Source organism: Haloarchaeobius pelagicus (assembly GCF_051207375.1).
GTDB lineage: Archaea > Halobacteriota > Halobacteria > Halobacteriales > Natrialbaceae > Haloarchaeobius.
In genome coordinates, this window is record NZ_JBPJZD010000002.1 from 224,193 (window position 1) to 277,609 (window position 53,417).

Consider the following 53,417-nt stretch of genomic DNA (forward strand, 5'->3'; position numbering starts at 1 on the left):
ACGCCACGGAGATAGAGGCGTAGAGGTCGCCGTCGCGTTCCTCGGCCGTCGTGATGGCGTTCGACCCCTCGACGACCTGGGCGGCGTCCTGCCCGGTCGCGAGGAAGGCCGCGGCGATGGTGTTCGCGGCGTGGGCGTTGAATCCCAGGCTCCCCGCTTTCGCGCTCCCGATGAGGTTCTTGCGGGTGTTCGCCTCGGCGATGGCCCCCGGCGTGGTGTGCAGGCGCTCCTCGACCACGTCGCCCGGGATGACCACGTCCGCGGTCACCGAGCGCCCGCGGCCCTCGACCGCGTTCACCGCGGCCGGTTTCTTGTCCGAGCAGAGGTTGCCCGAGAGCGCGACCAGCGACGCCGGCGTCTCCGCCTCGACCACGTCACAGGCCTCGCCCGTCGCGATGGTGGCCATGTTCATCCCCATCGCGTCCTTGGTATCGTAGCGGAAGCGCAGGTACACCGAGTCCCCGACGACGTACGGCGTCACGTCGAGCAGTTCGCCGTGGCTCGTCGTCGCCTCGGCCGCCTCGCGCAGCTGGTCGGTGTTCTCTCGCACCCACTCGACGGTCTCGGCGGCCTCGACGACGCCGGAGACCCGGAACACGGGTGCGCGAGTCATCCCGCTCTTGGTGACCCGGGCGTCCGCGCCGCCGGCGGACTGGATGACGGAGAGACCGCGGTTCACGCTCGCCAGCAGCGCCCCCTCGGTCGTCGCCAGCGGGAGGTAGTACTCGCCATCGGCCGCGCCGCCGTTGACGGTGACGGGTCCGACGACGCCCATCGGAATCTGGGCCGCGCCGATCATGTTCTCGATGGCGGACTCGGCGACCTCGGCGTCGAAGGCGTACTGGCCCACCGTATCCAGGTCGGCGTCGGTCGCGTTTTCGAGCAGGAGCCGACGGGCTTCCGTCGCCGTGTCGTGGTCCACGTGCTCTTCGAGTTCGTGCAGTCGGAGTTCCCCCTCGCGGACCCGTTCCGCGAGTGTCGCCGGGTCGGTCATACCAGAAGGTGTTCGGTGGCGGTTGATACCGGTTACCCTTTCAGGCAGGGTGGGGCGCACTCGCGGACACGGGCCATCCAAACGTTTACCCACCGGCGCGTCGCCCCTTGAACTATGACCGACGCAGCGGACCTCGTGCTCACGAACGCGGAGGTCCACACCCTGACGGAGCCGGACGAGACCGCCGAGGCCGTCGCGGTTCGCGATGGAGAAATCGTCCGGGTCGGCGACGCCTACGAAGTCGACTTCCTCGTCGGCCTCGACACCGAGGTCGTCGACTGCGGTGGGCGAACCGTCCTGCCGGGCTTCATCGACGCCCACACCCACATGCAACAGCTCGGCCAGTACCAGCTCCACGCCGACCTGAGCGAAGCCGACTCGCCCGGGCACGCGGTCGACCTCCTCGCCAGCGAGGCGCACGACGACCGGGAGTGGATTCTCGGGTTCGGCTGGGACGAGTCCGGCTGGGCCGAAGAGCGCTACCTCACCCGGGAAGACCTCGATTCGGTGAGCGAGGAGCGCCCCGTCGCCGCCGTCAGAGTCGACATGCACACCGCGGCGCTGAACTCCGTCGCCCTGGAGCGCCTGCGCGACGAGATGCCCGCGGCAGACGTCCGAACCGACGACGGCGAGCCGACCGGCGTCGTGGTCGAAGACGCCATCGAACCGGTGTGGGACACCATCGACCCCGACCCCGCGGAGACGCGAGAACTGCTCCGCGCTGCGCAAGAATACGCCGTCGAGCGCGGCGTGACGCAAATCCACGACATGGTCCGCCAGAGCCACGCGCCGCGGGCCTACCGCGAACTGGAGCAGACGGGCGAACTCGACATCAGGGTCCGCATCAACTACTGGAGCGACCACCTCGACGCCGTCGAAGAGGTCGGCCTCCGGACCAACCACGGCAGCGAGAAGGTCGAGACGGGCGCGATAAAATCGTTCACCGACGGGAGCTTCGGCGGCCGCACCGCGAAGCTCTCCGAGCCCTACGCCGACGACCCGGACGAGACCGGGACGTGGGTCGTCGACCCCGACGAACTCCACGACATCGCCCAGCAGGCCGACGATGCCGGCCTGCAGTTGACCGTCCACGCCATCGGCGACGAGGCCATCACGGTGACGCTGGACGCTTTTGAGAGCACCGAGAATCCGGGCGATGCGCGCCACCGCGTCGAACACGTCGAACTGGTCACCGACGAGCACATCGAGCGCTTCGCCGACTCGGGAATCATCGCCTCCTGTCAGCCCAACTTCCTCCAGTGGGCCGGTGCGGAGGGGCTGTACCAGTCCCGGTTGGGAACCGAGCGCCGCGAGCAGTCGAACCGCTTCCGGGACCTGCTGGATGCGGGCGTGCACCTCGCCTTTTCGAGCGACGTGATGCCGATGGACCCGCTGTTGGGGGTCGACTACGCGGTGAACGCCCCTGCGGAAAGTCAGCGCCTCACTGTTACGGAAGCACTCCGCGCGTACACCCTCGGGGGCGCGTACGCGGGCTTCGCCGAGGACCGGCTGGGGACTATCGAGGTCGGCAAGCAGGCCGATTTCACGATTCTGGACGACTCGCCGTGGCAGCACGAGGAGTCGATTCGCGATATCGACGTGGCGATGACGGTCGTGGGCGGCGAGGTCGTGTACGACGGTCAGTAGTCGTCGGCCACCGTTTTCATCGACGCTGTTTTGTATCGGTTAGAAGAAACTTTTTCGTATGCTCTCCGCCCTCCTCGACGCCCTCCGCGAGCGACGACTGCTCGTGCTGTGGCTCTCGCTCCTCGTGGGTATCGGCGCTGGTGCAGGCGCGTACGTCACGCTCGGCGACTCGAATCTGGTGCTCCCGCTGGTCCTCGGCGTCGGTGGCACCGCCTACTATTCCGTGTACCACGGCCACCGGCTCTCGATGCGGCAGCAGGACTTCGGCAGGGGGTTCGTCAGGATGTTCGCTCTCATCACGCTGGTCGATCTGGTCACGACCGGGGACGGACCCTTCGGCCAGACGCTGTGGACCGCTGGCGCAGTCGCCGGTCTCGCGCTGGTGTTCGGTCTCACGATGCAGCTCGACCAGGCCAAGTCCTGATTCACGAAGTCGATTCGTCATAGAAACCGGGCGAGCAGTACGGCGACCCATCGTTAACTCACTCTGTAGTTTATTGTTCACCGAACCACCCGTACCCGACAGTATGCACTCTGATAGCACTATCAGGAGGTGGTAATCCCCCATACCAGACTATCGAAGAGAAAATTTCTTCAATGCGGCCCGCTGACGGCTAGGTAACAACAGGTGTCCACACCGTGCCAAAGATGGAAACCGCGACCTTCGAGACGGAGTTGAGCCTGTTCAAGTACGACAACCTTGAACAGCTCCCGGCGGAGTACCGCGAACTGACCGAGGCGGAACGAACCGAACGCATCGAGGCGGCGAAGGCCGAACTCGGCGAGGACGTGGTCATCCTCGGACACAACTACCAGCGCCGCGAGATCGTCGACCACTCGGACTTCATCGGCGACTCCTACCAGCTGAGCGTGGAGGCGGCGAACGCAGACGCGAAGTACGTCATCTTCGGCGGCGTGACGTTCATGGCGGAGTCGGCCGACATCATCACCGACGACGACCAGACCGTCATCCTGCCGAGCATGGAGGCGTCCTGCCCGATGGCCGGGATGGCCGAGGCGCTGCAGGTCGACGCCGCGTGGGAGGAGATCACGAGTGCGGCCCCAGATTCCAATATCATCCCCATCACGTACATGAACAGCTACGCCGACCTGAAGGCGTTCTGTGCCGAGCAGGGCGGGCTGGTCTGTACGTCCTCGAACGCCCACCGCGCGTTCGAGTGGGCCTTCGAGCGCGGCGACAAGGTGCTGTTCCTGCCGGACAAGCACCTCGGCGAGAACACGGCCCACCGGCTGGGCATGCAGGACAACATGGCCGAGTGGGACCCGTGGGACCCCGAGGGCAAGGACGCAGAACAGGTCGCGAAGTCGGACATCATCCTGTGGGACGGCTACTGCCAGGTCCACGAGCGATTCCGCGTCGACCACATCGAGCAAGTGCGCGAGCAGCATCCCGATGCGAAGGTCATCGTCCACCCCGAGTGCCGCCGCGAGGTCGTCGAAGCCGCCGACAAGGCCGGCTCCACAGCCGCCATCACGGAGACGGTCGAGAACGCCGAGCCCGGCGAGACGTGGGCTATCGGCACCGAAATCCACCTCACGAACCACCTCCAGCGCTGGCACCCCGAGGTGAACGTCCTCCCCCTGTGTGGCGACGCCTGCATGGACTGCAACGCGATGCGCCAGATCGACCCGAACTACCTGACGTGGGTGCTCGAGGAACTGGTCGAAGGCCGCGAGCGCAACGTCATCGAGGTCGCGCCGGAGGAGAAGGAACTGGCCAAGGTTGCGCTGGACCGGATGCTGGAGGTGTAGCGATATGCGAGAAACTGAGATACTCGTCGTCGGCACCGGTATCGCGGGCTGTGCGGCCGCACTCGCCGCAGCTCGCGAGGGCGCGAACGTCCTCGTCGTCACCAAGGCGGAGCGCCCCGAGGACGCCTCCTCGGACTGGGCACAGGGCGGCATCTCCACGACGGGCACCGACCCCGAGGGGTTCAAACAGGACATCCTCGCGGCCAGCGCGGACACCGCCGACGAGGCCGCGGTCGACGTCCTGGTCGAGAACGCGGATTCGGCGGTCGAAGACGTGCTGGTCGACACGCTGGGCGTCGAGTTCGACCTCGATTCGGAGACCGAGGAGTTCGATTACACCCGCGAGGCGGCCCACTCGGAGAAGCGCATCCTCCACGTCGACGCCTCGACGGGCAAGCACATCCTCCGGCCGTTCCTGCACTACCTCGACGACCACGAGAACGTCGAGATTCTGGAGGATACCGCCGCGCTCCAGCTCATCACCCACGAGGGCCGGGTCCACGGCGCGATGCTGGACACCGAGAAGACCGGCGAGCCCGTCTTCGCGGGCACGACCGTCCTCGCAACCGGCGGTATCGGCGACCTGTACGAGCGCAGCACCAATCCGACGGGTTCGACCGGCGACGGCATCGCCATGGCCGCCCTCGCGGGGGCTGACGTGGCCGACATGGAGTTCGTGCAGTTCCACCCGACCGCGTTCGCAGGCGAGGAACCCTTCCTGCTCTCCGAGGCAGTCCGCGGGGAAGGCGGCCTGCTCCGCAACGGTGAGGGAGAGCGCTTCATGCCCGACTACCACCCGGACGCCGAACTCGCCCCGCGGGACGTGGTCGCCCGGGCGGTCCAGGACGAGATAGACGCGACGGGCGAGGTCACCCTCGACGTGTCCACCCTCGAGGAACCCTTCGAGGCGGCGTTCCCAGACCTCGCCGCAAAATGCGAGGAACACGACGTCGACTGGGACTCGGGCATTCCAGTCGCCCCCTGCGAGCACTTCCTCTGCGGGGGCGTCAACGTGGACGACCGCGGGAAGACCACCCTCGACCGGCTGTACGCCGTCGGGGAGTGCGCCCGCACCGGCGTCCACGGCGCGAACCGCCTCGCCAGCACGAGCCTGCTCGAAGGGCTCGTCTGGGGCCTGCGCGCCGGCGAGGACGCGGTCGGCGTCGAGCCGGAACCCGTCGAGGCACCGGACCTGCTCGACCGCGACCCGGACCTCCCACCCCGGTTCGCCGCCGAGAAGTTCCACCGTCTGCGTCGCGTGATGGACGAGTACCTCGGATTGCGGCGCGACCCGACCGAGATGGCCCGGGCACAGGGCGTCCTCCGCCGGCTCAAGGGCGAGGTCGACGCCTACATCCGGACCCGCACCGCGCGGGACCTGTACGAACTCCGGAACGCGAGCGTCACGGCCCTGCTCATCTCGCGAGCCGCCGCCGGGAACGAGGAGAGCGTCGGCTGTCACTACCTCGTGACCGAGGACGAGAAAGCCGCCGCGACCGCCGACGACTGATGCGAGGCGACACCAGATGATTCACGACTCCCAGATAGAGCAGTGGTTCCGCGAGGACCTCGGCCACCACGACGTGACGAACGAGGTGCCCGGCGAGACGACGGGGAGACTCGTCGCCAAAGAGCCCGGCGTCGTCGCCGGGATGGACGCCGCCGAGCGCGTGTTCGACTACGTCGGCGTCGACGTGACTGAAACCGCCGAGGACGGCACCCGAATCGAGGCGGGTGACGTGGTGCTCCGCGTGGCAGGGCCAGCGAAAGCCGTCCTCCGGGCCGAGCGCATCGCGGTCAACGTCGTCGGGCACGCCTCCGGCGTCGCGACCCGCACCCGCAAAGCGGTCGACGCGGCCCGCGAGGTCGACGACGACGTGCGAATCGCGGCGACCCGGAAGACCACGCCCGGCCTGCGCGGTATCGAGAAGCGCGCCGTGGTGGCCGGCGGTGGCGACACCCACCGCCTCGACCTCTCGCACATGGTCATGGTGAAGGACAACCACGTCGCCGAGATGGGCCTCGAAGGAGCCATCGAACACTTCCGCGAGCGCGTCTCGTTCGCGACGAAGATCGAGGTCGAGGTCGAGGAACCGGAGGACGCACCGAAGGCCGCCGACGCTGGAGCAGACATCGTCCTGCTGGACAACATGCGTCCGGAGACGACGGCCGAAGCCGTGGGGCTGCTCCCCGACGGTGTGCTCGCCGAGGCCTCCGGCGGCATCACGCTGGAGACGGTCGCGGATTACGCGACGACCGGCGTCGACGTCATCTCGATGGGTTCCCTTACTCACTCGGCGGCGAGTCTGGACTACTCGTTCCGGACGGGCGACGATAGCTGACTGTTTGCCGACAAAAACACGCTTCAGAAAACGGTTTAGGGGCTACCGGGACGATTTTCGCCCGTGTTCCGGTCTCGCCCTCCCCTCCCCGTACTCAAGTACTACGCCTACAAGGCGACCGCCTCCGTGGGCCTCGCGACGCCCATCTGGGTGCTGTTCCTCCGCACCAACGGCCTGAGCTTCACCGAGATCATGGTGCTGGACGCCATCTGGTGGGCCGGCATCACTCTGGGGGAGGTCCCCACGGGCTACGTCGGCGACCGGGTGGGCTGGAAGCGAAGCCTCGTCGTCGGGAACGTCCTCCGGACGGTCGCGGTCGTCGCGATGGGTGCCTCGGGCACGTTCTGGCCCCTGGCCGGCATCTACCTGCTGTGGGCGCTCGGGTCGACGCTCCAGTCCGGCAACACGGACGCCTGGCTGTACGAGGTGCTCGACCGCGACGGCGACAGTGATTCCGACGCGTTCACCAGGGTCCGCGGCCGCGGCCAGTCCCTGACGCTCGCGTTCGGGGCGGCCGGCGCGGTGGTCGGCGGCTACCTCGGCGACGTGAGCCTGCGCTGGCCGTTCTACGCGACCGGTGCGCTCTGGGCACTCGGCGTACTCGTCCTGCTGACGTTCCCGAATGTCACGGTCGACGACGACGACCGGATCACCGCCGCCGACGCCCTTCCGGTGCTGCGCGAGCGCCTGCTCTCGGCCGAGTTGCGCGGGTTCGTGCTCTGGGTCGCGGTCGTCCTCGCCATCGCGAGCGCGACGGCCCGGCTCACCCAGCCAGTGACGGTTGGCCTGGGGCTGCCACAGGCGTGGCTCGGGTGGCTGTACGGTGGTTTCTCGCTTCTCGCGGCCGGTGCCAGCTACCGGACCGAGTGGCTCCGCGACCGGTTCGGGCTGGTCGGGTGGGTGACCCTCGCACCTGCCCTGCTCGGCGTCGCGCTGGCGCTCGCGCTCGTCGTGCCGCTCGCCGCCCTCCCGGCGTTCGTACTCATCCGGGCGGTGGACACCCCGACGAGTACGCTCGCCACGCAGTACGTCAACGACCGGATCGAGACGGCCGGCCGGGCGACCGTCCTCTCCGGCGTCTCGATGGTGAACGCCGTGGTCGCCATCCCCTTCGGCGTGGCCGTGGGCCGGGTCGCCGACAGCTCACAGTACCTCGCGCTGGGGCTGGCCGGCGTCACGCTGGTGGTGCTGTCGGCGGTCGCGGCGCTGCGGCTCTCCGGCGGGCCGATGAGCGTTCCAAATGCGTGGGAAGTGGACTGAGGAGAGCGTTACTCGTCGTCGTGCAGCTCGGCGTGCTGTTCTGCGGAGAGGTCGGTCTGCTCGGGCACCAGCAGGTTCTCACCGGTCATCGCGGCCGGCTTCGGCACGCCGACGAGCGAGAGCAGCGTCGGCGCGATGTCACAGAGCGACCCGCCCTCGCGGACGCGCTTCCCGCCGTCGTCGCCGCCCGGCGTGGCGTAGACGAACGGCACGTCGTTGTAGGTGTGGGCCGTGTGCGGGTCTTCCTCGGTACCCATGTCGTCGGCGTTCCCGTGGTCGGCCGTGACGAGGACGTGCCCACCGGCGGCGCGGACCGCGGCTTCGAGCCGCCCGAGCTGGACGTCGACTGCCTCGACCGCCTCCACGGCGGCGCGGTAGTCGCCCGTGTGCCCGACCATGTCCGGGTTCGCGTAATTGAGGACGAGCACGTCCGGGTCGTCCGTGGCGATGTGCCGGACCGCCATCTCGGTGAGTTTGGCCGAACTCATCGCCGGCGTCTCGTCGTAGGTCGGCACGTCGGGCGACTCGATTATCTCGCGGTGTTCGCCCTCGAACTCGACCTCGCGGCCGCCGTTGAGGAAGTAGGTGACGTGGGCGTACTTCTCCGACTCGGCCATCCGGAGCTGGGTCTTGCCCGCCTTCGAGAGGACCTCGCCCAGGACGTCCTCGGGCTCGTGGGGGTCGAACGCCACCGGGAAGTCGAACGTCTGGTCGTACTCGGTCATCGTCACGAGCTTCGTTTCTGGTGGGGTGGGCCAGTCCTCCTCGGGCTCGACCGCCTGGAGCATCCGGACGAGCTGGCGAGCGCGGTCCGACCGGAAGTTGAAGAAGATGATTGCATCGCCATCTTCGAGGCCCTCGTGCTCGCCCACCGTGGTCGCCTCGACGAACTCGTCGGTGTCGCCGCGGTCGTAGCTCTCCGTGACGGCTTCGACCGCGCTGTCGGCGTGATGTGGGGCCTCGCGCTCGACGATGGCGTCGTACGCCTGCCGGGTGCGCTCCCAGTTCTGGTCGCGGTCCATCGCGTAGTAGCGCCCGCAGACCGTTGCGACCTGCCCGGTGCCGTACTGCTGGGCGTGCGCCTCCAGGTCGGCCAGGTAGGACTCGCCGCCGTGGGGGGCGGTGTCGCGCCCGTCGGTGAACGCGTGGGTGACCGCCGGGACCTCAAGCTCGGCGGCCATCTCGATGAGCGCGTGGAGGTGGCGCTGGGAGGAGTGGACGCCGCCGTCGCTGACGAGGCCCATGAAGTGGACTCGTCCCCCGTTCTCGTCGGCGTACGCGAACGCCGACCCCAGCGCCTCGTTGTCGAAGAAGGAACCGTCGTCGATGGCGTCCTCGATGCGGGTGTACTCCTGCATGACGACCCGGCCCGCCCCGATGTTGAGGTGGCCGACCTCGGAGTTGCCCATCTGGCCTTCGGGCAGGCCGACGCGCCGGCCCGCGACGTGCAGGCGACCGTACGCCCCGGTTCGTCTGAGCCGGTCGAAGACGGGTGTGTGCGCTGCTGCGACCGCGTCGCGATGGTCGCCGGGGTCGTCGTTGAGCCCCCAGCCGTCGAGGATGATGAGTGCCGCGTTCATACGGAAACCGTCGCGGGTCGGTACAAAGAAAGGTTCGTTCGCGACAGTGAGAAGATGAGGAATCAGGCGTTCTTCGCGAGCTGGGTGTCGTGGCTGGTACGACAGTTTGGGATGACGACAAGCACACCACTCGCGCTGGTGGCTATGACCGCACCACAGCCTCCCCAGCCGACTCCGATGCTCGGCTCCGCCTGCGCTTCTCATCCCTCGCGCGCTTTCGTCGGTGGCCTCACTTCGTTCGGACAACCGACCGCGCGCGCCGATTGTCTTTGCATGGGTTCGATGTTTGCCGAACGACTGCTCTGGCGCGCGCTGACGAGTGTGCTGAGCGCCAGCGAAGCCACGAGTCAGTGCCGCGCGAGGGACGAGCGGAGCAGCGCGGAGCGAGTCGGTTGGGGAGGATGTGGATGCGGTGCAGTGGCGGTTCCACAGTCACCAGCGCGAGTGACCTGCTAGTACACCCAACCCACCGAACTAACACAGCAGACCCCACCAGACACCCTGCTTCGCAAAACAGAGCCAGCCCTCACGAGACCGCCAGAAACAACGAATACGACGCTACTCGGTCGCGAACTCGGTCTGGCACTCGCCACAGACCGAGCGGTTGCCGGGGCGGGTCGGCTGGGCCGCGACGGCACCGCACTCGTCACAGACCATGAACAGGCGCTTCTCCGGCGGGACGCCCGCTTCGAACTCCATCTCGACCCACGCGTCCGGGTTCTCGGGGTCGTAGATGCGCACGCCGGTGTCGGTTCGCGTCCAGTCGTAGGCCGGCTCGTCCTCGGTGACCGCTTTCGCGGTTCGCTCCGTCATCGGGTAGTCATCGCGGACACGTTCATATAAATCTCTTGATAAATTTGAACACGGAACCGAGTTAACTGTCGCGGCTACCGTCGGCTTTAGTACGGCAGGGCGGGTTCGGTGGGACATGACGCTGGACCCGGTGCACTTCGAGGGCATCGCGCAGCTTGCCCAACGCATCAGGTACGACGTGGGCGAGGACGACCACCGCGACTTCGCCCGGACGGTGTGGGACGAGTTCCTCGACCCGCTGGTCGACGACGGACGAACCGTGCTCGACCCACTGGGCGAGCAGGGCCGCCACGTCGCCCCCGTCGAGGACGTGGCGCTGGCAGCGGTGCCCTACGAGGAGGTCCACGGGCTCGATTCCGGGACCATCAACCCGACCACGTTCACCAATGGATTAGTTCTCGACATCGCCCAGGCCGCGATGTCCGCCACGCCCTCGGACCTCGACCTGCACCGGGCTCGCACCCTCGTGATGACGGTCCACACGAACGACGCCACGGTCGACGTGGACGAGGGCGAGTGGACCGTGTACGACGAGGGCTACATCCGGTCGCAGATCCGCCACGCGCCGCACGTCAACCGGTACGAGGAGGGCGTCGTCCACGCGCTGGCGCTCTACCTCGCGGAGTCCGAACACGCGCTGTTGCAGGCCGACCTGGTCGACGACCTGCTGGTGCTCGACGGGCCGCTGTATCCCAAGGGGCTGTTCAAGTGGGCCGACCAGCACCCCGAGCTGGCCGCGCTGCTGGAGGACGAGGAACAGCCACAGGAGGTCGTCCAGAACTACGTCGAGCTCGTCGAGACGTTCGTCACGCGAGATGTGCCCCTCGTCGGGTTCGTCAAGAACCCCGCGACGAAGGTCATCACCCGCACCGTGCGCGAGAAGGGCGGCCACGCCCCCTGGGTCGACGACTCCGCGTTCTTCACGCGCATCCTCGAACGCGGTCAGTTCGACCACGACGCCGAGCGCTGGGAGCGCGACACGCACAACCTCACCTGCACGAACTGGTTCCGCTCCCGCGGCGGCGCGGACCACCCGCTTTCGAAGGGTGGCGACGCGCTCGGTGCCGACCGTCGACTCGACCCCGAACAGTACGAGGTGACGTTCTGCGTCGTCTACGACCCGCGTGACGACCTGGTGTACCGGCTCGAAGCGCCCTACGCCTTCACGAAGGACGCCGAAACGCGGGAGAACCTGCGGCTGTTCGCGCTCCAGGAGATCGCCGCCCAGGGCGGCCCGCCGCTGGCCGTCGCGAAGGCCGACGAACTCGCGCGCATCAGCCGCGACGAGAAGCGGGCGCTCACCGAGACGCTCGAAGAGACGTTCCAGGCGCGTCGCACGCGAGACTACGACGACACGCGCTGGGGGTAAAAGAAAGCCGCTCAGGCGGTTTCGGCCTTCTGTACCGAGATGTCGACCATGTCCGGGTCGACGCCGACGCGGGCGAACTGGGTCCGGACGTGCTCTTTGGCGGCGGCCAGTGCCTGGTCCTTGGTGTCGAACCCGCGCGGCATCGGCGACTCGAAGGCGATGTGTATCTCCTCGCCGTCGACCTCCTGGACCGTCCCACCACTTTCGACCTCGTAGAACTCGTCGCACACCCAGACGTACGGGGCGTCCTCGTCGGGCGCACCGCGGAACTCCGGCGCGTCCTCACCCCGCTCGTAGATGGTGCCGGTCAGGTCAGTACCGGCCGCGCTGCCGCGAACTAACAACATACCTCTCGACTAGGCGACCGACGCGGATAAGACCACGGGCTGGAGTCACGCCGGGCGCACACCCGACCGAGGGAAACCGGTTTCACGCCGCGATTCCTTGCCTTGGGGTATGACCGACCTCGGTGACTTCGGGGACTTCGACGTAGACGACGAGCCGGCCGACGCCGACGGACCAGCCGGGGACGCCAGGCAGGACGACGGCGCGACGACTGACCCGTCCGGCGAGACGCCGACCGCGACCGACGGCAACGACCAGACCGACGACTTCCAGCGCATGGACGTGACCCCGAGTGGGCGCGACCGCGGCCTCGGGACCATCGCGGTCTCGGAGGGGCTGCGCATCGCCGAGCGCGAGGAGGACACCCAGTTGCGGGCGTACGTCACCACGGGGAACCGGCCGAACGTCCGCATCGGCTCGTACCTGCTCGCGCCGTACCCCGACGGCGAGAAGCTGTTCGCCCGGATCACCGGGCTGGAGTACGCCCAGGCGTTCCACGCCGACGACGCGACCGAGATTCACGCCCGGCGAGCGATGCGCCGCGACGGCATCGACGAGGCCGACTACAAGTTCATGGCGACGCTGGAGCCGATGGCCGTCCTCTTCGAGGATAGCGCGGCGGGAACCGCCGCGGACAAGTCGAGCGGCGAGCAGCCGCGAGACGGCGGGGAACTCAAGCGCCGGATGGTCGACCGCGTCCCCAAACCGGAGACGATAATCAGGGAAGCGACCGACACCACCGAGATAAAGACCGGCCTGAAGATGCCCGAGGAGGGCGTCTTTTTAGGACATCTCTCCGTCGGTGGCGAGAAGGTCCGCACGAACGCGGAGCCGCCGACCATCGACTACCGGCTCAAAGACGACTACGAGGCGGGCGACCCGCTCGTGTTCCGCCACACCCTCGTCGCGGGTGGCACCGGCTCCGGGAAGACCCACGGCGCGAAGAACATCCTCCGGCAGTACCTCGACTCGGACCGCACCTATCCCATGGAGGGCGGGCGCGACGTGCGCCCCGCGATGGTCGTCTTCGACCCGCAGGACGAGTACGCCCAGATGCACGACGATAACCCCGAGATGACCGACGACTTCGCGCGGAAGCTGGAGCGCGAGGACATCGCCCACGGCGGCATCGAGGATACGACGGCGTTCGTCCCGAAGGTCGGGCAAGCGAGCTACGCCGCCGACCACCACCGCGCCGAGCAGGTCGAGTTCACCATCCCGTTCTCGATGGTGCGCTCGCGCCCGTGGCTCGTCGCCAGCGGCGGCCTGAACGACAACCAGTACCCCGCGCTCAAACAGCTCCTGCGGCGGTTCTTCCGCCAGCACGGCGACAGCGGGACCTACTCGCAGTTCCGGTCGTTCCTCGACGACCCCGCGCTGAAGGAGGAACTCCACGAGTCCGGGCGCATCCACGAGGCGACGTTCGACGCGGTCAAGCGCCGGACCTACGGCTTCGCCGACGTGTTCGACCAGTCTGCCAAGCCCATCACCGACCTCGTCCACGAGTTCGTCCGCCCGGGCGGACTCTCGGTGGTCCCGACCTACCACGTCAACGACTCGCGGACGACGACGACCGTGGTGCTCGCCCTCGCCAGCCTGCTCGTCGACCAGAAGCTCTCGAACGACCCGGACTTCGACCGCATCAAGGAGACCCCCATCGTCCTCGGGATGGACGAGGCCCACAACTTCCTCACCGACGCCGACACTGTGCAGGCCCGCAAGGTCATCACGAAGTTCACCGAGGCCGCAAAGCAGGGGCGCAAGGAGCGACTGGGGCTGTTCCTCATCACGCAGGACCCCCAGGACATCGCCGACCCGGTGTTCAAGCAGGTGAACACCACCGTCGTCCTCAACCTGGGTGACGAGGACGCCATCAAGAGCGTCAACATCCCCGCGAACCTCGAAAGTAAGGTGCCCTACATGGAGAAGGGCCAGATGGTCGTCTACTCGCCGGACAACTCCGAACCCGTCGAGTGCATCGGCCTCTCGACGTGTGTGACGAGTCACGGGCGCTGAGCAGGCGCGTTTCTCCGGTCGGTTTCGAGCGCGTGACCGAGACACCGCGACGGCGGAGATGCATTTATCGGCCAGAGTGTGCTATTCTATACCAATGGCAGAGCACGTCCTCGTCGCCTACGACGACTCGGTGCAGGCCGACCACGCCCTGCGGTTGGCGCTGTGCGAGTTCGACGACGCGGCACGGATGACCCTCCTCACCATCATCGACCCCGCGTCCGCCGGCTACAGCCGCAAGCTCACCATCCCGAGCCTGCCCGAGGAGTGGTACGAGGAGGCGAAGACTGCGGCGGCCGAGCGCCTCGCGACCGCCGAGCGAGCCGCCGCCCAGGTCGGCGTCGACCTCGAGACCGAGATCGTCGTCGGGCGGCCCTCACGTCGAATCATCGCCTACGCCGCCGAACACGACGTAGACCACATCATCACCGGGAGCCACGGCCGCTCCGGCGTCTCACGCATGCTGCTGGGCAGCGTCGCCGAGGCGGTCATCAGGCACGCGAACTGCCCGGTGACGGTGGTTCGGTGAGCAGGCCAGACAGTCACCACCGGCCAAGACGACCCGCGCCGCACAGGCGCGTGGTCGTCTCCGGGGAAAGGCAGGCTGTGGTGCCGTGCTGTTCGGGGGGTTCCCGTGAGCGAAGCGAACGGGAACTCGTCGGACCGCAGGTCCGACAGTGGACTGAAAGGGGCCACCGCCTGCGCGAACCCCGACCCGGCAAGCACCGCAGGCGAAGCCGAGGAGCGCAGCCGGGGTCGCGGGAGCGCACGCGGTGGGGGCTTTCTGGGAGTATTCGTCAGTTAGCGGTCTCCGATTCGTAACTCACCCGGGTGCTTGATGCAGGGGGCTGGGTCTGTCGCTTCATCTAGTGTTCTGAATCAAACTTGTCAGGAATCGCCTGCTGAATACAGAGGGTGAGTTAAGTAACGGAGTCAACATGTTTCCGAAGATATATTGGTGCCTTCTTTGTAGCACAAGACTGATACGATGCCCTCCATCGAAACTACTCGAAAGGTTGCCCTTGGCCTCACCTGTGCGTACGTACTTGTGGTCTTACTCCTCGGAGTCGTTGTATTCCGACAGACTCTACTCTCGATCTTAATTGCCCTTCTTGGGGTCATTGTGTACCTTGTATGGCGGCTGATATGGGGAGCCGGCCCTGGAAATGGCGATGGTTCTGTAGACGCTACGTAGATTAGGAGTTGGCCGACTCGCGCTCTGTATTCAGCACTGTACTGAGAAAATCACCCGAGATTGGCAGGAGCAGTGCCGATTCACTCGCACCCTCGGTCCGTCACCACCGTCCTCGAAAACACCCCCCGGAGAAACTCGAATCGACCGCTGAATCAGGACCTGCCCTACACCCCCGGAATCCCCAGCACGTTCGGTGCGACGACCCCGATGGCCGAGAGCACCCAGACGACCACGATCGCGACGAGCCACGCGACCACACCGATACCGGCTGCCGTCTTCCAGCCACCCGGGTAGCGGTAGTTGATGACGCCGACCCAGGCGACCAGCACGAGGAGGATTCCGAGGAGCGGAATCCACCCGAAGAGGAAGCTCACCACGCCCCAGACGACCGCTCCCAGCAGGGCCGTGACGGCGGCGTACCCGACGTCGGTCTTCCGTTCCAGGACGGCCCGGACGCCCGCGACGATGCCGACCGTCCCGATGATCCAGCTCACGACGAACACGACGAGCGAATCGACGAGTCCCATCTCAGGCCCTCCGGACCGCGGTCTGACCACTGGCGAGCAGCGTCTCACTGGCTACCGATGACATGTGGGACGTAGGCTCTGGAGCGGGAAAGGTAGTGGCTGGATATTCGCGATTCCTCAGAAGATGTTCGCCTGCCGGTGGACCGAGATACCCTCGTCGGTGATCTCGTAGGGTTTGGTCTCGCGGGAGTGGTTCGCGTCGCGTATCTTCTGTATCTCGACGGCGAGGCGAGTCTCACGGAAGTCCGAAGGGCGGACGTACTGGAGGATGAACACGGCGTCGGTGAGGTACTCGACGATGCCGTGGCGGGAGGCGTAGGGCGAGTCCTCGCTGGCCTCCGAGGTCATCATCGTCGTGATGCCGGCCTCCTTGAGGCTCTTCGTGAAATCGAATATCTCGTTGCGGCGTTTGGCCCGGTCGTCGTACATCATCTCCAGCAGCGACACCGAGTCGAGCACCAGCCGGCTCGCGCCGAACTCGCGGATAAGCCGGGGGAGTTCGGACCGGATGGACCCGAGGCTGTTGGCCATCTCGATGGGGTCGATGTCGACGACGGCGAGCAGGTCGTCCGCGACGTACTCGTCGAAGGGCATCCCCTTCTCGGTGGCCGAGTTGATGACGCGCCGGCGGTTCTCCTCCAGCGTGATGAAGATGCCGCGCTCGCCCTGGCGCAGGCCGTGGTCGAGGAACTGGAGCCCGAAGGTGGTCTTCCCGGTCCCGGCGGAGCCGACCGCGACCATCAGCGAGCGCTCGGGCACGCCGCCCATGATCATCTCGTCGAGGCCCGTGATACCGAGGTTGATACGGGGGAGGTCGGAGTCGAACTCTTCCCCACCGAGGTCTCCGCCGCCGAAACCACCGCCGCCGCTGTCGAATCCCGCGCTCATCCCGAAGTCGTCGGTGGCCATGTCGAACTCGCCGTTGCCCACGTCGAACGGGCTCCCGTCGACGTCGAAGGAGTCGCCCGCACCGCCGGACCCACCGTCGTCGTCGACGTCCGGCATCTGGACGTTCTCCATGGCGGCCCCGAAGTTGTCGTTGAACAGCGAGCCCGAGCCTGATGCACCGTCGGGGTCTTCGGCCGGGCTGCTGTCGGGCGTGCTGGCAGGGCTGCTGTCGGGCGTGCTGGCAGGGCTGCTGTCGGGCGTGCTGGCAGGGCTGTTGTCGTTGGCGGGCCCATCGGCATCCGGGTTCGCTGGTGGGTCAGACACCGAGTCCGCTTCTGTGCCAGCTTCGGCCACCGCGTCCGCGGCGGCCTCCTCGGCACTCATGTCGTCGGGCCACTCGTCGTCCCAGGCAGAATCGTCGGGGTCGGTGGCGTCGTCCCCCTCGTCTTCGCCGCCGCCGCCAGCTGTGTCCGACCGCTGGTTGCGCTCCCGGATGGCCCGTTCGAACCAGTCTTCGTCGCTCACCGTGACCACCGCTCCTGGCGAGCGAACAGGTGTGTCACTACTGTGCCAGAAACGGACACCGCGTCGTGGCCGGCACGAGTCTGGTCGGAAGGGAGCATTGCTATCGTGGTGACGCGTCGGAGGAATCCTCCTCGACCGCGCCGTTCGTACACCGGAGGCCACGCCCTGCGCAGGTATTAACCTTGTTGCTGTCGATGGGGTTTTTAATCTCGTGGGCGGTAGCCTCGGGTATGAAGGTGGGGCTGGTCGCCCAGAAGGACAACGCTCGTGCGGCCCATCTGGCGGAGAAACTCCGCGAGATGCTCCGCGAGCGCGACGTGACGATAGTAGTCGACACGGCCACAGCCACGGCCCTCGGCATCGACGGCGTCTCGCCCGAGGCCATGCAGGACTGTGCCCTGGTCGTGAGCATCGGGGGCGACGGAACGTTCCTCTACACCGCCCGCGGCGCGGGGACCGCCCCCATCATGGGCGTGAACCTCGGCGAGGTCGGCTTCCTGAACGCCGTCTCGCCCGACGATGCGCTCGACGCGGTCGAGGCGGAGGTCGAACACATCCGCGAGACAGGCGTCCCGCACATCCGCAAGATGATGCGCCTGCAGGCCAGCGGCGAGGACTGGACGCTCGACCCCGGGATGAACGAAATCGTCGTCCAGGGGCCCCAGCGCGGCCACGGGGCGGGTGCCTCCTTCGAGGTCCGCGTCGACGGCGAGCTCTACACCGGCAGCCAGGGCGACGGCATCCTCATCGCGACCCCGGCGGGCAGCACTGCGTACAACCTCAGCGAAGGTGGGCCGTTCATCCGCCCCGAGGTCGACGCCGTCGTCGTCACCGAGATGTGTGCCTCCGAACCGATGCCCTCGCTGGTGAGCGCCGCCGATAGCACCGTCACGGTCCGTGTGGACGACGCGGACTCCGGCTTCGTCATCAGCGACGGCCGCAACCAGCAGGTCATCGACCCACCCGAGACCGTCACCATCGAGCGGGCCGACCAGCCGGTCCGGATGGCCGGCCCCCCGAGCGAGTTCTTCAAAGCCCTCAACAAGCTGGATTGAATCCGGGTACGGGCAAGCCCCCCGACTTTCGAAAGCCCTTAGCAACTCCTGACCCTTCCTGCACCTAATGAGTGAGCAACTGCCGGACGTCCAGGCGTCCAGCCCGGACGTCACCGTCGGGCTGAGCCAGGTGGGGGTCACAGGCGTCGAGAAGCTCGTGAAACTCCACCGTGAGGGCAAGCGCCCCATCGTCCTGATGGCCGAGTTCGAAGTGTTCGTCGACCTCCCGTCGTGGCGCAAGGGTGCCGACATGTCCCGCAACATGCAGGTCATCGACGAGACGCTCGAAGCCGCGACCCGCGACGAAGCCCTCCGCGTGGAGGACGTCTGTGGCGACGCCGCCGAGCGCCTGCTGGCCAAGCACGACTACACCAGCAAGGCCCAGGTGAAGATGGAGGCCGAACTCGTCACCCGCGAGAACACGCCCGCCTCCGGCCTCGAGACCCAGAGCGTCGTCGATATCATCGCGAGCGCCACCGCGACCGACGAGGGTACCCGCGAGGAGATCGGTGCCCACGTCGTCGGCATGACGGTCTGTCCCTGCTCGCAGGGTATGTCGGTCGCCCGCGCCCGGAACGTGCTCGCCGACCTCGGCGTCGACGACGAGACCACCGAGGAGTTCCTCGACCGCGTGCCCCAGCCCGGCCACAGTCAGCGCGGCCACGCCACCATCACCGTCGAGAGCGAGGGCACCCCCGACGTGGACCTCATGGACATCGTCGAGGTCGCCCGCGACTCCATGTCGGCCCGCATCTACAACCTCGCGAAGCGCCCCGACGAAGACCACATGACCTACGAGGCTCACGCCGACGCGAAGTTCGTCGAGGACTGCGTGCGTGCCATGGCCGAGGGCGTGGTCGCGGAGTTCGACCACCTGCCGGACGATGCCGTGATTCATATGGAACAGTCCAACGACGAGTCCATCCACCAGCACAACGCCCACGCCGAGCGTCTGGTCGAGATGGGGCAGTTGCGGACGGAACTGAACGGCGAAAACTAACCCGACAGCGACTCGTCTCGTCGTCTTTCTCGCTTCGCTTGCAAGTACGATACTCGTCGAGAGGGGACCGGCTGTCGGTGTTCAGAAACTCAGCGGCTCGGCGTCCTCCCACGTCGGCTGGAACTCGTCGTACACCTCGGTCGCGAACTCGGGGTCTTTCAGGTCGATCATCGCGAACGTCTCGCCCGAGGAGCCCAGCGGGTTGGGCACCTGGATGACGACTTCGACGTCGTCGAGCAGGTTGAACGTGCCAGTGACGTCCTCGCTGGTGCGGACCTCGAAGTCGGGGTCAGAGGAGAGGCGCTCGCGGTACTTGCGACCGACCTCTTCCGAGAGGGTGTCGACGACCTGGCGGGTGAGGAGGACGTCTATCTTGACGCCGCGTTCGAGCGCGTCTTCGAGTTGCTCGACTATCTGGTCGCCGACCTCCGTCACGTCGAACTGGGGCGTCTGGGCCGAGGCGACCATGATGATGTGACGGTCGGCCGCGGTGAGCCGTTCGAGCAGGAGGTCGGTGGTCTCCTCTTGCCCCACCGCGGCGGTCCAGAACTGTTCTTCGACGGGTTCGGCGGCGTCGAGCTCGTCCGAGAGTTCGTCGACGATGTTCTCGTACTGCTCGGCCTTCTCGTCGAGTTCGCGTTTCTTGTCCTCCAGCAGTCGGTCGAGGGCGGTCGCGGGCTCGACGGCGACGTATTTCTTGGGGCGGCTCGCGGTCTGGCTCCGGACCAGGTTGTACTGCTCGATGCTGTTGAGCACGTCGTAGATACGGCCCATGGGCACGTCGCTGGCCCGCGACAACTCTTTGGCGGTTGTCGGGCCTGTGTTCAACAGCGCACGGTATGCTCTCGCTTCGTACTCCGACAACCCGAGGTCCCTGAGGCTCGCCATAATAAACCCAATGAGAGTGGAGAACCATAAACACAACGGTAGTTTCCGACAGCAGTCGGGGCGTCACTCCATCGCGTCGGAAACTCGCCGGCTGAGTGTTTCGGGGTCGTAGGCAGGGTCGGCGACGGAATCGCCCCGGACGACGTAGGCCGCACTCGGTTCCTCGTAGCCGGTCGCGTTCGGGACGACCACCTTCTCGTGGTCGGCCATCCGAAGGGCGGCGCGGTGGAGGTCGCTCCCGGGCTCGTCGGTGACCGCGATGACGAGCGGGGCATAGAGCAGACGCGAGACTGCCGCGCCGTAGGCCGCGATGCGGACGCCGAAGCGGTCCGCTGCGCCCGCGAAGGCGGCCAGCGCGTCGGCCGCCACGTCGCGATAGCGGTCCTCTCCGGTGAGCAACGCGAGGTCGAGCAGGGCGTCCGCGAACTCGACGTTCCCGTCGAGCGGGCGGAGCGGGCGGTCGAGGAGTCCGAGTCCCTCGCGCGGGCCGTCGACGAAGGAGTCGTCGACGAGCAGGGTGTCGATGGCGTGGTCGGCGACGTTCTGGGCGGTGTCCAGCGTGTCCGCGCCGAGGACCTGCCGGGCCCGGGTGAGCGCGCTCAGGACGCGGGCGTGGTCGACCAGCAGACCGGCCTCGCCTTCCGTCCCGTCGTCGGCCCGGAAGTGCGTGACGACGCCATCGTCGACGAGTTCCGCAGTGAGGTAGTCCAGGGTGCGCTCGGCGTACCGGCGGGCCGTCTCGTCGTCGGTGTAGGCGTGGTAGGTAAGCAAGGCGTCGACCGCGAGGGCGTTCCAGTCCGCGAAGGCCGTCTCGTCCACGGTCGGGGTCTCTGCGGATTCGCGGTCGCTGGGCTCCGCGGTGTAGTAGCTCGCGCCCGCGCCGGCAGCCTGCCCGCCGCCGAAGGCGTCGCCGTTCCAGAGCGTACCCGTCAGGTAGTCGACGGTCGCCTGTGCCGGCTGGCGGTACTCGTCCTTGCCGGTGTAGAGGTAGGCGTTGGCGAACGCCCGGAGCAGGGAGGCGTTCGTGTCCAGCAGCTTCTCGTGGTGGGTGCCGCTCCAGTCGGGGTTCGCGGCGAACCGGAAGAAGCCACCGGCGTAGTCGTCCAGCAGGTTCGCGCTGACCGCGTTCAGGCTCCGGAGTGCTTGCTCTTGCTCGCGCTTCAGGGCGAACTCGATGGTCCGGGGCATCGGGAACTTTTCAGCATTGCCCCAGCCACCGTTTCGCTCGTCGTAGCTCTCGCGGAGCTGGCCCAGCAGCTGGATCTCGATGTCCTCGGTGAGTTCCCCTGCCGGGGTGTCGTTGCCCTGCACCGACCGCGGGACCCGGCCAGCAGCCGCGCCCTTCTGGTCCCACATCTGTCGCACCGAGTCGATGACCTGGCGCATGCCGTCCTCGCCGAGGTAGCCCGACCCGGTCAGCACCTCGCCGTCGGGCGTGAGGAACACGTTCGACGGGAAGCCGCCCATGTTGTACCGGTCCCGGACCCGAGGATTGCGGTCCACGTCGACCCGAACCGGCACGAAGCCGTCGTTGATGTTCGCGGCGATTCGGGGTTCGTCGTACGTCTCGCGGTCCATCTCGTGACAGTGCGAGCACCAGGTCGCCGAGAGCGAGAGCAGAATCGGTTTTCCTTCCTCCGCGGCGAGTTCGAAGGCGTCCGGTCCCCACTCGTGCCACTCGACCCGTGTCTGGGCTGCGGACTCGTCCATGTGGGGGGCTTCGGGTGCGCGTGCCTAAGAGTGCCGCGACACGCCGGTGCTGGAAACGGTTTCGGGTGGCGTCACGATTACTGTCCCGTCCTCGCTCTCGACCGTGGTGTTCCCGACGAAGTCCGGCTCACCCCAGACGACGGTGACCGTCTTGGGGTCGGGTCGCTCGACTCGGAACGTGTGGTCCTCGAAGGTCCACGTGCCATTCCCGGTCGGCTCTGCTCGCGCGCCGAGGAACGATTCGAATGCGCTCTGGAACTCGGTCGCGTTCTGTGTGTCGTCCCAGCGCAGCACCCAGGCGTGGCTGGCGTCTGCATTGCGGTAGTACACCAGGTCGCGGTCCATGCCCCAGCCAGTGCTGGCCTTCGCGGCGGCTTCGTCGCCGAGTTCCGGCGACAGCAGAACGCGGAGGTACAGTTCCCCGCGCACGTCCCGGTTCGAGAGGTCCCACGGGGAGTTCGACGTGTTCGAGTCGACCGAGAGGGTCGCGGGGTCGGGGGCCCGCTCAGGGTGAAGCAGTTGCGCCGTGGTCTGTGGCGGGTTCTCGTACACCTCGTGGAGTTGCCGAGGTGACTCGAACCGCGCATGCATGTACTGGGCACCGAAATAGTGGCCCGACCACATGGCCCGCCGCGAGATGCCGAACGAGTCCCACCGGGCGTCGATCTCCTCACTCTGTGTCCTCGTGTCGGGGAGATACTCGCGGACGTACTCGTCGGCGATGAACGTCGGCGCACCTTCGAGGACGGCACGACTCAGATATCGGCCCTCAGTCGTCTGTTCGAACCGCAGGTCTCGATTTTCCGAGAACGTCCGGAGCCGCTCGTCCGTCTGGTACAGGTGGGACAGTTCGTGGACGAGTACATGCTCGACGAAGGGAGCCTCGGTTCCCGCCTCGTACGTGAACCGAACCGGGCCGTTATCGTTGACTACTCCCGTCGCCGGGAATCGTTCTGCTTCTGTCTCCCCGAATAGTGACACCAGACCATCGCCACCTGGTGGCCGAAGTGGTCTCGACGTGCTCTGTACTTCCTGGACCTGAATCGAGACGGTAGACAGGTTCTGCTGGTGGTATCGTTGGACGCGCTCGACCACGTCCCTGGTGTCGAGAGAGTCCGGAAGTGGGTCACCACGGACGGTCACTGCTGGCTGAGCTGAACTGGTGGTTGGGTCGGCTCCCGTGGTCGTGGAAGTCGACGTGGCCTGGGGCTCGGTCTGGGTGACGGTCGACCCCGGAGCCGATATCGCTGGTGACTGCGAATCGGAATCGCCGGGAACCAGTCCGGAACAGCCCGCGACGAGCACGACGAGGAGGACACAGAGGGCGGCGCGGCGCATGGTTCTGGTGGCGATGACGACGAGTCGACACGAAATAAAGGTCCGTCCGGCCAGGGACCGGCGACAGTTCGGGCCAGCGCACACCCTCGCGTAGAAAAAGGGCTTTGACCCCTGGCCCGCTATCCCCGCCCATGCGAACACTCCGGCTCATCGGGCTGTTGCTCGTCATCCCGACGCTCGATGCCGCCTTGCTGTTGCTCATCACGCTCTTCGCGCCCGAGGTGACCATCGTCATCGCGGCCGCGCTGGTCGTCCTGACCGCGCTGGTCGGCATGCTGCTCGTGCGCGCGGAGGGCCGGCGCACCATCCGGAAGATACAGCGCCAGCTCGCCGAGGGGAAACCGCCCACGAACGAGCTGATGGACGGCGGGCTGCTCATCGCGGCCGGCGCGTTCTTCCTCACGCCCGGGCTCGTCACGGACTTCGTCGCCCTGCTGCTGACGATTCCCGTGACCCGCATCCCCATCCGCGCCGTGCTCAAGAAGTACATCGTCACGCCGTACCTCGACAAGCAGACCGGCGGCATGGCCTCCGGGAACGTCTGGACGTTCGGGTTCCCCCAGGGCGACTTCGAGGGCGGGAACGGCCAGATGGGTGGCTTCGGCGGGATGGGTGGTGGTCCCGGCGGCTCCAGCGGTTCCGGCGGTTCCAGTAGCGGGAATTCCGGCGGGAGCAACGCTGACGACACCTACAACCTCGGGGACGACTCGTACTCCATCGAGTTCGAGGACGACGAGTGAGAACCCCTGTCTAAGCTCTGCGAGAAAGAAACCCTTATACTTCCCACCGCACAACTCGGAAATGCGAACGACGGCGGGCCGATAGCTCAATCAGGTTGAGCGCCACTCTGATAAGGTGGAGGCTCTCGGTTCAAATCCGAGTCGGCCCATAATTTCTGCGCGAACTCTCGAACGTAGTGAGAGCAGTGAGCGCGAAATTTGAATCCGCGAGGATTTGAACCCTGGTAGTCACAGCCCGGAAGCGCAGCGTCAGCGAGCATCCCGGACTGTCTACCTCTGGTTCACAATCCGAGTCGGTCTACTACTTTTCCGCGAAACTGCGAACGGCGAGACCGCTCACTCCCGCCACGACAGGTACGCGAACACGACCACGCCACCGACCGCGAGCGCGGTGTGCACGAACACGGTCCAGTCGGTGGATCCGGCGAGCAGGAAGGCGACGCCGGCGACGAGGTAGGCCGTCCAAACCACCGCGAGGGCGACGGCAGCGGGGGTCCAGCGCTCGTGAACCGGCGTCCGCTCGCCCCAGATACCCCCGACAGCGACGACCACGAGCAGCACCGAGACGATGGTCCCAAACACGAATTCGGACGTGAACGACACCGAACCCGCGGCGATGGCCGCGCCTTCCGTGACGGCGAACTCGAAGACGGTGGCGACCAGGAGGAACGCGTAGGCCGCGGCTCGGGTCGGGTTCTCGACGAAGCGGGTCATGGCTGTGGGAGGGAGCGAGGGCGGTGGTGGGAGACATTCATCATGACTAGGGTGTCGGCAATCAAGACTATAAACGCGTTCCCGCAGGGACGGTCGGTCACTAGACCAGCGACCAGTCACTTCCAGTACAGGAAGAGCGCGACGGCGAACAGCAGCATGAGCGGGAGGACCGGCGCCACGGCCTCCAGAGGGAAGAACAGGAGGACTGCACCGGCCATCACGACGAACTCCAGCGCGACGAGCACGCTCACCATCTCGGCAGGACTGGCCAGACCAGGGCGTTCAATCCACCAGCATGTAAATATTCAGGGACTTTCGGCGACCGTGCGCGTCGAATACATCAAGCATCGAGAAAACGTCTAGAACCGCGACAGTCACCCCCGACAGAACTATACTACTGCCAACACGAACAGAGCGTAGTATGGACGAGCGCGCCCAGATCTCGGTTGGGCTCATCTTCATGTTCTTCGCGATGGTCGCGGTGGCGGCCATCGCCGGGGGCACCCTGCTCAGTGGGGCGGGCCAGCTGAGTACGCAGGCCGAGAACGAGACCTCGGCGGCGTTCGAAGACATCTCCGGGGGCGTGCTGGTCGTGAACGAGGTCGGGAAGGTCGACGCCGAGGATGGAAGCGTCGGCACGGCCCGGCTGACCGTCAAGCTCGGGGCGGGGATGAACCAGACCAACCTGTCGAACGCGACCATCCAGTACACCGACGGGCAGGTGAACCGGACGCTGAACTTCACCGCGGGGGCGGCGAACGGGACGAACTTCACCGTCGTGAGCCCCATCGACCACGACGGGTCGGCACCCGAGTTGAACAGCGAGACGGACGTGTTCCACATCGTCGTCGCGGTGGAGGACGTCCGCGCGGGCACCGAAGAGGGTGCGGCAGGTCTCGGGGCGGGCGACAGGGCGGTGCTGACCATCACGACGGAGCGGGGCATCGTGACGCGGTCGGTGCTGACGGTGCCGCAGTCGATAGAGGAGAAGGTGTGGGTGCCGCTGTAGGGTGGGCGATTCTCGACTGGTGAGTGACGACCGACGAGCCAGGGCTATGCGTCGTCCCCGAAGCCGGTGAACGCCTCCGCGAGCCGCTCGTCTTCGATGGTCTCCACCCCGACGTGGAGCGGGGAGACGCTGGTGACGTGGTCGGCGCAGGCTCCGAGGTCGGTGTCGGGGTCGGGTGCAGGGGCGTCGCGTTCGGGGACGACGGGGTCGTAGAAGCGGTTGTCGAAGGTGAGTTCCCGGTCGCCGTCGCCCTCGACGACCCGGCGGTCGAAGCCGCGAGCGGGCCGGGTGAGCCGGAGCTCGTCGTCGCGGGAGCGGTCGGTCGGGACGGTCACGTTGAAGTACCAGTCGGGGCCGAGCCAGTCCGCGTCGTGGAGTCGTTCGACCAAAAAGCGGGTGACGCGAACAGCTTCGTCGAAATCACTGCGCTCGAACTCGCGGAGGCCGCCGACCTCGGGGTCGTAGGCGGAGACGGCGATGCCCGGAATCCCGGGGAACGCGGCCTCCATGGCGGCGCTGACGGTGCCGGACTGGCTGAGCTTGTGCGCCCCGATGTTGGGGCCCGGGTTACAGCCGGCGACGACGAGGTCCGGGGCGGGCTGGCTCTGGTAGCGACCGACAGCCACGCAGTCGACGGGGGTCCCGTCGAGGGCGGTGCCGCGCTCGTGCTCGTGTGCTTCGACGGTGTAGGACTTCCGGCGGCCCGCACCGCTCTGGTCCTCGGTGGGGGCGACGACCGTGACGTCCGCCACGTCCCGGAGGCCGTCGTGGAGCGCGTGGAGCCCCACCGCGTCGATCCCGTCGTCGTTCGTGAGCAGCACCCGTGGCCGTGCCATCGTCGTGGAGTGTGGTCCGGAACGGGACAACTGTATCGGTCGGACAGAGAGCGCTGGGGCTACCAGTCGAGGCGTTCGACGCTGTAGCTGCCACACTCCGGGCAGACGTGGTGCTGGATGGGGAAGTCCGTCTCGCAGGCGCGACAGACGTAGGATTCGGCGTCCTCTCCTGTCAGGCCGAGTCGGGTGCGGAGGCCTCGCCTGACGCGATCGAACGGGGACATATATCGTTCGCGTCGAATGGGGAGGATATAATTTTTCGGGCCAGAACGCGTGTAACAACTACTTTCACTTTCACTCTGCTTGGCTCGCTGTTTTGTACCCATGTCACGAACTGGCATCCATGGACGAGGAAGTACAGGAGGCCATGGACGCCGCACGGCTCGCGGTCGCCAGCGACGACTACGACGCCCTGGAACGGGCTGGCCTCGAACTGCTCGGTCTGGCTCGCCGCCGGAGACGGGAGACGCGCCGAGCCGACTGAGACGGCTCCCGGCGCACGCTCAGGTGAGCCCGCCCCGCGTCCCGAGCGTCACCGTTCGCTCGATGAGTTCCCCGTCCCGGAGGACGGTCGCGGTCACGACCTCGCCGGGGCGCGTCTGGAGCGCGAGGTAGACCGCGTACGCCTGCTGGGTCGGAATCGGCGTCCCGTCGAGGGCGAGCAACACGTCCCCGCCGACCGGTACCCTGACGCCACCGACGCTGTTCGTCCCCGTCGCGGGCTGGAGCAGTCCCGACGACGGCCCGCCGTCGGCCACCGTGACGACCATCACGCCCGAGACCCCATCCAGGTCGTTCACTCTCGCGACCGTCGGCGTCACGTTCGTCATACTGATACCCATCGCCGCGTGGTCGTACTCACCGCGGTCGATGAGTTCGGGGACGACCCGTCGTATCATCGCCGCCGAGATGGCGAACGCGAGGTTCTCGCCGCCGCCAGCGTTCACACAGCCAACGACGGTCCCGTCGAGCCGAAGCAAGGGCCCGCCGGAGTTCCCGGGGTTCACCGCCACGTCGGTCTGGATGGTGTCCGCGATCTGGACACCGTTGATGTTCGGGAGCAGGCGGTTGACCCCGGAGACGATGCCCTCCGACATCGAGCCTTCGAGGCCGTAGGGGTTCCCGATGGCGACGACCCGTGTCCCCACGGGCGGGTCCCCCGACATCACCGGGAGCGGGGCGGCCGAGTCGGGTTTCTCCGCGACCGCGAGCACCGCGAGGTCGCTGAACCGGTCGGTTCCGAGGACCGTCGCCTCCGCCCAGGTGCCGTCGGAGAACTGGACCTCGACCACTTCGGCGTCGTCGACGACGTGGTGGTTCGTGACGACGTGGCTCCCGTCGTACACCCACCCCGAGCCCTGGCTCTGCCCGGTGGACAGGAAGGCCTGGACGAGCACGACGGACTCGATTGCCGCCTCGTACACGTCGACGTAGCTGGCTGTCTGGCCCTGCTGGCCCAAGCCCTCACCGGTGACCACCACGCTGGCGTCGTCCGTCTGGTCGACCCCCTGCTCGCCGACGCGGGTCCCGGAGCACCCAGCGAGACCGACGCTGGCGGCGACACCGGCGGCCCGGAGGAACCGACGACGGCTGCCCTGTTTCATGTCTTTCAATTCGCGACGAACCCGGTTAAGTCACATCCCGGGGAGCACCCGGCGGCCGAGCGAATGTAGCCACCTTCGCCCCCTTTTTTGTCGTGATAGTCGGTAGCTCTCGATATGGCACGGAGTGAAGGGTCTGGCACGGACCCTGCGGCGGACAGGCGGAGTTCTTTCGACTACCGGAGCGACGAGGTAGCCGAGACACCGCTCCAGGCAACGCTCGACGACCGCATCGATGGGGAGGTGCGGTTCGACACGTACTCGCGACAGCTGTACGCGACCGACGCGAGTATCTACGAGAAGACACCCATCGGCGTGGTGTTCCCGCAGTCGACCGACGACGTGGCTGCCGTCGTGTCGCACTGCGCGGACGAGGGCATCCCGGTCCTCCCGCGAGGGGGCGGGACCTCGCTCGCCGGACAGACGGTGAACGAGGCGGTCGTCCTCGACTTCTCGCGCTACATGGACGGCGTGGTGTCGGTCGACCCCGACGGGCAGACCGCCCGCGCCCAGCCCGGCGTCAAGCTCGGCCGGCTGAACACCGAACTCGCTGAGCACGACCTGAAGTTCGCCCCGGACCCGGCGTGGGGTGACAAGTCGGTGCTCGGGGGGGCCATCGGCAACAACTCGACCGGCGCGCACTCGCTGAAGTACGGCAAGACCGACGCCTACGTCGAGTCCTGCGAGGTCGTCCTCGCCGACGGGACCGTGACGACGTTCGAGGACGTCCCGGTGGACGACCTCGGCGAGTACGCCGACCCGGACGGCGACCTGGAGGAACGCATCTACGCGGAAGTCCAGCGCGTGCTCGACGAGGAGGCCGACGAGATACGCGAGAAGTTCCCCAGACTGAAACGGAACGTCTCGGGGTACAACCTGAACTACCTGCTCGACCAGGCCGAGGAGGAGGGCGTCGTCAACCTCTCGAAGCTGCTGTCCGGGAGCGAGGGCACCCTCGCGGTCGTCACCGAGGCCGAGGTCGCCCTCGAACCCGTCCCGGAGACGACGGCGCTGACCATGCTGTGCTACGACGACCTCGTCGCCGCCATGGACGACCTGCCGGCCATCCTCGAACACGACGCGGCCGCGGTCGAACTCGTCGACGACGTGTTGCTCGACCTCGCACGGGAGCGCCCCGAGTTCGAGCAGGTCGCCGACCAGCTGCCAGCGGGGACCGAGGCGACCCTGCTCGTCGAGTTCTACGCCGACGACGAGGACCACGGCCGCGAGCAGGTCGCCGCCCTGCTCGCCGACCGCCTGGCCGACTACGAGCCCGAAGGCGAGGCGACCGACGGCGGCGAAGCCGTCAGCGTCGACCAGCCCGCCCGGGCGTTCGACGCGCTGGAGGCCTACGACCCCGAGCAGATGGCGAAGATATGGAAGCTGCGCAAGTCCGGCCTCCCGATTCTGCTCTCTCGCACCGGCGACGAGAAGCACATCGCGTTCATCGAGGACACCGCCATCCCGCCGGAGAACCTCGGTGCCTACGTCGCCGACTTCCAGGACATCCTCGACGAGCACGACACCTTCGCCAGCTTCTACGCCCACGCCGGCCCGGGCGTCCTCCACATCCGCCCGCTGGTGAACACGAAGTCGGTCGAGGGTGTCCAGACGATGTACGACATCGCCGACGAGGTGACCGACCTCGTCGTCAAGTACGACGGCTCGGTCTCCGGCGAACACGGCGACGGCCGCGCCCGCACCGAGTGGAACAAGAAACTGTACGGCGAGCACCTCTGGGGCGTGTTCCGCGACCTCAAGAGCGCGTTCGACCCGGACTGGCTGTTGAATCCGGGCCAGGTGTGTGGCGACGTGGACATGACCGAGAACCTGCGTTCCGGCCCCGACTACGAGTTCGACCTCGGCTTCGACCCCGAACTCACCTGGGACAACGAGAACGGGATGCAGGGCATGGTCGAACTGTGTCACGGCTGTGGCGGCTGCCGGGGCGACCAGGACACGACCGGTGGCGTGATGTGTCCGACCTACCGCGCCTCGGGCGAGGAGATAACCGCCACCCGCGGCCGGGCGAACATGCTCCGGCAGGCGATGAGCGGTGACCTGAGTCAGGAGGAGCAGTTCTCCGACGAGTTCAAACACGAGGTGCTCGACCTCTGTATCGGCTGCAAGGGCTGCAAGAACGACTGCCCCAGCGGGGTGGACCTCGCCAAGCTCAAGGTCGAGGTCGAACACGAACGCCAGCAACGCGAGGGCGTCCCCCTGCGGAACCGCCTCTTCGCGAACATCCACGAGCTCTCGAAGCTCGGGAGCATGACCGCCCCCATCGCGAACTGGATGGCCGACTTCGGCCCGGCCCGGAAACTCGGCGAGAAGCTGGTCGGCATCTCCGCGGACCGCACCCTGCCGACGTTCCACCGCGAGACGTTCCGTGACTGGTTCGAGTCCCGTGGCGGGTCGACGGTGCCGAAGTCGGCGGCGACCCGCACGGTTCTGCTGTTCCCGGACACCCACACCAACTTCAACGACCCCGAGTCCGGCAAGGCCGCCGTCAGGGTACTCGAAGCCGCGGGTGTCCACGTCGCGGTCCCCGACCTCGGCGACACCGGTCGCCCGGCGCACTCGAAGGGCGTCCTCGACAAGGCACAGGAGGCGGCCCGCGAGAACGTCGCTTCGCTCGCCCCGAAGGTCCGCAAGGGCTGGGACGTGGTGCTGGTCGAGCCCTCGAACGCGGTGATGTTCCAGTCGGACTACCTCGACCTGCTCTCGGGCGATTCGGTCGAACAGGTCGCCGGCAACACCTACGGAGTCTGTGAGTACCTCGATTCGTTCGGCCTCGACGAGAACATCGACTTCGTGGCCCCGGACGAGTCCCTGGCCTACCACGGCCACTGCCACCAGAAGGCGACCCAGAAGGACCACCACGCGGTGGGCGTCCTTCGCCGGGCCGGCTATTCGGTCGACCCGCTGGATTCCACCTGCTGTGGGATGGCCGGGAGCTTCGGCTACGAGGCCGAACACCGCGGCATGACCGAGGCCATCGCGAACATCCTCTACGACCAGATCGACGCCAGCGAGGCCGAGCAGATCGTCGCCCCCGGTGCCTCCTGCCGGACCCAGCTGGAGGACCGTGACACGCTGGGCGACGCGGCCGAGAGCGAGGAACCGCCGACGCCCATCCAGCTCGTCGAGCAGGCACTGGCCTGAGATAGCGGTCCGAGAGGACCGACCTACCGGTCGACGAGGAACCGGCGCAGGCTCTCGCGCGGGCTGAACCCGACGCCCTCGACTGGTTCCACGACGAATCCCTTCTCCTCGCCGAGCTCGACCAGCACGTCCCGGAGCGACGCCACCTCGACCGGGGCGTGGATACGGTAGCCGTAGGGTGGTCCGTCACCGGTGTCGATGGCGAGCTTCGGCCGGCCGAAGCGTCCACCGTCGTACAGCCGGACCGCCTCGATATCCTCGTAGGAGAGCGAGACGTGTCGCTCGGCGTGGTCGAGGACGGCCGTGGGTCCGTCTTCGGCACACCGCTGGGCCATCTCCCGGGCACGTTTCCGGTGCCCCCCGGTGACCAGCCCGAACATGGGCGTCACGGTCGCGTACTCGCCGATCTCAACCGAGTCGTCGGTGAACAGCACGTCCGCGATTCGCAACGGGGTCGTGCCGGCCATGCAGTGGTGGACGTGGACGTGGACAGTGGTCATCGGTCCTCACCCGCCACCGCCCGGCGGAGGACGAGTGCACCGCCGGCGACGAACAGCGCCCCGGCGACCTGGTTCCCGGTGAGGACGGCGTAGCCACCCGCCCCCATTCCGAGGAGCCCGACGAGGAAGAGCACGCGCGAGCCGGTCGTCTGCAGGCCGGTCGCCCCCTCGCCGACGTAGGACTCGGCGGCGTAGGTACAGACCATCACCGTGAGGGCGACGGCGACGATGGGAGTCCGGATGGGTTCGCCGAGCCCCCGGGCGAGGACGATAGCGACGAGACCGGCGAGGTAGAGGACGAGTCTGGCCCGGGTGAGCTGGCGAGCAACCCGGTCGAATCGCCCGCCCCTCGTTGCCGACATCGTCACGAGAACAGCCCGTCCGCCTCCTCGGCGGCCTCGACGGTCTCCTCGGCGCGCCACTTCGCCTTGGCCGACGCCGACATCACGTACACCTGGGTGATGGCGAGCACGACGAACAGCGCCAGCCCACCGGGCGCGCTGCCGGCCGCGCCGATGGTCACCCGGAAGACCGAGAGGCCGAGCAACTGCTCGAAGGTGTTGCCCACGAGCAACACCGAGAAGTACCCGAAGAAGGCGGTCGCCCACCACATCGCGATGATGCGCGGCCAGCCCGGCTGGGTGTGTTCGGGGAGTCGCCGGGTGTTGATGAGCAGCGTGAGTGCGGTGTATGGCCACATCATCGCCCCGGACATCGCGGCCGCCGTCAACAGCAGGCCGAACGGCTGTTCGATGGGAATCGGGAGCGTGAGGATGAGGATGCCCCAGCCCGCGAAGGCGGTGAGCAGGTACCAGAAGATGCGCGGGAGGCTCCAGCCGCGTTCACGACCGACCGACTCGTAGATGACGTCGGCGCTGTTGCGGACGACGGACTCCACGATGGCGTACTCGGTCGTGAACAGGGCGAGGAAGAGAACGCCGTACAGGAGCGCCCCCGCCAGCGGCGAGAGGTCCGGCGCGACGCCGGTCAGCCACATCTCGACCCCGCCGGCGTCCGTCGCCGTCACGTAGGTCGCCGCGATGGCCATCATCGCCGTCGCGGTCACGAGGACGCCGAGGACGAACGTCACGAGGTGTTCCAGCTGGGCGAGTCGCCACCAGCCGCGCCAGCGGCGCATGTTCTCGACGGTGGCCTCGAACGAGAAGCCGTCGCGGTGGATTATCTCCGGCTCGTCGCCGACGATTGGGTTGAGCACGCGACCCTGGTAGCGGCCCATCCCGTACCCCTTCTCGCGGACCCAGAGCGACTGGGAGAGGTTGAGATACCCGCCTGCACCCGCGTACGCGAGACCGCCGAGGAACACCGCGACGTCCTCGTCGGCCGGGAGCGTCCCGATGCTCACCGCGCCGAGCGGGATGTTCGTGAGTTCGCCCGGGTCGCCGACCAGGACGAACAGGCCCATCGCGCACAGGACCGACGAGGCAACGAGGACCGCGGTGACGCGTTCGACCACGTTGTACATCAGCGGTGTGAGCTGGTACGAGCCCCAGATGAGCAGCATCAACAGGATGCCGTAGGCCTTCCAGCCGAGGAACTCGTAGCTGAACAGCGTGAACGTGGATTCGATACCGAGGCCGGTCGCCCCGACCTTCGCGGCTGTCCCCGCCCATCCCGGCCAGCCGAAGCTGACGAAGCCGAGGATGAGAAAGAGGACGGGCCAGGCCCGGTGGACGCGCTCGAACGCCCGGAAGATGCTCTCGCCGGTCGCGAGCGTCCAGCGCTGTATCTCGGTGTTGATGACGAAGTGCGTGAGGACGCCGACCCAGAACGCCCAGTAGATGCTCCAGCCGTTCTGGGCGACGAGCAGGGGCCAGAAGATGGTCTCCCCGCTCCCGAGCGAGGCCCCGAGCATGATGGCGCTCGGGCCGAGGACGTGGGTCAGCTTCGGGACGCGAGGCAGGTCCACCAGCCGATACGAGTCGCCCGTCCCCGGGTCCGGGTGTTCCTCGTCTTCGGGGGCGACCTCGAGATTGTCGTACGCGGTCGGGGCGTACGCCGAGGCCCGGTACTCGCGGCCCTCCGACGGCGATGCGTACACCTCGGGCTCCTCGTCGACGGTCTCATCTACAGACTCTTGCTCACGTTCCATCGCCATCTGTCTGTCACCCGGTCCCCGCCGTGCCTACCCCCACGGGGACCCTGCTACCACGTGTCGTGTCTATCCAGTAGACTGGATGCCGACGGTTTATATCTATCCGTCGGGAGCAGCGAACCCCGACCCGTGGCCGGAATCGCGGGGTTACCCCCCGAGGAAGTGCCAGATGTGCCCGCGCTCTTCGGGCGGGTCGACGCCCGGAAGTTGCTTGAGCGCGGGCTGGATGGCGTTCCACCAGCCGTCCGCGGTCTGGAACTCGGCCGGATGCTCGGGGAAGACGTCCTGGAGGAAATCGCCCTTCTTCGCGCTCGGGTTCTCCGTGAGATAGTCGTAGGCGGCCAGCACCGCGTCCTGCCGTGCCTTCGCGGTGCTCCCCGTTCCGGGAATGTCGACGTCCTCGACCGCACGCTGGACCGCTGCGGGGTACTCCGCCAGCGGGTCGTCGGGGGCGGGCTGTTCCGGAATAGTGTGTTCGCGTGCACGCGTGTCCGCGTCGAGGCTCTCGTCGACGGCGTCGACCCGGAGCGGCCGCCACCAGACCCGCCCCCGTGCACCGACCTTTCGCGTTTCGAGGTCGCCGCGCTCGACGAGGTCGTTGAGCTTGTTGTGGACGGTCCGGCGCGAGCAGTCCAGCTCTTCGAGTACGTCGCTTGCGGTGAGCGGGCGCGCCCGATCGGCCTGTCCCTCGAACACGGCGAGTGCGGCTTCGAGCGGGATACGGTCGGAGAACTGCCCGTCGTCGTTCCGGTCGCGCTCCCGCGCGCCACCCTCGGATGCCATGTCACACCGTGGTACATCTCCCCGTATAAGCCTTTACACACGAGTGAACCACCGTTGCAGTCGTGTGAAGCCGCCGCTACACACGTGTGAGTCCGGCTCATGTCACCAGTTCACACGACTATACGATGTGCGTTTCGTCCGGTCAGCAACAGTAATAACCGGCAAAATCGCAGTACCTGACCGTTTCAGTTGTATGAATTCTTGGTTCAGTCGACTGAACTCCCCGGAGCGAACCCCTGGGTCGCGTGCGAAGGACTAGAGTAATGGTCACAGAACAGATCAACCGAGCGACCGAGGAACCCCAAACCACAATTTCAGGCCCTGAGACCCGAGAAAATCGCAATCTACCCCACACCTTAAATAGTAATAACAATTACTACTTGGGAAACCTATTTATACCCTTGTTCGTATGCTTGTTCCATGCCAGAAAACGGCAACAACAGTGGTAGCACGGTGCACAGACGGCGGTACCTGCAGGCACTCGGGACGGGGGCAGTCGCAGCGTTCGCCGGCTGCGCAGACACCAGCGATCCCGACACCAGCGGTGGTGGCGGTGGCGGTAACAACGGCGGCACGCAGGGTGGCACGCAGTCCAGTGGGGAGGACATGTCGTTCAAGGTGGGTGTGATCACCTCGCAGTCCGGCTCGTACTCCTTCCTCGGGCAGGGCGAAGTGCAGGGCGCGAAGCTCGCGAAGGCCGACCTCGAAGACGAGTTCGGCGTCGACATCGAGCTCGTCACCGCGGACACCGAGACCGACCCAGGGACCGGTCTCGAACGCATGAAGCGCCTCGTCAACGAGGACCAGGTCGACTTCACGCTCGGTGGGGTCTCCTCCTCGGTCGCCATCAAGATGGGCAACTGGGCGTCGGACAACGGCGTCGCGTACATGGCAGCCGGGTCGCACTCCGACGCGACGACCGGCGGCAAGTGCGCCTCGAACATGTTCCGCCCGACGTGTTCGAACTCCATGCTGGCGAACGCACTCGGCACGCAGATGGCGGACTACGCGGACTCGTGGTTCGTCATGTACGCCGACTACACCTGGGGGCAGACCGGCGCGAAGGCCATCAAGGGTGCCCTGAAGGCCAACGGGGCGACCATCGAGGGCGAGGTCGGCACGCCGTTCCCCTCGCAGGACTACACGCAGTACCTCAACGAGGCGGCGAACTCCGGCGCGGACGGCCTCGCGGTCGTCATCGCCGGGACCGACCAGCGCATCGTCACCAAGCAGTTCCTCAACAAGGGCATGGACGAGGACATGAAGATGGCCGGGCCGCTGTTCGAGGAGTCCGTCTTCTGGGGCATCGGGAAGGAGGCCGCCTCGGCCGCCGGCCTGTGGGCGACGCCGTGGGCCGCATCCTCACCGGCGACCGACCTCGGTGAGAGCGTGAAGCAACGCGTCGCCAGCGAGTTCGGTGCATCGCCGTTCTCCCGGCACTTCATGGGCTACACCTCGATGGACCAGCTCACCCGCGCGGCCATCCGCGCCGGCTCGAAGGACGCCGCCGACATCCGTGGCGCACTCGAGGGCCACGAACTCGAGCACAAGCTCAAGGAAGGCAAGATGTACTTCCGGGCCGACGACCACCAGCTCATCCAGCCGGTGTCGACGGTCCAGGCCAGGGAGCAGTCCGAGATGCAGGACGACCCCTACAAGAGCTGGTTCAAGCACACGAGCAAGACGCCCGGTGACGAGGTCGCCCGCGAGCCCAGCGAGACGGGCTGCAGCCTGTAGCGTCGCCGACCCATCACCAACCACACTATCTAGAGAGAGTACGCAGGAATGACCGAAACACCACAATCAGGTGTCGTCGAACGTCTCAGGGAGGAGGCACTCGCCTCGCCCCGGCTCGCCGCGACAGCGGCCGTGCTGGCGGTCCTCCTCGGAATCGCGTTCGTGACCAACCCCGGCCTGTTCGTCGACCAGGCCATCAGCGGCCTCGTCTACGGGATGATACTGGTCCTCATCGCGCTGGGCCTGTCGCTCATCCTCGGACTGATGAACGTCGTGAACTTCGCCCACGGGGCGCTGTTCATGCTGGGGGCGTACCTCGCCTACCAGCTCGTCGCCGTGATGAACTTCCCGTTCTTCGCGGCGCTGATCGTCGCCCCGCTGCTCGTCGGCGTCGTCGGCGCGGCCATCGAACTGCTCGCGCTGCGCCGGCTGTACGGCCAGGAACCGATCGTCGGCCTGCTGGCGACGTTCGGCCTGACGCTGATGCTCCAGGAGTGGATCCGCTACCAGTGGGGGTCGACCCCGCTGTCGATGGAGATTCCGGCGTCGCTCTCGACGACGACGAACCTCGGCGTCACGAGCGTCAGCACGTTCCGGCTGTTCACCGTGGCGGTGTCGACGGTCGCCATCGTGTTCGTCTACTACCTCGTGACGAACACCGACTTCGGGCTGACCGTCCGGGCGGGCGTCCAGGACGCCGAGATGACCGAGATACTCGGCGCGAACCTGCCCATCCGGTTCACCGCGACGTTCATCCTCGGGGCCAGCATCGCCGGCCTCGGCGGTGTCCTCCGCGGGGCGGAGGTCGGCCTCCAGCCGGACATGGGCATCTCCTTCATCATCATGACGTTCATCGTCGTGGTGGTCGGTGGCGTCGGCTCCATCTTCGGGAGCGTCGTCGCCGGGTTGCTCATCGGGTGGGCCATCCTGCTCACCAAGCCCGTCCTCAAGGGCCTGAGTGAGGTGACCCAGCCCGTCGTCCAGCCGGTCGTCGATGCGGCCGGCCTCGGCATGACCATCGGGCCCGAGTGGCTCGTCATCCCGAGCGTCGGCGGGCTCGTCCCGTTCGTCGTGATGATCGTCGTGTTGCTCGCCAGACCACGCGGCCTGTTCGGCACGGAGGGGTTCCTCGAATGAGCGACGACGCACCCGACCTCGCCAGCGACGGCGAGGGCTACGGGACCGGCATGGGCGAGGCCACCGACAGGAGCCTCCTCTGGGAGTTCCGTATCCCGCTCGCGCTCATCGCGCTGGTGCTCGTCCTCCGGCCGGTCGTGGCCCACGAATGGGTGCTGGGCTACGGCAACATCGCGACGACCATCCTCATCTGGATGATATTCGTCGCCGGGTTCAACCTGCTGCTGGGGTTCACCGGTGTGCTCTCGTTCGGGCACGCGATGTTCCTCGGTATCGGGATGTACTCGACGGCCATCGGGCTCTCGAAGTTCGGCATCCCGTGGTTCCTCGGAACCGTCATCGGCCTCGCCGCAACCGCCGCGGTCGCGTTCGGCATCGGGAAGATAATCGCCGAGAAGGGCGAGATATACTTCGCGATGCTCACCATCGCGTTCGGGGAGGCGTTCTACTACGTCGTCAACCAGAACCCCGGCGGGCTCACGGAGGGGTCGGACGGCATCTCCAGTAACACCCTGCCGGCGTGGATTCTCGCGGACCGGGGCGACAAGTTCGTCTCGTTCGTGGGCATCCCCGACTTCGACTGGTACTGGCTCGTCGCGATATTCTTCGTCGTGGCGACGGTCGGCCTCTGGCAGCTGCTCCGGTCGCCGTTCGGCCGGACGCTCCGGGCCATCCGCGAGAACGAGGAACTCGCCCGCGCCATGGGTATCGACACGACGCGCTACAAGGTGTACGCGTTCACCATCTCGGCGCTGTTCGCCTCGCTGGCGGGCTCGCTGCTCGAGATCAACGACCAGGGCGCGGTCCTGGAGACGTTCCACTGGACGACCTCCGGCGACGCCGTCCTGATGTCGGTGCTCGGCGGGATGAACTACTTCGCCGGGCCGTTCGCCGGCGTGTTCGTCTGGCTGGGGAGCGAGGACTACCTGACCGACTTCGAGCTGCTCCAGCTCCCGCTGTCGGAGTTCGCGCTCGTCACCCTGAACGTCGAACCGTACATGGAGCACTGGAAGTTCCTGCTCGGCCTGCTGTTCGTGCTCATCATCCTCTCCTCGCCCCGCGAGGGGCTGTGGGGTGGCCTGAAGGGCGCGAGCCAGCGGGCCGCGGCCCGCCTCACCGGAGGTGACACCGAATGAGTACCAAAGAAGCATCCACGACCACCACCGAACCGACAGACACCGTCGCCTTGCGGACCGACGAACTGACCAAGGCGTTCGGGGAGCTGTACGCCAACGAGGACGTCTCGCTGGCCATCCCCGAGGGCGAACTGCGCGCCATCATCGGTCCCAACGGGGCCGGGAAGACGACCTTCTTCAACCAGGTCATGGGCGTGCTCGAACCGACGAGCGGGTCGGTGGAGCTGTACGGCGAGGACATCACGGGCCTCCCCGAGCACCGCCGTGCCCACGTCGGCATCGCCCGGTCGTTCCAGTCGAACCAGCTGTTCACCGACGCGACCGTGCTGGAGAACGTCCGCATCGTCGTGCAGACGGCGGAGGCGGGCGAGTTCAGCCTCGACCTGCTCGGACAGGGCCAGTCGGTCGGCCTGAAACGGGCCCGGTCGCTCCTGCGCCGCCTCGGCCTGGACCACGTCGCGGACACCACGGCGAAGAACCTGAGCCACGGCGACCAGCGCCTGCTCGGTATCGCCATGGCGCTCGCGACCGACCCCGACGTGTTGTTGCTGGACGAACCCACCTCGGGCATGAGTCCCAGCGCGACCACCGAGACCGCCGAGCTCATCCAGGACATCCACGAGGAGTTCGACCTGACGATGCTGCTCATCGAGCACGACATGGACGTCGTCCTCTCCATCAGCGACAGGGTCACGGTGTTGAACCGCGGCGAGGAACTCGCGACCGGCACGCCCGCAGAGATCCAGGAGAACCAGGCCGTCCAGGACGCCTACCTCGGCGGCGTCAGGGAGGAACTATGAGCGCGGACAGCCCTGCAGACCCCATCGACGCCACCGACCGTCGCCCCGGCGAGGACCCGCTGCTCAGCATCGACTCGCTGGAAGCCGGCTACGAGACCGGGCAGGTCCTGTTCGGTGTCGACATGGAGGTGTACGAGGGCGAGCGCGTCTCGCTGCTCGGCCGGAACGGGGCCGGGAAGACCACGACGATGCGCTCGGTCATCGGGACCGAGGTGCCCGAGGTTCGGTCGGGTTCCATCCGGTTCCGCGGTGACGAACTCGTCGGGAAAGCCCCCTACGAGGTGGCCGCGACCGGCGTGAGCCTCGTCCCGGAGGACCGCCGGTGCTTCCCGGCGCTCACCGTCGAGGAGAACATCCAGATGGCCATCAACCACGCGCCGAACCCGCGTGGCCGCGAGGAGATCCTGGAGTCGTTCCCCGAGTTGCAGGAGATGCGGACGAAACACGCCCGGAACATGAGCGGGGGCGAACAGCAGATGCTCGCCATCGCCCGGGCACTCGCGTCGAACCCCGAGATGATGCTGCTCGACGAGCCGTCCGAAGGGCTCGCGCCCTACATCGTCCGGCGCATCGAGGACATCATCACGGACATCAACGAGGAGGAGGGTATCACCGTCCTGTTCGTCGAACAGAACGTCGGGATGGCGATGGCGGTCGCGGACCGCCACTACATCCTGGACGAGGGCCACATCGTCGAGGAGGTGACGACCGACGCACTGCGCGAAGACGAAGCGCTCCGCCAGCGCTACCTCGGCGTCTGAGCGGAGCCACCACTGCAGGCATCCCACTGCAGACATCCCACTGCAGACATCCCACTGCAGGCATCCCACTGCAGACATCCCACTGCAGGCATCCCACTGCAGACATCCCACTGCAGGCATCCCACGATTCCCACACCGTTCTTTCGAGGGTCCACGTTCCAGCCAGCGGCGGCGCACTCGCCGTGCACAGCCCCAGTGACGCTTTTGGTACGTCACGTAGTAGTCACACGTGGACGCACGTCACACGCTCCATGGTTGACAGCACGCGTGCGTCCATCCCCGTACTTCGTTCGACACCTGTAGCCGAAACCGTGAGTTTCACGCTGGCCCAGCCGTAGGGCCATGTATGGGAGAACATTCGACGACCGCCCTCGACCGTGATGAGACGGTGTTGGCCGGGCTGACGGTCGCGTTCGGCGTCATCGTCCCCGGAATCCTCAAGTACATGCTGACCGCGGCCGGCTACCCGTTCATCGGGACGGTCGCGTGGGCATGCGGATTCGGCGGCGTCGCGCTCGCCTTCTGGTTCCGCTGGATTCGCCCCCTCGACCTCACCGGGCCAGAGTAGCCACGTTTCGTTAGCATTAAGGCCGCTTCGTCGGGAGTATCGACCAAGGATGACCGCGCTCCCACTACAGATAATCGACAACTTCCTGCTCCAGTACAACGTCGGGCAGGCGCTCCTGGCAGCGTTCATTCTCTCCGTCGTCGGGGCGCTCCCGCTGAAATCTGCCAAGATAATCGGCATCAACGTCGTCGCGTTCGGCGCGATCTTCGTGCTGACCCCGGCGAGCCTGGCACCCGTCGAGTACACGTTCCTCGGAATCGGACTGCTCGTGCTCGGCCCGATGATCCTGTTCAGTTCCAAGTAGAACCGCTTCAGACCAGTTCGTCGTACTGCGCGCCCGTCTGTTTCAACGTCTCCGTCGAGTAGAGCCGCTCGTGCTCGAACGGCAGGTACTCGCTCGCGAGTTCGTCCACCTTCTCGTCGACAGCCTCGGCCTCGCGCCCGTGTATCATCGTGAACAGGTTGTACGGCCAGTCCTGTTCGGGCCGGCGCGGCCGGTGGTAACACAGCGTCACGTAGGGGAGTTCGCCGACCGCCAGCCCGCGCTCGTCGAGTTCGTCGTCGGGGACGTCCCAGACGACCATGCAGTTGTTCGAGAAGCCGGTGACGACGTGGTTCACGATGCAGCCGATGCGCTTGATGCAGCCGTTCGCCTGGAGGCGCTCGATGGCGTCGAGCACGTCCGAAACGTCGACGTCGAGGTCGGCCGCGAGGTCGCGGTAGGGCGTCTGTGAGAGCGGGAAGCCGTCCTGGATGGCGAGCAGCAGGTCGCCCTCGAAGGCGGTGAGGTCGCCCGTCGCGTTCTCGGAGATGCGGGTGGCGGAGACGTCCGTGGATTCCAGACTCTCTCGGGCGAACCGGTCCGAGTTCACGACCGGGAACTCCAGGTCGATGTAGTAGTCGGTGAGCATCGGGAGGTTCAACACCTCGCAGCCGGTTCGCTCCTCGATCTCGCCGAGGATGCGGTCGCGGGTCTCGCGGGAGCCGGCGGTCACGACGAACCACATGTTCCACTCGTGCTGGCGGCGGTAGTTGTGGTTCACCTGCCGGTAGCCGTTGATGACCCCGGCCACCTCCTCGAAGCGGTCCTCGGGGGCCTTGACGGCGGCCAGCGTCGAGGAGCCGATGACGGGCGGATTCAGCACCGGGCCGAATCGCCGGAAGACCCCCGACTCCCGGAGGCGGGTCACGCGCTCGAACGCTTCGGCCGCGGTGACGCCGAGGTCGTCCCCCACGACCTCGAAGGGGTCGGCCGTCACCGGGAAGCCAGACTGGTACTCGTCGATGAGGCGAGCGTCCACGTCGTCGAGGCTCGCTCGCCAGTCACCCGACTGCGTGTTCATCGCCGGTGCTAGGGAGTTCGGGAGGGTAGGTGTTTCGAACGGCGACGTCCACGCCGAACCGGACACCCGGATGCATGAACTGCCATGCATGGAGGGGAATACGAGCGCCTGCGACGACCGATTCGATGGCCGACGGTGACCACACCCGCCGACGGGTCGTGAAACTGCCGTTCGCGACCGCCCTCTCGCTCGGTGTCGGTGGCTGTCTCTCCGAGTCGACGCCCGGGGCGACGACGACAGCGCCCGGGGCGGCGACCGAGCGCGAGACGGGAACGACCACGTTCAACCAGACCTATCCCACCGACGTCGGCACTGGCGACGACCACGTCGACGTTCGCGTCTCGAACGGGACCGACGAAACCCGCCGCTTCAGGGTTCGAATAACAGACGAGTCGTCTGGAGCGGCCGTGTTCGACGACACGTTCAGTCTTCGGCCGGAGCGCCAACGCTACCTCGACCTGTTCGAGCATCGGGCGTCCGGCGTGTATCTCGTGGCGGCGAGAACCGACTCGGCGGACAGGGCCACGTACGAGTGGAACCTGGACGACCGTCCTGCCTCCGGTCGGTTGTCGGTGTGGGTGGACGACGATGGCATCCAGTTCGGCTACAGGATCGCGTAGCACGGCGACCGGACCCCCGTCACGACCACCTCCGCACGTCGTTCGGCTTGAGCACTCGTGGGTACCGGCTTTCCGGGTGTGCCCCGCATTCTCTAGCATGGTCGAAACCCAGACATTCGCCGAGTTCGTGCCCGCCGTCGAGTACGACGCCCTCCCGGACGACGTGGTCGACGAACTGAAAAAGCGCGTGCTCGATTCGCTCGGCATCGCAGTGGCCGCCCTCGACGCCGAGACGACAGACACCGTCTTCAGCACCGTCACCGAATACGGCCGGGACGGACCCTGTCGGCTGTGGGGCCACCGGGCGCGAGCCAGCCCCGACGAGGCCACGATGCACAACACGAGTCTGGTGCGGTACCTCGACTTCATGGACTCATTCCTCGCGCCCGGGGAGACGCCCCACCCGAGCGACAACATCGCGGCCGCCATCGCCTGCACCGAGGACGCCGGCGGCACCGGGAAGGACCTGCTCGAGGCCATCGGGGTCGCCTACGAGGTACAGGGCGAACTGGCCTGGAACGCGCCGGTCCGCGACCGCGGCTGGGACCACGTCACCCACACCGTCATCTCGTCGGCCTGTGCCGCGGGCAAGGCCTACGGCCTGGACCCGGACGCGCTGGCGAACGCCATCGGCATCGCCGGCACGGCCCACAACGCCCTGCGGGTGACCCGGACCGGCGGCATCAACGAGTGGAAGGGCGTCGCCAGCGCGAACGCGGCCCGCAACGGGGTGTACTCGGTCCGACTCGCCCGCCACGGGATGGACGGGCCGACGAACCTGTTCGAGGGACAGAAGGGCTGGCAGCAGGTCATCTCGGGTGACTTCGAGGTCGACCTCGACCCGACCTGCGAGCGCGTGTTCGACACCATGACCAAGCGCTACGTCGCCGAGACCTATGCACAATCCGCGGTCGAGGGCATCATCCAGCTCGCCGAGTCCGAAGACATCGACCCGGCACAGGTCGAGCGCATCCATCTGGACACCTTCGCGGGCGCGAAGCTCATCATCGGCGGCGGCGAGGGCAGCCGCTACGAGGTGGAGACGAAGGCGCAGGCCGACCACTCTTTACCCTATATGCTGGCGGCGGCGCTGGCCGACCGCGAACTCGGCATCGACGCCTACGACCGCGACCGCATCCGGCGCGAGGACGTCCAGACGCTGCTCCGGACCGTCGAGGTCAGCGAGGACGAGGCGTTGACGACGCGGTTCGAGAAGGGGGAGATGCCCGCACTGCTCCACGTCACGCTCAAGGACGGCACCACCTACGAGATCGAGAAATCGGGGTTCCAGGGCCACCCGACCGACCCGATGGCCTGGGAGCAGGTGGAGGCGAAGTTCCACGACCTTACCCAGGGGCGGTACGACGAGGACCACCGGAATGACATCGTCGAGGCGGTGTTGCAACTGGAGCAACACGACGTGGAGGACCTGGTCGCGCTGTTGAAGTAACGGCCGGTGACCGGTCCGGCCAGCCTACGGCGTCTCGATGTAGGCGAACCCGTCGCGTGCCTGGAGCTTGGTGAGCTCGCCGACGCCCGCGGGGACGGTCTCGACGACGTCCAGGAGGTCGGACTCGCCCACGTCCAGTGCCGCCATCGAGTTCTGGCAGGCCCGGAACGAGACACCCTGCTCGGCGAGCGTGCGGACCTTCTCGGGGTAGTTCGATTCGGACTCGGTGAGCAGGTAGATGCCCTGCCCGTTGGCGACGAGGACGGTCTGGTCGACGGGCGTCGAGTCGTCTGCCAGCAGGTTCGCGACGTTCGCGACGGCGTGGCGCTGTTCTTCCGGCGGCTTCGAGAAGTGAAAGACGGTGCTCATGGCTGGGTCATCGGGTTCGGTGGTGGTTTCGTCGGTCGTGTCGGTCTCGGTCGGCGTGTCTGTCGTCGTATCGGCACGGCGCTCCGTCCGGGTGTCGGTCGGTGGTTCGGTCCCAATCAACCCGGCATCGGTGCAGCCCGCGAGGCCGAGCGTGGCACCCGTGCCGGCGAGCCGGAGGACCTGACGGCGCGTTCGTTCTGAACCCATTCACGACACACTTGCAGCCCGGGACCCCTTGCTACGAGCCTGCTAAGTCCGCCAGAATCGGAGAGACAGCGGCTAGGCGGTGGATAAACCGCACCGCACGCCAGCGACGGAGGGCCGCCTGCCGGGTTGGCCGGTCAGCGACCGCGGTCGTCGTTCCCCTCGTTCACGTCGATGTGGACTGGCTCCTGGTCGTGGCTATCGCGCCCGCCCTCCCCGCCGAGGAGCTTCGAGCGCAGGTCGTCGGCGACCGACTGGACCTGGTCGCGCAGCGTGCTGACCTCGCGCTCGAACTGTTCGACAGAGCGCTCGACGTAGTGGACGCGCTGGATGGGGATGCGGCGGACGAGGTCGCGGCCGTCCTCCTCGCCGGTCTTCAGTATCCAGTGGTCCTGGAAGTACGCGATGTGCTCGTTCTCGACCGTCTTCTCGACGGTCTCGCCGTCCGGGTCGTCGTACACGATGACCGCCTGTCCGAGTTCTCTGTCGACCATACTCGAGACGAGGGACTCCAGACGGGTAACGGGTGGGCACAGACGGTTAGGCCGTCGGGGACAGGACGCCCACCGCACAGGGAGCGTCTTGTGTTACCAAGCCGCACTCCTAATCGACTTGCGACCCAACTTCCCTCATGGCTCGCGCCTTCGACTTCCTGCACGTCAACGACCGGCCGGAGAAACCCCGCGACCGCGGCATCACCGAGATTCGCGGCCCGTACTACGACCCGATGGGGCCCCGCGAGTTGCGGGACATCCTGGAGACGATGGGGGAGTACGTGGACATCTACAAGTTCTCGGGCGGCTCGTTCGCCCTGATGCCCGAGGAAGCAGTGAAAGAACTCATCGACACCTGCCACGAGTTCGACGTCATGGTCTCGACGGGCGGGTTCGTCGAGAACGTCCTCGTCCGCGATAACGACCTCGTGGACCGCTACATCGAGGAGGCGAAGAACCTGGGATTCGACATCGTGGAGATCTCGTCGGGCTTCCTCGCCATCGACACCGACGACCTCGTCGCCCTGACCGAGACGGTCGCGAACTACGGGCTGAAACCGAAGCCCGAGATCAACGTCCAGTTCGGGGCCGGTGGTGCCTCCAGCGTCGAGGAACTGGAGAGCGAGGCGGCCATCGACCCGACGAGCGCCATCCGCGAGGCCGAGCGCCACCTGGAGGCCGGCGCGTACAAGATAATGGTCGAATCCGAGGGCATCACCGAGCGGGTGCGCGAGTGGCGGACCGACGTGGCCTTCCAGATCGCCAACGAGGTCGGCATCGAGAACTGCGTGTTCGAGGCTGCCGACCCGCCGGTGTTCGAGTGGTACATCAAGAACTTCGGCCCGAACGTGAACCTGTTCGTGGACAACTCCCAGATCGTCGAGCTGGAGTGCATGCGCTCGGGGCTGTGGGGCAAGAAGACCTCGTGGGGGCGGACCGCGAGCTACAGAAAGGAGTAGCGAGAGTCCCGACGTTCCCGTGGCCCGAGAACGGACCGGGCGACTTTTGGCCGGACCGTCCTAACGCCCGTCCATGACGAAAACGTCCCAGGAGTACGGCGAGTGGCCGCTGAAACGGCTGATGACGGAAGTGTGTGGCTCGGGTCCGAAGTCCGCGGAGGACCTGACACGCGAACAGGCCCGGGAGGCGTTCCAGCGCATCCTCGGCGGCGAACCGGACGATCTTACCCTCGGGGGATTCTGGCTGGCGAACCGCTGGAAGCACAACAACGCGGCGGAACTCGGCGCGTACACCGACGTGATGCGCGAGGAGAGCGTCGTCACGGCGGAGCCGGACTGTGACCCGGTCGACTGCGGCGCGAACTACGACGGCAAGGGCCGCTCGGCCATCTTCGGCGTCGGCGCGGGCGTCGTCGCCGCGGCGGCCGGCACCCCCGTGGTCGCGCACTCAGGTGACCGCGTCCCCACCCAGAAGCAGGACGCCTACAAGCACGTGCTGGACGAACTCGGGATTCGGACCGAGCTCTCGGTCCAGGAGTCTGCCGACATGGTCGACGAGACCGGCTTCGGCTTCTACTACCAGCCCGAGTTCAACCCGAAGGTCCACGCGCTCTGGGAGCAGCGCGACCAGCTCGGCGTTCGCTCGTTCGTCAACACCATCGAGACGCTCGCGAACCCCGCGAACGCCTCGGTCCACCTCGGCTCGTTCTACCACCTCGCGTTCGCGAAGAAGGTGTGTGACACCTTCGTCGAGAGCCGCGAGAGCGACGTGGACAAGGTCGTCATGTTCCAGGGCATGGAGGGGTACGACGACATCCGTCCCGGGTACACCAAAGTGGCAGAATGGGACGGTGAGGAACTCTCTGACTACGAGATCGAGACCGCGAACTTCGGCATGGACTTCGAGAGCGAGGACCTCGAAGTCGAGAACGTCGCCGAAGAGTCCGCGACCATCACCGAGGCGGTCCTGGCGGGCGAGCGCGACGACCAGTTCGCCGACGCCATCGCCCTCAACGCGGCCTTCCGGATGTACGCCCGCGATGACGTGTCTGCCCTCGACGAGGGACTGGCGGCGGCCCGCGAAGCCATCGAATCGGGCGACGCGGCCGCAGTGCTAGACGACCTCCGAGACTTCTGAACTGTAACCGCACCCTTTTGGTGCCGACACTCGAATCGAGGGCATGGACTCTCGGTCACTTTACGCTGCAGATTACGACCTCATCCGTGAGGCGGAAGCCTGCCTCGAAGAACACTTCCACCCGGAGCGACACGACGTCGCCTCCGCCCTCAGAACGGAATCCGGCGAGGTGTACACCGCGATCAACGTGAACTCCCGCATCGGGAACGCCAGCGTCCACGGCGAACCGGTCACCCTCGCGAACGCGCTGAAGGACGGCCACACCCGGTTCGACTGCTCTGCGGCGGTGTACTACCCCGGCAACGACCCGGAGAACGACCCGGCGGTGACGTCGGCCTGTGGGGGCTGCCGCGAACTGCTGTACGATTACGACATCGAACTCGACATCATCGTCATGGACGACGGCGACGTTCGCAAGGCGAGCATCACGGAACTCCTGCCCGGCAGGTAATCACTCTTCCAGCGGAACCGCGACGCTCGCGAGCCGGTCCCCGCCTTTGACTGTCGCTTCCCGCGTTATCGCGTAGAGGATTCCATCGCGGGTCACCTCGGCGCGCTGGAGCACCTCGTACGTCGTCGGGTCGTACACCACACCGAGGTCGTCGCCCGCCGACACCGTCTGGCCGAGTTCGAGTCCCCCTGCCGGGCGGAACAGGCCCGACTCCCCGGCGTCGACCCGCCCGAGGTGGTTACGCGCGAGCCGTGGCTCCCCGGTCGGAATCACCTGCCCGTCGAGCACGTCGAGCGAGCGGAGCACGTTCAACACGCCACGGACCCCGATCTTGACCGCGTCCTCGACGATCTGCTTGTTGTGGGCGAGCTCTGGCGTGATGGCCGGGATGCCCTCGCGGGCCGCGACGACCCGGAGTTTCCCGTCGAATCCGCGGCGATGCCACGAGTCGGGGGCTTCCTCACCGGCCTGTTCGGCGAGCAGGAGGTCCGTCCCGAACACGTTCGCGAGGTCGCGAGAACCGGGGTCGCCCTCCATGAACACCGTGTGGGTTTGCATGTCGGGACTCCCCGTGTGCAGGTCGACGATGGCGTCGGCATCGCCGGCGTACTCCCACAGGCTGGCCACCATCCGCTGGTGGACCGTCCCCTTCGGGTTCCCTGGCCAGACGCGGTTCATGTTCGGGTTCACCGAGTCCAGGACCTCCGGCGTGGTGTACGACACCCGGTCGAACGTGAGCGGGTTCGCGACCGGGACGACGACCACGCGACCGCGTAGCTCCGTCGTCGGCAACTCGTCGTGCAGGCGGCGGCACACCTCCGTTCCGTTGATCTCTCGGCCGTGCTGGGCAGCCTGCACGTACACCGTCGGGCCCGCATCGGGACCCTCGTAGCTGTGGACCGTCGTCGTGATCTCCACGCCCGACGGGAGCCGGGCGAGTGTCACGCGCTCTCTGCGATGGCGAGCCGAGCAGGTCATTCGATAGAATCGTTCGGGTGGCTGGCTCTTGAATCTGCGCACTACCGAGAAGACCGCAAGACTGCGTAGAGGTGGCTATCGACGTGCTCGCCGTCGATATACTCGTGTTCCCGCAACACCCCTTCGCGCTCGAACCCGCACTTCTCCAGCACCCGCCCGGACGCGTCGTTGCTCGCGAGGGTGTCCGCGGTCACCTTGTGCAGGCGGAGTTCGTCGAAGGCGTAGTCGACGACGAGGTCGACCATCTCGGTGGCGTAGCCCTGCCCCTGATACTCGGGGACGACCCAGTAGCCGAGGCGCGCCCGTCCGGGGACGTGCTCCACGTCGAACAGCGCGACGAACCCGACGCGGTCGCCGCCCTCGGTCGCGATGAACGCGAGGTTGTCCCGAACTGTCACCGAATTCAGGAACGATTCGGCGTCGGAGATGGTCTGTGGGAACGCGCGGGTCAGTCGACCCCTGAGGTCGGGGTCGTTCTGGTACTGCCTGAGGAAGTCGAGGTCTGTCGGTTCGACCGCCCGCAACGAAAGCCGGTCCCCCCTGAGGAACGTCGTGTCAGCCATGCCGCGAATAGACGGGTGCAAAGAGGGTAAGCGTGCCGACAATCCACAACGTTTTCCCCCGGCAGGCCGTCGGTCCGAACATGAGTGACCTGACTGCCACCATCCACACGAACCGCGGCGATATCGAGGTAGAGCTGTACGACGAGCGCGTCCCCAACACGGTCGACAACTTCGTCGGCCTCGCCACAGGCGAGAAGGCCTGGTCCGACCCCGAGACGGGCGAGACCATCGAGGGCGAGCCGCTGTACGAGGACGTCATCTTCCACCGCATCATCGAGGGCTTCATGATCCAGGGCGGTGACCCGACCGGGACCGGCCGCGGCGGCCCCGGCTACCAGTTCGACGACGAGTTCCACGAGGACCTCGGCCACGACGGCCCCGGCGTCCTCTCGATGGCGAACGCCGGCCCGAACACGAACGGCTCGCAGTTCTTCATCACGCTCGACGCCACGCCGCACCTCGACGGCAAGCACTCCGTCTTCGGCAAGGTCATCGACGGCATGGACGTCGTCGAGGAGATCGGCTCGCTGCCGACCGACGCCCAGGACAAGCCGACGCAGGACGTCGTCATCGAGTCCATCGACGTTCACGACGAGTAAGTCGCCACAGACACCCGTTTTCTTTCGACGCCACATCGACCAGCCGTGGCGCTCGCGGTCACTGGTTCGGAGATAGGGTTTACTTCCGGGCCCGCGACAGGACGGGTATGCTCCGTCGGCTCCGAGAGACCGGCCCCGCACTGCTGGTCCCGCTCGCGTGGACCTTCGCGACCCTGGCGCACCTGGCGGTCGCCAGCACGCACACGGTCCGCGTCGGGATGCTCGTGATGGACGTCCTGCTCGTCGCGTTCACCGTGCTGTCCTGGCAGGACATGCAAGAAGGTGTGTTGCTCGCGTGGAAGGCCGTCCTCGTCGTCGGGACCGCCCTGAACCTGCTCGGCACCGTCGCGCTGTTCACCGACCCCGTGAGCACGACGCTCGCCGCCGTGACGGTCGTCGGCTGGATGCTCGTCCCGGCCGCGGGCTACGTCTACACCGGCCTGCACGTCGACCGGCAACCACAGGTGTACCTCGCCGGGGCGGGTCTCAGCCTGCTCGGGGCGATTCTGTACGTGGTGCCGGCGCTCATGGGTGGCCTCGACACCGCCCTCTCCGGGTTCGCGCTCGTGGGTATCGGCCAGACGGGTGGGATTCTGGCCGCGGTCGTCAGCTACTGAGACTCACGAGAGCGCCAGCAGGTGGTACGTTTCTTCGCCGGTCTCTGCGACGGTGTAGATGACGCCGTCGTCGATGACCGGGCCCGGCCCGACCTCGCCGTGGAACGACTTCGTCCATCGGGTCGCTGGCCCGTCGTCGAGCACGCCGCCACTGGGCGTCGGGTCCAGCGCGTACAGTTTGTCACCGCCGACGAACAGGGTGTCGCGGGCGAGCACCGGCGCGGTGTGTCGCCAGTTGCCGGTCTCGTAGGTCCATTTCTCGCTGCCAGTCTCGGGATCGATGGCGGCCAATCCCCTCGTTCCGGCCGCGTAGAGGTTTCTCTTCACCGCGAGCCCGCCGTTGTTCCAGCCGGTCTCGGCCTGCCAGTCGACGTCGCCGCGTGGCGACGACTCGGTCCGGATTCCCCGGGTCATCCCGTCGACGAAGTTGCAGTAGATGCCGTCGGTGTCGGCCGTCGGGGGACTCTGCGGCCGGGCCGGGAACGTCCACTCGCCGGCCCCGGTACCGTCGGGCTCGAGCAGGAACAGCTTCCGCGCCTCGGTGACGACCGCGACGAACCAGCCATCGACCAGCACCGGCGGCCCGACTATCGGCCCGAACAGCCGGCGTGACCACGCCGTCTCGCCGGTCTCACGGTCCAGCGCGAACAGCGTCTCGCCTTCGGGGACGAACAGTCGGCCGTCGGGGTCCACCACGGGCGTGCCGACGTGGCCGTGTTCGGGGAGCTCGCGCTCCCAGAACTGGTCTCCCGTCTGTGGGTCGACCGCCAGGAGCCGGTTCTCGACCGGAACGTACGCGGTGCCATCGGTGACGAGCGGGAGCTTGTCCACGTCGGGGAGTCGCCAACGGACGCTCCCGTCGGCCGCGTCGAGGGCGTGCAACGACCGGTCGTAGACGTGGTAGACGACGTCGTTCGCGACGAGCGGTTCCAGGCGACGGGTCAGCTGTGGCACCTCGACGCGCCACTTCTCGGTGACCCCGTCGACGGGCGCCTTCCCGTCGCTGACCTGTCGGGTGTGGCTCCGGTCGCTGCCGAAGCTTCCCCATTCGCCGTCGGCACCGTAGATGTGGTCGTCGGGCTCGGGAATCGAGTCGACACCTGCCGGCGGTGGGTCGTCGGGGGACGACGTACACCCGGCGAGCATCGTGAGAGACGCGCCGAGACTGCCAAGGAGGGCTCGGCGGGAGGAGCGGGGGGACATACCCGGGAGTTCACAGATTCGAGACATAAACCTTCTCCGTCAGGTCGGAGCCCGAACCCGGGACCGACACACGAAAGTCCCTCGCGCCCCGAACCCCCAGCAATGAGCGACGCCGACGACGCCCACGCCCCCAGCGAGATCGGCGAGGCCAACGCCCCGCCCGTCGAGGAGAAGCCCTACAAGATAATCTTCGAGGCGAACAAGTGCTTCGGGGCGGGGAAGTGCGCCGAGGTCTCCGCGAACTGGGAGATGGACATCTCGACCGCGCTCGCCCGGCCGAAGACGTACTTCTTCGACGAGGACGAACTCGACCACAACATCAAGGCCGCCGAAGCCTGCCCGGCGAAGAAGGGCGCAGGTATCATCCACGTCGTGGACCGCCGGACTGACAAGGAGATTTCCCCGGACCCGCACGGGGACGGCACGCTGAGCGTGGACTGGTAAGCGGATCCTTTCTCGGGGCGCGCTGCCCCTCGTCTAGGTCCGGATGGGCCTGCCGCAGCGACAGAGGACCCACCACGCGTCGTTGAGACCCTGCCCGTTCGCGTCCCCGGGCTTCTCGTCCCCGGCGAAGCGGTAGAGGGGCCAGCCCTCGGCGGTGACCTGGGTCGTGCCGTCGGCGCGTTCGATGGTCGCGACGCTGGCGGTGACGGTCGAAGCGACCATGACACTGGCCTCGTCTTCGACGAGAAGGGGTGGCCAAGCGTTCGCACAGCCCCCGGTACAGGCGCTCTCGCCGCTTCCCTGCGTGTCCGCCTCGAACATGTAGAGCGTCATCCCGTCGCTGTCGACGAGGACCGGCTCTCCCACGCCCGAGACGGTCCCGGTCTGGAGCGTCGCGGCTCCGGTGGCCAGCTGGGGTCGGGCCTGCGGTGCCAACGCGCCAGCAACGCCGGAGACCCCGGCGAGGCCGAGGGAGGTGGCGCTCGCGAGCAGTACGGACCGACGTGTGTACGTCATACTCGAACGTAGGGGACCGGCGCGAATAGCGATTTTTTCGCCTGTGGCCGACAGTCGTCTCGAACCGAAAATACGGCTGGTCAGTTCAGGCGACCGTGAGAACTGCCTCCCAGTGCTGCCTCGTAAGCGAAACCGTCTTAGGGGCGCTCCGAATACGCCAGACTGCGCGAGGGTGGCTGAGCTTGGCCAAAAGCGGCGGACTTAAGATCCGCTCCTGTAGAGGTTCGCGGGTTCGAATCCTGCCCCTCGCATACCGTCTCGAACGCCAGTGAGAGACGTGTATGCGAGTAAAGGATTCGAACCAGGGAGGTCGCGCGCAGCGAAGCGAGCACGTCCGACCGTGGTTCGAATCCTGCCCCGTCTCCTCCTCCCACCGTTCCCGAACGCCAGTGAGAGACGTGTATGCGAGCAAAGGATTCGAATCAGGGAGCAGCTCGCTGCGACCGTGGTTCGAATCCTGCCCCATCCTCTCCTCCACACCGCTCCCGAACGCCAGTCAGAGACGCGCCTCCGAGCCCCGTATTCCTGCCCCTCGCACGTGCTACGCCTCGAACTCGTCTTCACGGCGCACTACGCTCGCCGTTCAGAGACGAGGTTCTTCGCTTCG

General features: G+C 66.9%; 55 protein-coding genes and 2 tRNA genes (1 of these 57 only partly in view). 32 read left to right on the forward strand and 25 right to left on the reverse strand.

Features of this window, described 5'->3' with window-relative positions:
* On the reverse strand, window positions 1-994 hold the 5' portion of the coding sequence (hmgA, locus tag ACSC1S_RS13625) for a hydroxymethylglutaryl-CoA reductase (NADPH) (protein WP_435364800.1). Its footprint begins 218 nt before the window's first position; 994 of the gene's 1,212 nt are visible here — the first part of the coding sequence; it begins with the start codon at window positions 992-994; the stop codon falls past the left edge of the window.
* 114 nt (window positions 995-1,108) lie between these two features.
* On the opposite strand from hmgA, the gene ACSC1S_RS13630 reads away from it, so the two are divergent.
* The 6 genes from ACSC1S_RS13630 to ACSC1S_RS13655 all read left to right on the forward strand — a co-directional run bounded on the left by ACSC1S_RS13630 (window position 1,109) and on the right by ACSC1S_RS13655 (window position 8,016).
* Entirely contained in the window at window positions 1,109-2,641 is a 1,533-nt protein-coding gene (locus ACSC1S_RS13630; RefSeq protein ID WP_435364801.1) for an amidohydrolase, read from the forward strand.
* Between the two features lie 58 nt (window positions 2,642-2,699).
* Complete coding sequence (locus ACSC1S_RS13635) at window positions 2,700-3,065, forward strand: hypothetical protein (protein WP_435364802.1); 366 nt, start codon at window positions 2,700-2,702, stop codon at window positions 3,063-3,065.
* Between the two features lie 215 nt (window positions 3,066-3,280).
* Entirely contained in the window at window positions 3,281-4,414 is a 1,134-nt protein-coding gene (gene nadA, locus ACSC1S_RS13640; RefSeq protein ID WP_435364803.1) for a quinolinate synthase NadA, read from the forward strand.
* A gap of 4 nt (window positions 4,415-4,418) precedes the next feature.
* Window positions 4,419-5,924: an L-aspartate oxidase gene (locus tag ACSC1S_RS13645; RefSeq protein ID WP_435364804.1), complete on the forward strand. Its 1,506-nt coding sequence runs from the start codon at window positions 4,419-4,421 to the stop codon at window positions 5,922-5,924.
* A 16-nt stretch (window positions 5,925-5,940) separates the two neighbouring features.
* Complete coding sequence (nadC, locus tag ACSC1S_RS13650) at window positions 5,941-6,756, forward strand: carboxylating nicotinate-nucleotide diphosphorylase (RefSeq protein WP_435364805.1); 816 nt, start codon at window positions 5,941-5,943, stop codon at window positions 6,754-6,756.
* Between the two features lie 63 nt (window positions 6,757-6,819).
* On the forward strand, window positions 6,820-8,016 hold the full coding sequence (locus tag ACSC1S_RS13655) for an MFS transporter (protein ID WP_435364806.1): 1,197 nt from the start codon (window positions 6,820-6,822) through the stop codon (window positions 8,014-8,016).
* 8 nt (window positions 8,017-8,024) lie between these two features.
* Here the strand turns inward: ACSC1S_RS13655 and gpmI are convergent, their stop codons facing one another.
* Together gpmI and ACSC1S_RS13665 are read right to left on the reverse strand one after the other, a co-directional pair.
* Window positions 8,025-9,596, reverse strand: coding sequence for a 2,3-bisphosphoglycerate-independent phosphoglycerate mutase (gpmI, locus tag ACSC1S_RS13660; RefSeq protein ID WP_435364807.1), 1,572 nt, complete (start codon window positions 9,594-9,596; stop codon window positions 8,025-8,027).
* Between the two features lie 558 nt (window positions 9,597-10,154).
* A complete protein-coding gene (locus ACSC1S_RS13665; protein WP_435364808.1) occupies window positions 10,155-10,409 on the reverse strand; it encodes a hypothetical protein in 255 nt (84 codons plus the stop codon).
* Between the two features lie 115 nt (window positions 10,410-10,524).
* On the opposite strand from ACSC1S_RS13665, the gene ACSC1S_RS13670 reads away from it, so the two are divergent.
* Window positions 10,525-11,778, forward strand: a complete 1,254-nt coding sequence (locus ACSC1S_RS13670) for a DNA double-strand break repair nuclease NurA (RefSeq protein WP_435364809.1) — start codon at window positions 10,525-10,527, stop codon at window positions 11,776-11,778.
* Window positions 11,779-11,789: 11 nt separating this feature from the next.
* On the opposite strand, the gene ACSC1S_RS13675 is transcribed toward ACSC1S_RS13670, so the two are convergent.
* Window positions 11,790-12,125, reverse strand: a complete 336-nt coding sequence (locus ACSC1S_RS13675; RefSeq protein ID WP_261652387.1) for a DUF7113 family protein — start codon at window positions 12,123-12,125, stop codon at window positions 11,790-11,792.
* Window positions 12,126-12,234: 109 nt separating this feature from the next.
* On the opposite strand from ACSC1S_RS13675, the gene ACSC1S_RS13680 reads away from it, so the two are divergent.
* On the forward strand, window positions 12,235-14,139 hold the full coding sequence (locus tag ACSC1S_RS13680) for an ATP-binding protein (protein WP_435364810.1): 1,905 nt from the start codon (window positions 12,235-12,237) through the stop codon (window positions 14,137-14,139).
* 94 nt (window positions 14,140-14,233) lie between these two features.
* Window positions 14,234-14,665, forward strand: coding sequence for a universal stress protein (locus ACSC1S_RS13685; RefSeq protein ID WP_435364811.1), 432 nt, complete (start codon window positions 14,234-14,236; stop codon window positions 14,663-14,665).
* A gap of 830 nt (window positions 14,666-15,495) precedes the next feature.
* On the opposite strand, the gene ACSC1S_RS13690 is transcribed toward ACSC1S_RS13685, so the two are convergent.
* Window positions 15,496-15,858 (reverse strand): hypothetical protein, encoded by a 363-nt coding sequence (locus tag ACSC1S_RS13690; RefSeq protein ID WP_435364812.1) that lies wholly within the window; start codon window positions 15,856-15,858, stop codon window positions 15,496-15,498.
* A 117-nt stretch (window positions 15,859-15,975) separates the two neighbouring features.
* Complete coding sequence (locus ACSC1S_RS13695) at window positions 15,976-17,130, reverse strand: KaiC domain-containing protein (protein ID WP_435365528.1); 1,155 nt, start codon at window positions 17,128-17,130, stop codon at window positions 15,976-15,978.
* Window positions 17,131-17,501: 371 nt separating this feature from the next.
* Here ACSC1S_RS13695 and ACSC1S_RS13700 point away from each other — a divergent pair, with 371 nt between their 5' ends.
* Both ACSC1S_RS13700 and mptA read left to right on the forward strand, forming a co-directional pair.
* Window positions 17,502-18,326: an NAD(+)/NADH kinase gene (locus ACSC1S_RS13700; RefSeq protein WP_435364813.1), complete on the forward strand. Its 825-nt coding sequence runs from the start codon at window positions 17,502-17,504 to the stop codon at window positions 18,324-18,326.
* Between the two features lie 67 nt (window positions 18,327-18,393).
* Entirely contained in the window at window positions 18,394-19,326 is a 933-nt protein-coding gene (gene mptA, locus ACSC1S_RS13705) for a GTP cyclohydrolase MptA (protein ID WP_435364814.1), read from the forward strand.
* A gap of 81 nt (window positions 19,327-19,407) precedes the next feature.
* Here the strand turns inward: mptA and ACSC1S_RS13710 are convergent, their stop codons facing one another.
* From ACSC1S_RS13710 to ACSC1S_RS13720, 3 genes are all read right to left on the reverse strand, one after another.
* Window positions 19,408-20,214 carry a TrmB family transcriptional regulator gene (locus tag ACSC1S_RS13710; RefSeq protein WP_435364815.1) on the reverse strand — a complete coding sequence of 269 codons (807 nt, stop codon included), beginning with the start codon at window positions 20,212-20,214 and terminating at the stop codon, window positions 19,408-19,410.
* 63 nt (window positions 20,215-20,277) lie between these two features.
* Window positions 20,278-21,924: a DUF255 domain-containing protein gene (locus tag ACSC1S_RS13715; RefSeq protein WP_435364816.1), complete on the reverse strand. Its 1,647-nt coding sequence runs from the start codon at window positions 21,922-21,924 to the stop codon at window positions 20,278-20,280.
* Between the two features lie 24 nt (window positions 21,925-21,948).
* Window positions 21,949-22,905, reverse strand: coding sequence for a hypothetical protein (locus ACSC1S_RS13720; RefSeq protein ID WP_435364817.1), 957 nt, complete (start codon window positions 22,903-22,905; stop codon window positions 21,949-21,951).
* A 488-nt stretch (window positions 22,906-23,393) separates the two neighbouring features.
* On the opposite strand from ACSC1S_RS13720, the gene ACSC1S_RS13725 reads away from it, so the two are divergent.
* Both ACSC1S_RS13725 and ACSC1S_RS13730 read left to right on the forward strand, forming a co-directional pair.
* Window positions 23,394-24,002 (forward strand): FxsA family protein, encoded by a 609-nt coding sequence (locus ACSC1S_RS13725; protein ID WP_435364818.1) that lies wholly within the window; start codon window positions 23,394-23,396, stop codon window positions 24,000-24,002.
* A 75-nt stretch (window positions 24,003-24,077) separates the two neighbouring features.
* Window positions 24,078-24,151: transfer RNA gene (locus ACSC1S_RS13730), tRNA-Ile, on the forward strand.
* A gap of 187 nt (window positions 24,152-24,338) precedes the next feature.
* On the opposite strand, the gene ACSC1S_RS13735 is transcribed toward ACSC1S_RS13730, so the two are convergent.
* Window positions 24,339-24,716 carry a hypothetical protein gene (locus ACSC1S_RS13735; protein WP_435364819.1) on the reverse strand — a complete coding sequence of 126 codons (378 nt, stop codon included), beginning with the start codon at window positions 24,714-24,716 and terminating at the stop codon, window positions 24,339-24,341.
* Window positions 24,717-24,832: 116 nt separating this feature from the next.
* Complete coding sequence (locus ACSC1S_RS13740) at window positions 24,833-24,970, reverse strand: hypothetical protein (protein ID WP_435364820.1); 138 nt, start codon at window positions 24,968-24,970, stop codon at window positions 24,833-24,835.
* A gap of 167 nt (window positions 24,971-25,137) precedes the next feature.
* Here ACSC1S_RS13740 and ACSC1S_RS13745 point away from each other — a divergent pair, with 167 nt between their 5' ends.
* A complete protein-coding gene (locus ACSC1S_RS13745; RefSeq protein ID WP_435364821.1) occupies window positions 25,138-25,725 on the forward strand; it encodes a hypothetical protein in 588 nt (195 codons plus the stop codon).
* Between the two features lie 44 nt (window positions 25,726-25,769).
* Here ACSC1S_RS13745 and surE read toward each other — a convergent pair whose 3' ends face one another.
* Window positions 25,770-26,561 carry a 5'/3'-nucleotidase SurE gene (surE, locus tag ACSC1S_RS13750; RefSeq protein WP_435364822.1) on the reverse strand — a complete coding sequence of 264 codons (792 nt, stop codon included), beginning with the start codon at window positions 26,559-26,561 and terminating at the stop codon, window positions 25,770-25,772.
* A gap of 59 nt (window positions 26,562-26,620) precedes the next feature.
* Entirely contained in the window at window positions 26,621-26,785 is a 165-nt protein-coding gene (locus ACSC1S_RS13755) for a hypothetical protein (protein WP_435319413.1), read from the reverse strand.
* Window positions 26,786-26,904: 119 nt separating this feature from the next.
* On the opposite strand from ACSC1S_RS13755, the gene ACSC1S_RS13760 reads away from it, so the two are divergent.
* The gene (locus ACSC1S_RS13760) at window positions 26,905-27,045 is read left to right on the forward strand and encodes a hypothetical protein (protein WP_261652405.1); all 141 of its coding nucleotides are present in this window, start codon (window positions 26,905-26,907) and stop codon (window positions 27,043-27,045) included.
* 19 nt (window positions 27,046-27,064) lie between these two features.
* Here ACSC1S_RS13760 and ACSC1S_RS13765 read toward each other — a convergent pair whose 3' ends face one another.
* Window positions 27,065-28,165 carry a S1C family serine protease gene (locus tag ACSC1S_RS13765; RefSeq protein WP_435364823.1) on the reverse strand — a complete coding sequence of 367 codons (1,101 nt, stop codon included), beginning with the start codon at window positions 28,163-28,165 and terminating at the stop codon, window positions 27,065-27,067.
* Between the two features lie 114 nt (window positions 28,166-28,279).
* On the opposite strand from ACSC1S_RS13765, the gene ACSC1S_RS13770 reads away from it, so the two are divergent.
* Window positions 28,280-31,327 carry an FAD-binding and (Fe-S)-binding domain-containing protein gene (locus ACSC1S_RS13770; RefSeq protein ID WP_435364824.1) on the forward strand — a complete coding sequence of 1,016 codons (3,048 nt, stop codon included), beginning with the start codon at window positions 28,280-28,282 and terminating at the stop codon, window positions 31,325-31,327.
* 23 nt (window positions 31,328-31,350) lie between these two features.
* Here the strand turns inward: ACSC1S_RS13770 and ACSC1S_RS13775 are convergent, their stop codons facing one another.
* The 4 genes from ACSC1S_RS13775 to ACSC1S_RS13790 form a co-directional block, all read right to left on the reverse strand.
* Window positions 31,351-31,827: a hypothetical protein gene (locus tag ACSC1S_RS13775; protein WP_435319416.1), complete on the reverse strand. Its 477-nt coding sequence runs from the start codon at window positions 31,825-31,827 to the stop codon at window positions 31,351-31,353.
* The gene (locus ACSC1S_RS13780; protein WP_435364825.1) at window positions 31,824-32,189 is read right to left on the reverse strand and encodes a hypothetical protein; all 366 of its coding nucleotides are present in this window, start codon (window positions 32,187-32,189) and stop codon (window positions 31,824-31,826) included. The genes ACSC1S_RS13775 and ACSC1S_RS13780 overlap by 4 nt, the downstream gene beginning before the upstream one ends.
* Before the next feature lie 2 nt (window positions 32,190-32,191).
* Window positions 32,192-33,943 (reverse strand): Nramp family divalent metal transporter, encoded by a 1,752-nt coding sequence (locus tag ACSC1S_RS13785; protein ID WP_435364826.1) that lies wholly within the window; start codon window positions 33,941-33,943, stop codon window positions 32,192-32,194.
* Between the two features lie 144 nt (window positions 33,944-34,087).
* Window positions 34,088-34,723, reverse strand: coding sequence for an ArsR family transcriptional regulator (locus ACSC1S_RS13790; RefSeq protein ID WP_435364827.1), 636 nt, complete (start codon window positions 34,721-34,723; stop codon window positions 34,088-34,090).
* A gap of 420 nt (window positions 34,724-35,143) precedes the next feature.
* On the opposite strand from ACSC1S_RS13790, the gene ACSC1S_RS13795 reads away from it, so the two are divergent.
* The 7 genes from ACSC1S_RS13795 (at window position 35,144) to ACSC1S_RS13825 (ending at window position 41,166) form a co-directional block, all read left to right on the forward strand.
* A complete protein-coding gene (locus tag ACSC1S_RS13795) occupies window positions 35,144-36,460 on the forward strand; it encodes an ABC transporter substrate-binding protein (protein WP_435364828.1) in 1,317 nt (438 codons plus the stop codon).
* A gap of 48 nt (window positions 36,461-36,508) precedes the next feature.
* Complete coding sequence (locus tag ACSC1S_RS13800) at window positions 36,509-37,597, forward strand: branched-chain amino acid ABC transporter permease (RefSeq protein ID WP_435364829.1); 1,089 nt, start codon at window positions 36,509-36,511, stop codon at window positions 37,595-37,597.
* Window positions 37,594-38,733, forward strand: coding sequence for a branched-chain amino acid ABC transporter permease (locus ACSC1S_RS13805; RefSeq protein ID WP_435364830.1), 1,140 nt, complete (start codon window positions 37,594-37,596; stop codon window positions 38,731-38,733). The genes ACSC1S_RS13800 and ACSC1S_RS13805 overlap by 4 nt, the downstream gene beginning before the upstream one ends.
* On the forward strand, window positions 38,730-39,533 hold the full coding sequence (locus ACSC1S_RS13810) for an ABC transporter ATP-binding protein (RefSeq protein WP_435364831.1): 804 nt from the start codon (window positions 38,730-38,732) through the stop codon (window positions 39,531-39,533). Before ACSC1S_RS13805 ends, ACSC1S_RS13810 begins: the two co-directional genes overlap by 4 nt.
* The gene (locus ACSC1S_RS13815; RefSeq protein WP_435364832.1) at window positions 39,530-40,294 is read left to right on the forward strand and encodes an ABC transporter ATP-binding protein; all 765 of its coding nucleotides are present in this window, start codon (window positions 39,530-39,532) and stop codon (window positions 40,292-40,294) included. The genes ACSC1S_RS13810 and ACSC1S_RS13815 overlap by 4 nt, the downstream gene beginning before the upstream one ends.
* 346 nt (window positions 40,295-40,640) lie before the next feature.
* Entirely contained in the window at window positions 40,641-40,862 is a 222-nt protein-coding gene (locus ACSC1S_RS13820; protein ID WP_435319425.1) for a DUF7996 family protein, read from the forward strand.
* Window positions 40,863-40,911: 49 nt separating this feature from the next.
* Window positions 40,912-41,166: a DUF8006 family protein gene (locus ACSC1S_RS13825; RefSeq protein WP_435319426.1), complete on the forward strand. Its 255-nt coding sequence runs from the start codon at window positions 40,912-40,914 to the stop codon at window positions 41,164-41,166.
* 7 nt (window positions 41,167-41,173) lie between these two features.
* Here ACSC1S_RS13825 and ahbB read toward each other — a convergent pair whose 3' ends face one another.
* Entirely contained in the window at window positions 41,174-42,205 is a 1,032-nt protein-coding gene (ahbB, locus tag ACSC1S_RS13830; RefSeq protein ID WP_435364833.1) for a siroheme decarboxylase subunit beta, read from the reverse strand.
* 125 nt (window positions 42,206-42,330) lie between these two features.
* On the opposite strand from ahbB, the gene ACSC1S_RS13835 reads away from it, so the two are divergent.
* Complete coding sequence (locus tag ACSC1S_RS13835; RefSeq protein ID WP_435364834.1) at window positions 42,331-42,825, forward strand: Ig-like domain-containing protein; 495 nt, start codon at window positions 42,331-42,333, stop codon at window positions 42,823-42,825.
* 97 nt (window positions 42,826-42,922) lie between these two features.
* A complete protein-coding gene (locus tag ACSC1S_RS13840) occupies window positions 42,923-44,275 on the forward strand; it encodes an MmgE/PrpD family protein (RefSeq protein ID WP_435364835.1) in 1,353 nt (450 codons plus the stop codon).
* Window positions 44,276-44,299: 24 nt separating this feature from the next.
* Here ACSC1S_RS13840 and ACSC1S_RS13845 read toward each other — a convergent pair whose 3' ends face one another.
* Together ACSC1S_RS13845 and ACSC1S_RS13850 are read right to left on the reverse strand one after the other, a co-directional pair.
* Window positions 44,300-44,851, reverse strand: a complete 552-nt coding sequence (locus ACSC1S_RS13845) for a DsrE family protein (protein WP_435364836.1) — start codon at window positions 44,849-44,851, stop codon at window positions 44,300-44,302.
* A gap of 134 nt (window positions 44,852-44,985) precedes the next feature.
* Window positions 44,986-45,342, reverse strand: coding sequence for a hypothetical protein (locus ACSC1S_RS13850; protein WP_435364837.1), 357 nt, complete (start codon window positions 45,340-45,342; stop codon window positions 44,986-44,988).
* 137 nt (window positions 45,343-45,479) lie between these two features.
* Here ACSC1S_RS13850 and ACSC1S_RS13855 point away from each other — a divergent pair, with 137 nt between their 5' ends.
* The 3 genes from ACSC1S_RS13855 to ACSC1S_RS13865 all read left to right on the forward strand — a co-directional run bounded on the left by ACSC1S_RS13855 (window position 45,480) and on the right by ACSC1S_RS13865 (window position 47,890).
* Window positions 45,480-46,301 (forward strand): phosphosulfolactate synthase, encoded by an 822-nt coding sequence (locus ACSC1S_RS13855; RefSeq protein WP_435319432.1) that lies wholly within the window; start codon window positions 45,480-45,482, stop codon window positions 46,299-46,301.
* 73 nt (window positions 46,302-46,374) lie between these two features.
* The gene (locus ACSC1S_RS13860) at window positions 46,375-47,439 is read left to right on the forward strand and encodes an anthranilate phosphoribosyltransferase (protein WP_435364838.1); all 1,065 of its coding nucleotides are present in this window, start codon (window positions 46,375-46,377) and stop codon (window positions 47,437-47,439) included.
* Window positions 47,440-47,482: 43 nt separating this feature from the next.
* On the forward strand, window positions 47,483-47,890 hold the full coding sequence (locus tag ACSC1S_RS13865; RefSeq protein ID WP_435364839.1) for a cytidine/deoxycytidylate deaminase family protein: 408 nt from the start codon (window positions 47,483-47,485) through the stop codon (window positions 47,888-47,890).
* Here ACSC1S_RS13865 and ACSC1S_RS13870 read toward each other — a convergent pair whose 3' ends face one another.
* The gene (locus ACSC1S_RS13870; RefSeq protein WP_435364840.1) at window positions 47,891-48,868 is read right to left on the reverse strand and encodes a succinylglutamate desuccinylase/aspartoacylase family protein; all 978 of its coding nucleotides are present in this window, start codon (window positions 48,866-48,868) and stop codon (window positions 47,891-47,893) included. It abuts the gene before it with no gap.
* A 41-nt stretch (window positions 48,869-48,909) separates the two neighbouring features.
* Complete coding sequence (locus ACSC1S_RS13875) at window positions 48,910-49,431, reverse strand: GNAT family N-acetyltransferase (protein WP_435319436.1); 522 nt, start codon at window positions 49,429-49,431, stop codon at window positions 48,910-48,912.
* An 80-nt stretch (window positions 49,432-49,511) separates the two neighbouring features.
* Between ACSC1S_RS13875 and ACSC1S_RS13880 the strand changes: the two genes are divergently transcribed.
* Both ACSC1S_RS13880 and ACSC1S_RS13885 read left to right on the forward strand, forming a co-directional pair.
* Window positions 49,512-50,030 carry a peptidylprolyl isomerase gene (locus tag ACSC1S_RS13880; protein WP_435364841.1) on the forward strand — a complete coding sequence of 173 codons (519 nt, stop codon included), beginning with the start codon at window positions 49,512-49,514 and terminating at the stop codon, window positions 50,028-50,030.
* 107 nt (window positions 50,031-50,137) lie between these two features.
* Window positions 50,138-50,647, forward strand: a complete 510-nt coding sequence (locus ACSC1S_RS13885) for a hypothetical protein (protein WP_435364842.1) — start codon at window positions 50,138-50,140, stop codon at window positions 50,645-50,647.
* A gap of 3 nt (window positions 50,648-50,650) precedes the next feature.
* Here the strand turns inward: ACSC1S_RS13885 and ACSC1S_RS13890 are convergent, their stop codons facing one another.
* Window positions 50,651-51,850: an outer membrane protein assembly factor BamB family protein gene (locus ACSC1S_RS13890; RefSeq protein WP_435364843.1), complete on the reverse strand. Its 1,200-nt coding sequence runs from the start codon at window positions 51,848-51,850 to the stop codon at window positions 50,651-50,653.
* 102 nt (window positions 51,851-51,952) lie between these two features.
* Here ACSC1S_RS13890 and ACSC1S_RS13895 point away from each other — a divergent pair, with 102 nt between their 5' ends.
* Window positions 51,953-52,294, forward strand: a complete 342-nt coding sequence (locus tag ACSC1S_RS13895; protein ID WP_435364844.1) for a ferredoxin — start codon at window positions 51,953-51,955, stop codon at window positions 52,292-52,294.
* A gap of 33 nt (window positions 52,295-52,327) precedes the next feature.
* On the opposite strand, the gene ACSC1S_RS13900 is transcribed toward ACSC1S_RS13895, so the two are convergent.
* Complete coding sequence (locus tag ACSC1S_RS13900; RefSeq protein ID WP_435364845.1) at window positions 52,328-52,810, reverse strand: COG4315 family predicted lipoprotein; 483 nt, start codon at window positions 52,808-52,810, stop codon at window positions 52,328-52,330.
* 166 nt (window positions 52,811-52,976) lie between these two features.
* On the opposite strand from ACSC1S_RS13900, the gene ACSC1S_RS13905 reads away from it, so the two are divergent.
* A tRNA-Leu gene (locus ACSC1S_RS13905) sits at window positions 52,977-53,061 on the forward strand.
* Window positions 53,062-53,417: the final 356 nt, after the last annotated feature.

Excerpts from the sequence above, each read along its gene's own strand:
- ACSC1S_RS13630 (WP_435364801.1), top strand. The coding sequence starts at position 1,109 with ATGACCGACGCAGCGGACCTCGTGCTCACGAACGCGGAGGTCCACACC.
- ACSC1S_RS13635 (WP_435364802.1), top strand. The coding sequence starts at position 2,700 with ATGCTCTCCGCCCTCCTCGACGCCCTCCGCGAGCGACGACTGCTCGTG.
- ACSC1S_RS13645 (WP_435364804.1), top strand. The coding sequence starts at position 4,419 with ATGCGAGAAACTGAGATACTCGTCGTCGGCACCGGTATCGCGGGCTGT.
- nadC (WP_435364805.1), top strand. The coding sequence starts at position 5,941 with ATGATTCACGACTCCCAGATAGAGCAGTGGTTCCGCGAGGACCTCGGC.
- gpmI (WP_435364807.1), bottom strand. The coding sequence starts at position 9,596 with ATGAACGCGGCACTCATCATCCTCGACGGCTGGGGGCTCAACGACGAC.
- ACSC1S_RS13665 (WP_435364808.1), bottom strand. The coding sequence starts at position 10,409 with ATGACGGAGCGAACCGCGAAAGCGGTCACCGAGGACGAGCCGGCCTAC.
- ACSC1S_RS13670 (WP_435364809.1), top strand. The coding sequence starts at position 10,525 with ATGACGCTGGACCCGGTGCACTTCGAGGGCATCGCGCAGCTTGCCCAA.
- ACSC1S_RS13675 (WP_261652387.1), bottom strand. The coding sequence starts at position 12,125 with ATGTTGTTAGTTCGCGGCAGCGCGGCCGGTACTGACCTGACCGGCACC.
- ACSC1S_RS13680 (WP_435364810.1), top strand. The coding sequence starts at position 12,235 with ATGACCGACCTCGGTGACTTCGGGGACTTCGACGTAGACGACGAGCCG.
- ACSC1S_RS13685 (WP_435364811.1), top strand. The coding sequence starts at position 14,234 with ATGGCAGAGCACGTCCTCGTCGCCTACGACGACTCGGTGCAGGCCGAC.
- ACSC1S_RS13690 (WP_435364812.1), bottom strand. The coding sequence starts at position 15,858 with ATGGGACTCGTCGATTCGCTCGTCGTGTTCGTCGTGAGCTGGATCATC.
- ACSC1S_RS13695 (WP_435365528.1), bottom strand. The coding sequence starts at position 17,130 with ATGAGTGCCGAGGAGGCCGCCGCGGACGCGGTGGCCGAAGCTGGCACA.
- ACSC1S_RS13700 (WP_435364813.1), top strand. The coding sequence starts at position 17,502 with ATGAAGGTGGGGCTGGTCGCCCAGAAGGACAACGCTCGTGCGGCCCAT.
- mptA (WP_435364814.1), top strand. The coding sequence starts at position 18,394 with ATGAGTGAGCAACTGCCGGACGTCCAGGCGTCCAGCCCGGACGTCACC.
- ACSC1S_RS13710 (WP_435364815.1), bottom strand. The coding sequence starts at position 20,214 with ATGGCGAGCCTCAGGGACCTCGGGTTGTCGGAGTACGAAGCGAGAGCA.
- ACSC1S_RS13715 (WP_435364816.1), bottom strand. The coding sequence starts at position 21,924 with ATGGACGAGTCCGCAGCCCAGACACGGGTCGAGTGGCACGAGTGGGGA.
- ACSC1S_RS13725 (WP_435364818.1), top strand. The coding sequence starts at position 23,394 with ATGCGAACACTCCGGCTCATCGGGCTGTTGCTCGTCATCCCGACGCTC.
- ACSC1S_RS13735 (WP_435364819.1), bottom strand. The coding sequence starts at position 24,716 with ATGACCCGCTTCGTCGAGAACCCGACCCGAGCCGCGGCCTACGCGTTC.
- ACSC1S_RS13740 (WP_435364820.1), bottom strand. The coding sequence starts at position 24,970 with ATGGTGAGCGTGCTCGTCGCGCTGGAGTTCGTCGTGATGGCCGGTGCA.
- ACSC1S_RS13745 (WP_435364821.1), top strand. The coding sequence starts at position 25,138 with ATGGACGAGCGCGCCCAGATCTCGGTTGGGCTCATCTTCATGTTCTTC.
- surE (WP_435364822.1), bottom strand. The coding sequence starts at position 26,561 with ATGGCACGGCCACGGGTGCTGCTCACGAACGACGACGGGATCGACGCG.
- ACSC1S_RS13755 (WP_435319413.1), bottom strand. The coding sequence starts at position 26,785 with ATGTCCCCGTTCGATCGCGTCAGGCGAGGCCTCCGCACCCGACTCGGC.
- ACSC1S_RS13760 (WP_261652405.1), top strand. The coding sequence starts at position 26,905 with ATGGACGAGGAAGTACAGGAGGCCATGGACGCCGCACGGCTCGCGGTC.
- ACSC1S_RS13765 (WP_435364823.1), bottom strand. The coding sequence starts at position 28,165 with ATGAAACAGGGCAGCCGTCGTCGGTTCCTCCGGGCCGCCGGTGTCGCC.
- ACSC1S_RS13770 (WP_435364824.1), top strand. The coding sequence starts at position 28,280 with ATGGCACGGAGTGAAGGGTCTGGCACGGACCCTGCGGCGGACAGGCGG.
- ACSC1S_RS13775 (WP_435319416.1), bottom strand. The coding sequence starts at position 31,827 with ATGACCACTGTCCACGTCCACGTCCACCACTGCATGGCCGGCACGACC.
- ACSC1S_RS13780 (WP_435364825.1), bottom strand. The coding sequence starts at position 32,189 with ATGTCGGCAACGAGGGGCGGGCGATTCGACCGGGTTGCTCGCCAGCTC.
- ACSC1S_RS13785 (WP_435364826.1), bottom strand. The coding sequence starts at position 33,943 with ATGGCGATGGAACGTGAGCAAGAGTCTGTAGATGAGACCGTCGACGAG.
- ACSC1S_RS13790 (WP_435364827.1), bottom strand. The coding sequence starts at position 34,723 with ATGGCATCCGAGGGTGGCGCGCGGGAGCGCGACCGGAACGACGACGGG.
- ACSC1S_RS13795 (WP_435364828.1), top strand. The coding sequence starts at position 35,144 with ATGCCAGAAAACGGCAACAACAGTGGTAGCACGGTGCACAGACGGCGG.
- ACSC1S_RS13800 (WP_435364829.1), top strand. The coding sequence starts at position 36,509 with ATGACCGAAACACCACAATCAGGTGTCGTCGAACGTCTCAGGGAGGAG.
- ACSC1S_RS13805 (WP_435364830.1), top strand. The coding sequence starts at position 37,594 with ATGAGCGACGACGCACCCGACCTCGCCAGCGACGGCGAGGGCTACGGG.
- ACSC1S_RS13810 (WP_435364831.1), top strand. The coding sequence starts at position 38,730 with ATGAGTACCAAAGAAGCATCCACGACCACCACCGAACCGACAGACACC.
- ACSC1S_RS13815 (WP_435364832.1), top strand. The coding sequence starts at position 39,530 with ATGAGCGCGGACAGCCCTGCAGACCCCATCGACGCCACCGACCGTCGC.
- ACSC1S_RS13820 (WP_435319425.1), top strand. The coding sequence starts at position 40,641 with ATGGGAGAACATTCGACGACCGCCCTCGACCGTGATGAGACGGTGTTG.
- ACSC1S_RS13825 (WP_435319426.1), top strand. The coding sequence starts at position 40,912 with ATGACCGCGCTCCCACTACAGATAATCGACAACTTCCTGCTCCAGTAC.
- ahbB (WP_435364833.1), bottom strand. The coding sequence starts at position 42,205 with ATGAACACGCAGTCGGGTGACTGGCGAGCGAGCCTCGACGACGTGGAC.
- ACSC1S_RS13835 (WP_435364834.1), top strand. The coding sequence starts at position 42,331 with ATGGCCGACGGTGACCACACCCGCCGACGGGTCGTGAAACTGCCGTTC.
- ACSC1S_RS13840 (WP_435364835.1), top strand. The coding sequence starts at position 42,923 with ATGGTCGAAACCCAGACATTCGCCGAGTTCGTGCCCGCCGTCGAGTAC.
- ACSC1S_RS13845 (WP_435364836.1), bottom strand. The coding sequence starts at position 44,851 with ATGGGTTCAGAACGAACGCGCCGTCAGGTCCTCCGGCTCGCCGGCACG.
- ACSC1S_RS13850 (WP_435364837.1), bottom strand. The coding sequence starts at position 45,342 with ATGGTCGACAGAGAACTCGGACAGGCGGTCATCGTGTACGACGACCCG.
- ACSC1S_RS13855 (WP_435319432.1), top strand. The coding sequence starts at position 45,480 with ATGGCTCGCGCCTTCGACTTCCTGCACGTCAACGACCGGCCGGAGAAA.
- ACSC1S_RS13860 (WP_435364838.1), top strand. The coding sequence starts at position 46,375 with ATGACGAAAACGTCCCAGGAGTACGGCGAGTGGCCGCTGAAACGGCTG.
- ACSC1S_RS13865 (WP_435364839.1), top strand. The coding sequence starts at position 47,483 with ATGGACTCTCGGTCACTTTACGCTGCAGATTACGACCTCATCCGTGAG.
- ACSC1S_RS13870 (WP_435364840.1), bottom strand. The coding sequence starts at position 48,868 with ATGACCTGCTCGGCTCGCCATCGCAGAGAGCGCGTGACACTCGCCCGG.
- ACSC1S_RS13875 (WP_435319436.1), bottom strand. The coding sequence starts at position 49,431 with ATGGCTGACACGACGTTCCTCAGGGGGGACCGGCTTTCGTTGCGGGCG.
- ACSC1S_RS13880 (WP_435364841.1), top strand. The coding sequence starts at position 49,512 with ATGAGTGACCTGACTGCCACCATCCACACGAACCGCGGCGATATCGAG.
- ACSC1S_RS13885 (WP_435364842.1), top strand. The coding sequence starts at position 50,138 with ATGCTCCGTCGGCTCCGAGAGACCGGCCCCGCACTGCTGGTCCCGCTC.
- ACSC1S_RS13890 (WP_435364843.1), bottom strand. The coding sequence starts at position 51,850 with ATGTCCCCCCGCTCCTCCCGCCGAGCCCTCCTTGGCAGTCTCGGCGCG.
- ACSC1S_RS13895 (WP_435364844.1), top strand. The coding sequence starts at position 51,953 with ATGAGCGACGCCGACGACGCCCACGCCCCCAGCGAGATCGGCGAGGCC.
- ACSC1S_RS13900 (WP_435364845.1), bottom strand. The coding sequence starts at position 52,810 with ATGACGTACACACGTCGGTCCGTACTGCTCGCGAGCGCCACCTCCCTC.